Here is a 57671-nt window from a genome sequence, read left to right as displayed (position 1 = left end):
CGGGAATCCTCAAACCGGCCAGCGCCGTACAGGAATGCCCCGTAATAAACGCGCCCACGGGTATACCCCTGATCACTGTCGAGTGACTCCTTGAAGGATCGCTCAGCCAGCTCCGGCTCACCCTCGGCATTGTAGATCAGCCCCATGGCCGCCAATGCCCCGGGGTCATCAGAGTCCAATTCAAGCGCCCGTTCGAGGTGGTGTCGGGCTCTTTCCAGATTATTCTGGCCAATATAGGCGGTCCCCAACTGGACATAATTCCTGATGGCCTTGTCGCGATCTGCCTCGCGGGCAAAACGGCTATCGGTATTGGTCACGCACCCCGCGACAAACGTCGCCAACAACACCACTACAAGCGCGGCCTGCATCCTTTTCACCGAATTAAATGTCACAGTCGGTAATTCCTCTTGAATTGGAAGGTGCATATCAGCACTGGGTTTACGGACTGACCTGCTGCACCTGGATATAACGCTGACTACGCTTGGTGCGGTCTTCCACCATCCCTACCAGTTGGCCACAGGCAGCGTCGATATCGTCACCGCGGGTGGTTCTCACCGTGGCGATGTACCCTGCCTCATTCAGAACTGACTGGAAACGGCGGGTGGCGTTCATACTTGGACGCCGGAAATCGCTCTCCGGGAACGGATTGAACGGAATCAGGTTGATCTTGCACGGAAGACCGCGAAGTACCACTGCCAATTCCCTTGCGTGCTCAGGCTGGTCGTTAACGCCCTCGATTACAGTGTATTCGATGGTTGCCTTTCGCTTGTCCGGCAGACGTGCCAGGTAACGACGCGTTGCTGCAAGCAATTCCGCAATCGGGTACTTTTTATTCAACGGCACCAATTGGTTACGCAACTCATCATTGGGGGCATGGAGCGAAATGGCCAGTGAAACATCGGTAACTTCACCCAATTTATCCAGTGCCGGAACCACACCAGAGGTACTGACGGTGACACGTCGCTTGGAAATGCCGTAGGCCAGGTCCTCCATCATCAGGTTCATGGCATCGACAACGTTGTCGAAGTTCAGCAGCGGCTCGCCCATTCCCATCATCACCACGTTGGTAATCGGGCGATCCGGACCGGGCTCAAAGGGCATGAACGCCTTACGCGCAACCCAGACCTGCCCAATGATCTCAGCAGCGGTAAGGTTGCGGTTAAATCCACGCTTGCCCGTCGAACAAAACGTGCAATCGAGGCTGCAGCCAATCTGCGACGACACGCACAACGTTCCGCGCTCACCGTCAGGTATGAGCACGGTTTCAACACTGTTGCCGTTGTCCATGCGCATGACCCATTTGCGGGTACCGTCTTTGGAGGACTCGTCGTACACCACCTCTGGCCCACGAATTTCCGCAACGGCCTTCAGCTTTTCCCGCAGCACCTTACTCATATTGGTCATTTGGTCGAAGTCATCGGCCCCGCGCTGGTGAATCCATTGCAGCACCTGTGTTGCGCGGAAACGTTTCTCCCCCAGGGACTCAAAAAAGGCCTCCATTTTGGCCTTGGGCATTCCCAAAAGGTTGGTTTTCTCAGCAACAGCTGTCATTTCATAACCTCAATCAAATAACCAATACGGGCCGGACGTATGCCCGGCCCGGTACAGCCTGATCAGCCGCGCGGGCAGATCTCACTGTCATTGAAAAAATACGCAATTTCGCGCTCAGCTGACGCAGCAGAATCTGAACCATGAACAGCGTTGGCATCAATTGAAGATGCAAAGTCGGCACGGATGGTGCCCGCTTCCGCTTCCTTGGGATTGGTTGCTCCCATCAGGTCACGATTCTTCAGGATAGCACCGTTGCCTTCCAGAACCTGAACAACAACTGGGCCAGAGGTCATGAACGCAACCAGATCATTGAAAAACGGGCGCTCCTTGTGCTCGGCGTAAAACCCTTCTGCCTGCTCCTGGGTCAGGTGCATCATCTTCGCGGCGACAATGGTCAGGTCCGCTTTTTCGAAGCGTGAGTAGATTTCGCCGATCACATTTTTTGCGACTGCATCGGGCTTGATAATCGAGAGCGTGCGCTCGTTTGCCATGATCTATCTCCATTAAGGTTCAGAAAAATTTCAGGGTTGGGATTATACGCAGTCCGGAGGCAACTGCCTACCGCACTGAACGGAGACGGGTAACAACGTCAACGATTTGCGCCGCTGCGAAGTCAATTTCCTCTTCCGTTGAAAAGCGTCCAAAGGAAAACCGGAGCGCCCGATGCGCCTGCTCATCATCCAGACCAATACCCTTGAGCACAAACGAAGGCTCAATGGTGGCCGACGAGCAGGCTGAACCGGACGAAACCGCCAGTTCCCGCAAGCCCAGCATCAGGGATTCGGCATCGACACCTGCAAATGAGAGGTTGATGATACCCGGGACCCGATGCTCGGCACTGCCGTTGAGCGTCACACCTTCAAGCCCTTCAAGGCCTGACAGGAAGCGCTTGCGCAGCAATTCCAGTCGCGCCTTCTCCTGCTCCAGTTTTTCACCGGCCAGATCAAAGGCTTTGCCCATGCCGACTATCTGATGCGTGGGCAGTGTCCCGGAACGCATACCCCGTTCATGGCCACCCCCATGAATCTGGGATTCAATTCGCACGTCCGGCGAACGCCGCACATAGAGGGCTCCAATACCCTTGGGCCCATAAACCTTGTGCCCGGACAGTGATAACAGGTCCACCGGCATGCCCCCCACATTCACCTCTGTCTTCCCAGCCGCCTGAGCTGCGTCCACATGAAACAACACACCGCGTTCGCGAAGCATGGCACCGATGGCAGCGATATCTGTCTGGCTACCCAGTTCATTGTTGACCATCATCAGGCTGACCAAAGCAGTATTATTCCGAAGCGCACCTTCGACCTGCTGGCAGGACACACGTCCGTCAGCTCCAGGTTTCAGCCAGGTCACCTCAACCCCCTGCCCTTCAAGCCACTTGCAGGTATCAAGCACCGCCTTGTGTTCAATCATCGACGTCACAACGTGCGGGTTGCTCTTACCTGCGACCGCACCCTTGATGGCAAGGTTGTCGGATTCGGTAGCACCGGACGTCCACACGATCTCACGAGGGTCCGCATGAAGCAGATTCGCCACCTGCCGGCGAGCGCCTTCAACCGCAGCTTCAGCCTGCCAGCCAAAGCCATGGGAGCGGGATGCAGGGTTGCCAAACACGCCATCGGGTGTCAGGTATTTGAGCATTTCTTCAGCAACGGCAGGGTCTACGGGCGTGGTGGCCGCATAATCCAGATAGACGGGCTTTTTCATAGAAGTTTCAGGATAGTCGTTCAGGCCGGCGCCTGATCCGTGAGGCGCTCGGTGTTAATCGTCTGTGAGTCGCCGTCGGAATGGCGCCTGTTCTGCCGGCTGGCAACCACCTGAATCTCCCGCTTTCGCATCAGGTCCCCAAGACTGATATCGCTGAGGAACTGATGGATCTGATCGCTGAGATCAGACCACAGGTGGTGGGTCAGGCATTTTTCGCCATTCTGGCAATCACCCTTGTTGCCGCAACGGGTGGTATCCAGGGATTCACTGACCGCATCGACGACTTCCGCGATAAAGACGGCGTCTGCCTCACGGGTCAGGCGATAACCACCGCCGGGCCCCCGGATACTGGTCACCAGCTTGTGACGGCGAAGGCGGGAAAACAACTGCTCGAGATACGAGAGGGAAATCTCCTGCCGGGCAGATATGTCAGCCAGACTCACCGGCCCCTGATCCCCATGAAGGGCGAGATCCAGCATTGCCGTCACCGCATAGCGGCCTTTGGTGGTCAGTCTCATAACGTCAGCCCCGGTCAGGGATTGATTCGGCTTTAACAACGCCGAGTATGAATTGACCAACCAAAACAGTCAAGTATTCACCGTTGCGACGGCTCGTCGTCCCGCACACAGTCGAAATCCTCTTCCTGCAGCGGCGGCAACTCGCCATTCTGGTACTCACTGTTCACTTTGCGAAGCGCTTTGCACATGTTCTCAATGCGATCATCCACAACGTGCATATGATCCAGCAGGCTGCGCATCGCCCGGGCTACCGGGTCCGGCATCTCCTCGGTCACGCCATAGGCATCAAAGCCCATGCGCTCTTCCATTTCCTTACGCCGGGCGTCATCTTCCCCTTTGCGCTTCACCACCACCCGGCCAGGAATACCGACAACCGTCGCACCCGGCGGAACCTCTTTGGTCACCACGGAGTTGGAGCCAATCTTGGCGCCTTCGCCTACCGTAAACGGCCCGAGGATCTTGGCACCGGCACCCACCACAACACCGTCACCCAGCGTCGGATGGCGCTTACCCTTGTTCCAACTGGTACCACCCAGGGTAACGCCCTGATATAAAGTGACATCGTCACCGATCACCGTGGTCTCACCAATCACGACACCCATGCCGTGATCGATAAAGAAACGCCGCCCGATCGTGGCGCCGGGATGAATTTCAATGCCGGTCAGCCAGCGGGCAATCGAGGAAAACGTTCGTGCTACCCACATCAGACCGAGGCCCCAAAGCCAATGCGAGAACCGGTGGCACATCAGTGCGTGCAAACCCGGGTAATTGGTCAGCACTTCGAAAGTATTGCGAGCGGCGGGATCACGATGAAACACACTGTTCACATCTTCCCTAAGACGTTCAAACATAACCCTATTCCTGTTCACCGGCCGTTGAACCAGCCTTTGACGTATTTTTTGCAGTTTCCGCAGTACCTGCCGACTTCTGCACGGCGGTCAGTATCCCCCGCAGGATGTTGATTTCCATCTGATCCAGTCCAGCACGCTGGAACAGCCGCCGCAACCGCGTCATCAACTGGCGGGGGTTGTCCCGGCGGTGAAAGTCCACATCCACAAGCACCTGCTCCAGATGACTGAAAAAACCCTCTACATCGCGGACGGGCGCGGGCGGCACATCCCAGCCTTCATCCCCAGGCGCCATCATAGGCCTGAGATATGGGCTGCTGCCTCCACCTTCAAGGCCTCTTAGATAATGCATGCGCAATTCATAGCACATTACCTGAACCGCCATGGCCAGATTCAAGGAGCTGTAATCCGGATTTGAGGGAATATGAATGTGGAAATGACAGCGCTGCAACTCGTCATTGCTCAGCCCATGGTTCTCACGCCCGAAGACCAATGCCACCTGCCCCGCTTCCGACTGTTGGGAGGCCTTGGCCGCCGCGTCTGGTGGAGCAATGACCGGCCACGGGACCTTTCGCCCCCTGGCGCTGGTACCCATGACGCACACACAATCGGCAATGGCGTCATCCAGAGTAGAGACAACCGTGGCTTTGTCGAGTATATCGGAGGCGCCCGCCGCACGGGCGTAGGAGGCCTCATCGGGAAAGGACACAGGGTTCACCAGCCACAAATTTCCCATACCCATGTTTTTCATGGCCCTGGCGACCGCACCGATGTTGCCGGAATGGGAGGTCTCAACCAGGACAATCCTGATCTGGTCGTTGTAGGTGTCAGGACCCTCCAGGGGCTTAGCTGGCTTGTGCATGGCGGTAGAATCTCTGTAAAAACTGGAAAGGTACGCATGATAACAGATCCACCCCCTTCCCCGCCTCTCCGGATATGCTCTGATACAGCGCCATCCGTGACATTGCGGATTGGAAAAACATACAAGGCGGGTCAGTTTTTGATATGCTATGCGGCCTTCACACACCCGGATAATGAACACTCAGATGCAACCAGCAATCAAAATGGCCCTGCGCGTCGCGCGTCAGGGGTCCGACTATCTGAAAGCACACTTCGAACGCCAGGAACCCAACGGCGACAGCGAAGACCGCCGCAAGCAACTGGAGCGGGTCGAACAGTCCATTTACGACAATTTTTCCGAACAGCTCGATAAAGCATACAAGGACCACGCCATCGCTCCTTTGAACGAGGCGGACGCCGACGGCAATGACAAGAGCTGGCATATTTTCCCGGTACTCGGGCGTGAGAATTTTTTGCGCGGCATTCCTGACTTCGCCGTTGCGTTGCTGCAAAAGAAGAACAACCGCACCGAGAACCTGCTGCTGATCAACCCGGTTACCGGTGAAGAATACTCCGCCAGCCGTGGCCATGGGGCCGCGCTCAACAGCCGGCGAGTGCGTACCAGCGACGTCAAGCATGCCGACCGAGCAGCCGTGGTCAGCAACCTTCTCGACCAGACCCGCTCTTCTGACGACCCACTGATGTGGGGCGAGATGGCATCCTTGCTTGCACGTGACAGCAGCCTGTTTCGAACCGCTGGTTGTGTAGCCCTTGATATCGCCCGGGTGGCATCCGGCCATCTGGACGCCGCAGTCATTTTCCGCCCTGAGCCGGCTGACCTGGCCATCGGCGTCACGTTGGCACTGGAGTCCGGCGCCCTGACCGGCGACTTCTCCGGAAATCCTTCGACGGAAAAAGCAAAGCAGTTGATCGTCGCAAACCCCAAGCTGTTCCGGGAAGTGCTCAAAACACTTCACCCGTTCCGGGGCCGACTGCCTCGCTAGGCATAAAGGCCAAAAGCCGGGCACAAAAAAGCCGCAACACCCAATGGGGGTTGCGGCTTTTTTATGGCTGACCGACGGCTTACATCCGATTCAGCCACTCGGGCGGCTGCTCTTCTTCCTCTTCCTGCCCCGCAAGACCTTCCTTCGGCGGAACGATCAGGTCTTCCCGTGCAACACCCAGGGCAACCAGCAGGTTTGCTGACACATAGATGGATGAGTAGGTACCCACCACCACACCGATGATCAGAGCAAGCGCAAAGTTGTTGATCGCTTCACCACCCAGGAAATACAAGGCGAACAGAACCACCAATGTCGTACCTGAAGTGTTGATGGTCCGGCTGATGGTTTGATGAATGGACTCGTTGATGATGTGCTCGGAGCCCCCTTCACGCATCTTGCGAAAGTTCTCGCGAATCCGGTCTGCCACCACGATGGTGTCGTTGAGGGAATAACCGATAACCGCCAGCAACGCCGCCAGGACACTGAGATCAAACGTCCACTGGAACAGCGCAAACACACCCAACACGATGATGACGTCGTGGGCCAGGGGCACAACAGAGGCAATGCCAAATTTGAACTGGAACCGCATGCCAACGTAAATCAGCACAACTGCCAGCGCGATGAGCATACCCAGGCCACTGTCTTCCTTCAGCTCGTCGCCAACCTGGGAGCCGACAAATTCGGAGCTCACCAGCTCAAGCTCGTTACCACCGGCCGACAGCGCGGCCGTGACTTCAGCGGCCAACTGGTCGTTCTCGGACTCTGCCATTCGCACCAGCACCGTGGTATCCGAACCAAAGTTCTGGACCACGAACTGCTCGTATCCCGCGCTCTCCAGGGTTTGGCGAACATTGTCCAAGGCGGGTGCCTGCTGGTATTCCAGCTCAACGGAGGTACCACCGGTAAAATCCAGCCCGAGGTTCAGGCCGCGCACTGCCAGCAACGCAATGGCCGCAACAACCAGCGCAATGGACACAACGGAAGCTATCTTCCGAAAGCCCATAAAATCGATAGGTTTCTTCTCTACTTCAGACATTGGCCAGCTTCCCCCCAATCGACAGCTTTTCAACCTGTCGACCGCCGTATACAAGATTTACGATGCTGCGACTGACCATCAGCCCGGAGAACATCGACGTAAGAATACCGATCGACAGTGTCACCGCGAACCCTTTCACGGGGCCGGACCCCATGGCGAACAGGATCACCGCCACCAACAGGGTGGTGATGTTGGCATCGAAAATCGAAACGAAGGCCCGGGAGTAACCGGAGTTTATCGCCGACTGCGGCGGTATGCCCGATTTCAACTCTTCCTTTATGCGCTCGAAAATAAGCACATTGGCGTCAACCGCCATACCCACTGTCAGCACGATACCGGCAATACCCGGCAACGTCAGGGTTGCGGAGAGAATCGACATACATGCGATCAGCAGCATCAGGTTAAGCGTCAGCGCAATGTTGGCGATAACGCCAAAGCCACGGTAGTACACCACCATGTAGCAGAGGACCAACACAAAGCCGAGCAGGACCGACATCATGCCGGCATCAATGTTCTTCTGCCCAAGGCTGGGACCAATCGTCCGCTCCTGGACAAAGTACATTGGCGCGGCCAACGAACCGGCCCGCAGCAGCAAGGCCAACTCCGCTGCTTCAGGGATGGAATCCAGTCCGGTAATCCGGAAACTGCTTCCCAGCGCAGACTGGATCGTCGCCAGGCTGATGATACCCTTCTCGACAACGCGGTTGTCGACCGTGCGGGTTTCACCATCCACAACCACTTCTTCCGTTTCTGTCCGGTATTCGATAAAGAGGACCGCCATGCGACGCCCAATGGCGTTGCGGGTTGAGCGGTTCATCAAGTCGCCGCCCACCGAGTCCATGGTGATGTTGACCTGTGGCTGGCCGTTCTCGTCGAACGCCTGTTGTGCGTTAGAGACATTGTCACCGGTGACGATCACCTCCCGCTCGAGACGGGCTTCACGGTTGGGGTTGTCACGGAACGGGAACGTCTCGATATCAGCGGATGAGGCATCCTGACGGGCCTCAAGACGGAATTCCAGGTTGGCCGTAGCACCCAGTACACGCTTGGCCGCAGCGGTATCCTGCACACCGGGCAATTCCACAATAATGCGGTCCGCTCCCTGGCGCTGCACCAAAGGCTCCGCCACACCAAGCTCGTTCACCCGGTTGCGGATGGTGGTCAGGTTTTGCTCCAGCGCGTAGTCCTGTATGGACTTCACCTCGGCTTCCGACATCGACAGAACCAGAAGATACTCACCTTCCTCAGTCCGCTCGTCTAACAGGAACTGGTTGTACTGGTCGCGGATCAGGTCAAACGCTTCGCTGCGGGAACTTTCGTCGCGGAAACTCAGAACAATGGAACGGTTGCCTTCCACATCGCCACCACGGTAGCGAACACGCTCTTCACGTAACTCACGCTTGATCTGACCAGACATGGCCTCAAGGCGCTGGTCGACGGCTGTTTCCATATCCACTTCCAGCAGGAAATGAACACCACCCCGAAGGTCAAGGCCAAGCTTCATCGGGCCGGCACCAACGCTTTCCAGCCATTCCGGCGTGGAAGGGGCCATATTCAGCGCCACCAGATAGTCCCTGCCAAGCGCCTCTTGCACAATCGGCCGGGCTCTCAGTTGGGATTCGGCATCGTTCAGGCGGATCAGTGCGTCGCGCTCCTGCAACTCGGATTCCTTAACCTGGATTCCGTCGGCTTCGAGCGCATCAACAGCCCTGTCGAGAATCCGCTGATCGACTTCGGTACTGCTCCGGGCACCAGTGATCTGTACGGCGAAATCGTCGGGAAAGACGTTAGGCAAGGCATAGACGAACCCGATCACCAGCGCGATCACGATAACCAGGTTTTTCCAGAGCGGATACTTGTTCAGCATGAGGTCCCTTTAAGCCGGCCAATGGACCGGCGGTGATGTTTCAGCGTGGCAAATTCAGACCTGAGTCGAAAACCGGTCGATCAGATGTCCTTCAGAGTTCCTTTCGGAAGTGCCGCTGCAACAGCAACTTTCTGAACCTTGACTTCAACGTTGTCGGCGATTTCAACCACGATAAAATCATCGGCAACCTTGGTGATCTTGCCAGCTACGCCGCCAGAGGTAACCACTTCATCGCCTTTGTCCAGGCCGGCCATCAGCGCCTTGTGCTCCTTTGCTCGCTTGGACTGAGGGCGCCAGATCAGGAAATAGAAAATCAGGATAAAGCCGGCAAAGAAGATCACCTGCCCCATCACTCCCATGCCCTGGGCACCCGCGTCCTGTGCCATGGCCAGTGCCGGCATCGCAGCAAAGAGTGCAGCAACAAGTAACTTGATCGATTTCATTGATTATCTCCGTTTTTAAGAAAAGTTCAGGTAGCGGTTCAGAATCGGCTTATCCCGCAGTCACTGCGCCATTGGCGGCACGGTTTCACCCCGGCGGGCATAGAAGTCGCTAATAAAGTCCGACAATGTACCTGCTTCAATTGCGCCACGCAATCCAGCCATCACGTTCTGGTAGTAACGCAGATTGTGGATCGTATTGAGTTGCGAGCCGAGCATTTCTCCACATTTATCGAGATGATGCAGGTAACTTCTCGAAAAATTCTCACAGGTGTAGCAGTCACACTGGTCGTCCAGCGGCGCGGTATCGTGCCGATGCCTGGCATTGCGGATCTTGATGATGCCGGTGGAGGTAAACAGGTAACCGTTGCGGGCGTTTCTCGTGGGCATTACGCAGTCAAACATGTCTACGCCACGGCGCACAGCTTCCACAAGATCCTCGGGCCGGCCTACGCCCATCAGGTAGCGCGGGCGGTCTTCCGGCATTCTTGGTGGCAGGTAGTCGAGGATACGGATCATATCCTCTTTGGGTTCGCCCACCGACAATCCGCCAATGGCGTAGCCGTCAAATCCAATCTCCGTTAACCCTTCCAGTGATCGGTCCCGCAGCGATTCGTACATCCCACCCTGAACGATGCCGAACAGCGCGGCCGGGTTATCAGCATGTGCCTGCTTGCTCCGCGCCGCCCAACGCAGCGACAGCTCCATGGACTCACTCGCCTGCTTCTCGGTGGCCGGGTACGGCGTACACTCATCAAAAATCATCACGATGTCCGACCCGAGATCCCGCTGCACCTGCATGGCAATCTCCGGTGACAGCTCTACCGGAGAGCCGTCTATTGGCGACCGGAACGTCACGCCCGCTTCGGTGATCTTTCGCATCTCACCAAGGCTGAAGACCTGAAAGCCACCGGAGTCGGTGAGGATCGGGCCTTGCCACTGGGTAAAGTCATGCAAATCGCCATGGGCCTTCACTACTTCCGTACCCGGCCGCAGCATCAGGTGGAAGGTGTTGCCAAGAATGATCTCGGCCCCGATATCCTTGATGTCCCTCGGCAGCATACCCTTGACGGTGCCGTAGGTGCCCACCGGCATGAAAGCCGGGGTTTCCACCGTGCCCCGGGGAAACGTCAGGCGTCCGCGTCGCGCACGGCCATCGTCCCCGAGTTTTTCAAAGGACATATAACACTGGTCACTCATCATTGTTCTCCGGATTCCGGCTGCCCTTGCCTGAACAGGATGAAAGGGCGCCCAGGCTTGGCTCCTGCGCGGTGATAAACATCGCATCACCGTAACTGAAAAAGCGATAACGCTCGGCGACAGCCGCTTGATAGGCCGACATCACGTTCTGATAGCCGGCAAAGGCGCTGACCAGCATGATCAACGTCGACTCCGGCAGGTGAAAGTTCGTCACCATGACGTCCACGGCCTGGAAACGGTAGCCGGGGTAAATAAAAATGTCGGTTTCGCCCTGAAAAGGTCGAACCATCCCGCCACGACTGGCCGATTCCAGGGATCGCACCGAGGTGGTACCAACGGCAATGACACGACCGCCCCGGGCACGAGCCGCATTCACCGCATCAACCGTGGCTTGCGGTACATGGGCCACCTCGCTGTGCATGACATGGTCTTCAATACCTTCCACCCGCACCGGCTGAAATGTACCAGCGCCTACGTGCAAGGTCACAAACGCGGTTTCAACGCCCATGGATTCAAGCTCAGTCAGAATCCGGTCATCAAAATGCAGACCTGCGGTCGGAGCCGCCACAGCACCCGCTTCCCGGGCGTACACCGTCTGGTAGCGTTCGCGGTCCGAGGATTCATCCGGGCGGTCAACATAAGGAGGCAGCGGCATGTGGCCAATGCGCTCAAGAACATCAAGGACCGGCTCGTCGCTGTCACAGTGCAGATGAAACAACGCATCATCCCGACCGTTCATGCGTAACGACGTGCCATCTTCAAGCAGCACTTTCTGGCCTTCTTTTAGAGCTTTGGAGGCCCGTACGTGAGCGAGAATATCCTGCTCTCCAAGGACACGCTCAACCAGAACTTCCACCTGGCCACCGGTTTCCTTGCGGCCAAAAAGGCGAGCGGGAATCACCCGTGTGTCGTTGAAGACCAGTAGGTCGCCCGGCTGAAGCAGGCCTGGAAGATCGGTAAACCGTAAGTGCCTGATGTCACCGGACAGCCCATCGAGACTGAGCAAACGGGACGCACTGCGCTCTTTGAGGGGATACCGGGCAATAAGTTCATCCGGTAGATCAAAGTGAAAATCAGAGACGTTCATTGGATGGACTGTTTACACCGCGTTGAGCGGATCTTAAATGGTAGCGGCGGGCGGACTCGAACCGCCACGGGTTTTACCCCAACGGATTTTGAATCCGTCGTGTCTACCAATTTCACCACGCCGCCATCGGAGAGTGCTGGGGATTATACTGAGGTTGAATCTGAAAGCAATAACAAGTGCCGGACTTCCTTGTTCCGGCAGGCTTTTTACAGGCGATCGAACAACGACAACTGGGAAACCTGGGCAAACGACTGCTGCGCAGCCTGCAGCACAAAGCTCTGGAAGCTCAGATTGCTGATAGCCTCGGCGTAGTCCACGTCACGCAGTTGCGAACGGATGTCCTCACTGTACACAGACGAGTCTTCCAGGAACGATTTAGTGGAGTCCACCGCGTTCAGACGTCCGCCAAGCTCGGTTTGCTTCTGGACAATGCTTTCCTGCGCACTGTCCAGGTTCTGCAGAGAGGCCGCGATCAGGTCGTCATAGGCGGCCTGCCCTGCCGGTGAACTCTTGTCGATGTTGTCGAGGCCGTCAATCAGGTTCTCGATGGTAGCGAATACCGACTGTTTTTCACCAGCGCGAAGAGTGAATTCATCACCATTGCCCGCGTCAGTGATTGTCGCCTGTACCCCGGCAACTTCAAATGGCTCACCACTGGTGTACGCTGCTGGTGTAACCGTCAGCGACGCCCCCGTGCGGCTATTTACCGCGCTGACCGTTCCGGTCCCGGTGTCTACGGTAATGGTAATATCATCAGGCGAGACAGTGGAAAGCCCCCCTTCGTCAACCACCTCGATGCCGTCTATTCGCGCCGCTGCCGCGTTACCGGGGTCACTCTCTGCAAACACCGCCGCGGGAATGGATGAATAGATGCCTTTACCATGGTCGCTGATAGGCACCGTGACGCCGTCATCAATCTCCAGCACGCGCTGGCCCTCATCACCCTGATACACCCAACTACCGGACGCATCTTTCCCAAAGGCGGCCGTGGAACCCTGGAAGCCACTGAAAATGTATTCGCCGGACGCATCACGGGTATTGGCGATGTTGGCCAACTGCCCGATGCGCTCTTTCATTTCCGAGGAGATGGATTTGCGATCATTCGGTGACAGCGAGCCGTTACCAGCCTGGACGGTCAGCTCCCGGATCCGCTGGATAACATCCACCGAACTGGCCAGAGCGCTCTCCTCCTGCTGCAACCGGTTTTCTGCGAGCCCTGCGTTGCGCTGGTAGGTCTCGATCCGGGACAGCTCCTGATCAAGCTTCAGGATACGCGCCGCCGCAACCGGGTCGTCCGACGGCTTATTGACCCGCTTGCCGGTCGAAATCTGCTCCTGGGTCTGGTTCAGGCTGCTATTCAGCTCCTGCAGCCGGTTTATACCGCCGGAGAATATCTGTTGTGATGAAATTCTGATCATGTCACATCACCTCGCACTGCTACCGGAAACTCTGTAACAGGGTATTGAACAAATCCTGGGCCACGCTCACCACCTGGGCGGACGCGTTGTAGGCCGCCTGATACTGGATCAGTTTGCCGGCCTCTTCGTCCAGGTTGACGCCTGAGACGGATTCCCGCTGATTGGTCGACTGCTCCAGCAGCGTGCTGCCAGCGTCTTTATCCAGCTGGCTCTGCCGGGTTTTCACACCAATATCTTCCACCAACCCTGCGTAGCCCTCGGCGAAACTCTGGCTGCCGTTGTTAAGGGTATTCTCGGTTCCCAACGCCGCCAGGAACTCAGCATTGCGGTTGTCCGACACACCGTTGGTGTTGTAATCGATGCTGAACGAATCCCCGGGCCTTGGGTTGCCGGAGATCTCGAACTGAAAGCCCAGATAATCCGGCGAGCGCGGATCCTCAGTGAACAGCTTATTGGACTGGCCGGCCTGGAACACATTGACCGGAGGCACTGCCGCGGCATCACCGGCCTGCAGCACTGTGTTCGTGTTGGCATCGACAATGTCATAGACCAGCTGGCCGCCATCGTCACGGAACTGGATGTCCAGCGGCGGGTCCAGTTGCCCGTCCTGCCGGAAATTGCTCAGCAACGAATTGGTAAACGGGTCTCTGACATCCAGCATCTTGCCCTGGTTGATAGTGGCATCACCGGTATTATTGGCGGAACCTTCCGCCCTTACCGGGCTCGCAAATGCCAGATCCTCTTCACGATTGACTTCCAGTCCGATACTGGCGGCCGCGTTTCGGGTCGGCTCGATCAGGAAACTGTCACCGGCATTGAAGGTGCCCCCTTCAATACGAATATTGAACCCCGGCATGGATATTTCGGACTGAACCGGGTCCGGCAGGCGACCTTGGTTAACCACCTCACCCGTGGCACGATCCACCAACTCGAAATTCCGACCGTCGCCGCCAAACCGCAACGACCAACTGCCCGCAGGCAACTGGGAGCTGTCGATAATCTCGACCGCAAGTTGCGCGTCCCGCGGCGCTCCGTTATTGGTATTGGCGATTACCCGGCCACGCTGGGCTGCCTGGGAATTGATGTCGCTGAAAAACAGACCACCCAGGTCGCCCTCAAGGTCCATGCCAATTTCATGCTGCTGGTTGAGGGTTTCGGACAAGGCAATTGCAACCCTGCCAAGTTCGGCGAAGGCCGGCTGCAGAGCCTCTGACTCAAAGCGTTGCAAGCCGCCGAGTTTGCCGCCGTTGACCTGGCTGTCCACATTCAGGGTCCGGCCACCGGTCGTCAGGGTGAATTCCAATCTGGTCGGGTCTTCCGCGTTATCGCGGGTTCCCAGTTGTGCCGCCCTGTCACCAACCACCAACGCCTGCCCATTGCGCAGCGACACATTGACCTGGCTGCCTTCCGCCTGCACCACACTGATGTTGACCAGTTCAGACAACTCACGCAGCTTTTCGTCGCGCTTGTCCAGCAGCTCATTGGGTTCACGGCCCTGGGCCAAACCGGGCGATTCGGAGATCGCCAGATTCAGTTCAGCAATGCTTTTCAAAAGCGTATTGGCATCCTTGACGCCCTGCTCCATTTGCGTCTTCACGGATTCCCGCTGTTGAATGAATTCCTGATTCAGGGCTTCAAACCGGTTCACCACCTGCTGCGCTTCGCTCAACACCAATTGCCGCTGGGGCAACGATGCCGGATCTTCAGCAGCATTCTGCAGGCTGGCAAAGAAATTGTTCAGCGCATTGCTCAGGCCGGTGGATTCGCCACCAAGCAGGTTGTCCAGGCGCGACAATTCCGAGTTCAGTGCTTCCTGCTCACCAAACAGCGAGCTGTCTTCACGCACCTGTTGCGTCAGGTATTCGTTCGCCAGGCGACGGATGTCGGTGATGCTGACACCGGTACCGATAGAGCCCGCGCCGGTGCGTTGCGCCGACTGGGTTTCAAACTGCACTTCCTGCCGGCTGTAGCCAGGCGTGTTGGCATTGGTGATGTTGTTACCGGTGGTGTTCAAAGCCGCCTGGTTTCCGAGGATGCCGGTCAGACCAATATTGATAAGCCCTGCCATAATGCTTACTCCTCAGCCCCACGCGTACCCATGGACAAGGTTGTCATGGAGTCATTGTTCATAATACGGCGAATCTTCGCACCGTAGTTCGGATCGGTGGCGTACCCCGCTTCCTGAAGCCGGTTTGCAAACAACTCTGGATCATCCGCCGCCGCCAGTACATCCCGATAGCGAGGATTGGATTCGAGGAATGAAACATAATCCCGGAAGCTGGATTCATAGTCCGGGTAGGCCCGGAATGCGGCCCGTTCGTTCATCGGCACACCTTCGCGGAATTCTGTGGTGGCAATGTTCACCGACTCACCCTGCCAGCGGGTGTCTGCCTTGATGCCGAACAGGTTAAAGCTGGGCGAGCCACCATCACCTTCAATCATGTGCCTGCCCCAACCGGTTTCCAGTGCCGCCTGTGCAATCATTACTCGTGGGTTGATACCGCTTTGCGCCGCTACCTTTTCCGCGACGGGCAAGAGTTCACGGACAAACTGTTCCGGCGAGTCGAACCGGCTTGGCATGACGGTATTGGCTTCCGGCGCCGGCTCTCGGCTGGCGGTGACATCAGCCACCTGATTTACCTTGTCCATCTGCTCAGGCAGGCGCGGCGACAGTACCGGCACACTACGGTCATAATCCGCCAGCGCGGTCTTATGGGCCGCCATCGGTTCACCCTTCTCATCCATGCCAGGAATCTGCCGGCTTAGCTGGCGCACCAGGGCATCGGAAATCCCCGTACCCTGCTTTTGCGACAGCGTCAGGCTCAACTGGCTATCGAACATTTCGCGATAGAACTCCGACTGCTGGCTGTTGAGATAGTTACCCTCCGCAAATACATCACCGGCCTTACGCATAGCCTTGACCATTTCCGACAGGAACAGGCCCTCAAACTGCTTGGCCACTTCCTCAAGCGCCGCTTCTTTGTCGGTCCTGGCCTGGGCCTTCAACGCGTTCAGACCGCCAAAATCGGTATAAACCTGAGCTTTCTGGAGACTGGAATCCTGCATCACGCCCCCCCCTAAATCACAATCAGCTCGGCGCGCAAGGCGCCAGCCTGTTTGAGGGCTTCCAGCACCGCCATCACGTCACCGGGCGCGGCACCTACCTGGTTCACAGCCTGGACAATTTCGTTCAGGGTGACCGCCGGGCCAAACTGGAACATCCGGGCCGGGTCTTCGGTGATGGCTATCTGGGAATTGGGTTCTATAACCGTTTCACCATCGGTGAACGGGTTTGGCTGATTGGCTTCGGGGTTCTCTTCGATGGTGACGGTCAGGTTGCCGTGGGTCACCGCCGCCGGGCTGACCTTGACGTTCTGCCCGACCACAATGGTGCCGGTGCGGCTGTTAATCACCACCTTGGCGGCATCTTCAGCCGGGTTAACCTCAATGTTTTCCAGAATCGACAGGAAGCTCACCCGCTGGGATGGATCCCGTGGCGCCTTGACGGAGACCGAGGTGGCATCGTGGGCGTACGCCATGTCCGGGCCCAATTGACCATTAATCGCCTCCACAACCCGGCGAGCCGTTGTGAAATCAGCCCGCAACAGGTTGAACGTAATGGTATCGCCACGGGTAAAGGGCGACATCACTTCCCGCTCAATGGTGGCACCATTGGGAATCCGGCCAACACTGGGAACGTTTACGGTAATCCGCGAACCGTCGGCGCCCTGGGCACCGAAGCCACCCACCACCAGGCTACCCTGGGCCATGGCATAAACCTGGTCGTCGGCCCCCTTTAACGGCGACATCAACAGGGTACCGCCACGCAGGCTGTCGGCGTTGCCGATGGACGATACCGTAATGTCCAGCTCCTGACCCGGCTTGGCGAAGGGCGGCAGAGTCGCAGTAATGGTCACCGCAGCTACGTTGGCAAGCTTGGGATTTACGCCCGGCGGCAGGGTAATGCCGAACTGGGTCATCATGTTACGAAAGGTCTGGTTGGTAAACGGCGCTTTATCACCAGTACCATCCAGGCCAACCACCAGTCCGTAACCGACCAGCTGGTTGTTACGCACGCCCTTGATGCGCGCCAGGTCCTTCAGGCGGTCCGCCAGCACAGGCGCTGCGATCACGGAGAGCGCAATCATCAGTATCCCAAACCTCAGCATTTTCATAGCGGGAACCACTCACTGTTGAAGAACCTCGCCAGCCAGCCCATCTGGTTGGCCTGGTCGAAATCACCGGTACCGCCGTAGGCGATACGGGCATCAGCAATACGATTGGACGCCACGGTGTTGTCCGGCGAGATGTCCTCTGGACGAACAAGACCGGTCAGGCGTATATACTCGTCACCATTGGTCAGCGACAGCCACTTCTCGCCTCTTACTCTCAGCACGCCGTTAGGCAGCACCTCAGTCACCGAGACTGTAATGCTGCCAGCAAGACTGTTGCTCTGATCAGCATCGGCTCTGGTTTTAAAATCACGCTCTTTGTTAAGTGAAGTACCGATCCCGAAGTTATTCTTGCCCAGAATGTTTGGCTCGGGCAATGTGATTTCATTGTCTTTGATAATACGGGTGTCGGCATTCTTGCTAGCGCGGGTAGACTCCTCCAGATTAACTGTGAGCACATCACCAATGTTCAGAGCCACAGTATCTCCGTAAAGACTGTAGTTGCGGGCCGACTGATAGATGGCGCCAGAGTTGGGGTCACGCTGCATCATTTTATCCGCTCGAACCGGTGTATAGGCGGGGTCGTCCGGCACAGGACGTTCTCGGCTCAGCGCCGTACATCCCTGAAGTATCACCAGTCCAGCGACCATCAATACCGAGCTGATCTGGCTCAATCTGCTGTTTTCATGACGTGCACGCATCATAACTCTTCTCCCAGCGCCCTCTCATGGTTAGCCTATATTATTCGTAATAAACTGGAGCATCTGGTCAGTCGCGGAGACCACTTTTGAGTTCATCTCATAAGCTCTTTGGGTGGTAATCATGTTAACCAATTCTTCCACAACTTCCACATTGGAGGACTCCACCATGCCCTGCTCCAGAGACCCTAGGCCTAAGAGACCTGGCACACCTTCCGCCGGATCACCACTGGCGTTGGTCGCTTTGAAAAGGTTATGACCAATTGCCTGCAAGCCCTGGGGGTTAATGAAATCCACCAGGGTAATTTCGCCCAGGTTCACCGGAGCCGCCTGGTCATCGGTAACAGCCGTTACTGTGCCGTCCTTGCCAATGGTGATGTTAGTGGCGTTTTCAGGAACGTTGATGTTCGGCTCCAGGGTGTAGCCATCGGGGTTGACGATGTCGCCGTTGGAGTTCAACTGGAACTGGCCATCGCGGGTATAGGCAATCTGCCCGTCCGGGAGCAGGATCTGCATGAATCCGCGGCCGTTCACTGCCATGTCCAGGGGCTGCTCGGTGACTTCCAGGTTGCCCTGGGAAAACTGCTTGGCCGTGCCGACGATGCGAACACCGGTACCCAGTTGGAGACCGGACGGCAGCTCCGAGTTCTGGGTATTCAGACCACCGGGTTGCCGGTCAATCTGGTACAGCAGATCCTGGAACACTGCGCGGTCGCGTTTGAAACCGGTGGTGTTCACGTTAGCCAGGTTGTTGGAGATCGTGGACATATTGGTGTCCTGCGCGCTCAACCCGGTTTTGCTGACCCAAAGTGCTGGATGCATGTCGTCTACTCCTTGCCGGGGGCGTTTTCAATGCGGTCGATTTTTGCCGCTTCTGCGCTCACCCGGTCGATGTTCATAGGGTTTATCAGAGGTTCTGCAACAGTCGTGCCGACGCTTCGGCATTCTCGTTGGCGGTGGTCATTATCTTCACCTGCATTTCGTACTGACGGGACAATTGCAGATTGGAGATCATCTCTTCCACCGCGTTCACGTTGGAGCTTTCCAGAAACCCCGACGCAACGCGCATAGTGGCATCGGGCGGCTCAGGGCCATTCAGCGCCTGATCTGCCTTGCGACGAATAAAGCCATCTACGCCTTTTTCCAGCGCGTCCCGTGGTGGGTTCACCAGCTTCAGTCGATCCACCTCAACCAGCTGATCCGGCGGGCCGCCGACGGGTACCACGGAAATGGTTCCGTCCGCGCCAATCTGCACGTTATCGAATGGCGGCAGCGCTACCGGCCCGCCATTGCCCATCACCATCTCTCCGCTGGAGAGACGCATCAGGCCGTTGACGTCGATCTGCATGCCGCCGGACCGGGTGAACACTTCCTCGCCCTGCTGATTCTGCACGGCCAGCCAACCATCGCCCTCAACGGCGACGTCCAGTTTGCGGCCAGTGTCCATCAACGCACCGGCGGAAAGGTCTGTTCCAGGCCTCTCGGCCATGGCATAGGCACGTGTGGGATGGTGCTCACCAAACACCGGCATGCTGCGGGCCTGGGCGAAATCCGCCTTGAAACCGGTGGTACTGACGTTTGCCAGGTTATTGGCGTGGGCGCGCTGGGAAAGCATGTTCTGCTTGGCGCCGGACATTCCTAGATAGAGGGCTTTGTCCATGGGAAAACTCCTGCCGGAATATTGACTGTTTCCAGTCTTTCCTATGTTCAAGCAGGAGTTGTGCCATGTTCACATTTTAGAACTAGCGGAGGTTGATGATGGTCTGGGTAACCGCATCGGAAGTCTCAATCGTCTTGGCGTTGGCCTGGTAGTTCCGCTGGGCAATGATCAGGTTTACCAGTTCCGCCGACAGGTCCACGTTGGACTCCTCAATGGAGCTGGCCTTGATCGCCCCCAGGGTTCCGGTATCAGGCGCACCAATAATCGGCTGGCCGGACTCGAAGGTTTCAACCCAAGAGGTTTCGCCCACCGGCGACAGACCGTTGGTATTGTTGAACGAAGCCAACGCGACCTGGCCCAGGGACTGGGATTGACCATTGGTGTACCGGGCAAACAGAACACCCTGGTCCGACACATCCAGACCCGACAGCCTACCGGTGGCATAGCCGTTCTGACGCTGGTCGTTTACCCCAAAGTTGCTGCCGTACTGGGTGGTATTGCCAAGGTCCAGCACAAAGGCCGAGGTGGTCGGAGGCTCTGGAATGGGCGTGGTGATATTTTCACCCGGCCCCGGAGGGCCATCTGCGCCGTTCGGAGTGCCGTCGGCATCCTTCGGCGTCCAGTCGCTGATCAGAATCTCGCCATTGGGGTCACCGTTCACCGATTGCAACTCCCCGTCCTGGTCAAAACGAGCCTGGTAGGGGTTCTGATCGGTTCCGGCCACGAATTCACCGTCGATCTGCAGGTATACGGACCATTCACTCACACCCACACCATTACCTGGGGCCGGTTGCTTCACGTAGAACTGGGTCATCTCGTGAGAGTTACCCAGGCTGTCGTAAACGGTGGTCGATGTTGCGTGGTTGTAAGTACGCTGATCCAGTGGATTGAACTGGTTGGTAATCTCAATGTTGCGTGCGTTCCATGAATCCGTGAGGTTCGTGGCGCCGCTGGTTGACGCAATATCGGTAATCTCCCGATCGGCCTGCGGCCTCACCGTGCCAACGGTTGTCTCCGGTGCCGGGTTCGGGCCGTCGCTGGTAAAACCGGCGGTGACGTTGTTGCCACGGTTGTCGATCAGCCTCAGGTTACCGCCTGTGAGCGACGCCGAGATCGTCGGCGCCTGGGCGTTGTTAATTGCAGTGACCAGCGAAGCCGCATCGGTCACACCTGTCGTATCAACGGGCACAGTGACCCCGCCTACCGCAAGGTCAAAGCTGAAGTTGCCAGCCGCAATGGCGGCGTTCAAGTCCGCCTCGGACATCCCCTCATAGGTGGTGGTCGCGGAGGCAGAGAGACCGTCCTGCCCATTGAGCACATCCACAACGTCAGCCGCTGAGAAATCAGTCGATCCCGCCGCGTTGATGGGCACGCTAACCACGCTGCCATCTGCGTAGGTGATTTCGAAGGTTTCAGACGGAAAACCGGTGGAGCCGGCGGGCGCCGTGTAATCACCCATATCGGCAACTCGGCGTTCCAACACGGTTTCCCGGGAATCCAGGTTCAGGTCCGAGCGTAGATTCGTGGTCCGACGAGGCGCCAGATTATCGGTTTCAACCTGCAGGTCACCACGAATACCGGAAAGGTTACCGTCTTCATCGGCAACGAAGCCCTGAACCCGCATGTTCTGGTTATTGGTGACAAACCCGTCTTTGTCGACACCGAACTGGCCGGCACGGGAATACCGCACCTCACCGCCATTATTCAGCACAAAGAAACCGTCACCGTTGATGGCAAGGTCCAGGCCGTTGTCGGTGAAACTGATATTGCCCTGCCCAAAATTCTGCTTCACGTCCTGCACCCGCACACCGTCCCCAATCGGATTGGTGCCGGCACTCAGGAAACCACTAGCGTACAGGTCGCCAAACTGCGCCTGACTGCTCTTGAAACCTACTGTGCTCGCATTGGCAATGTTGTTACCGGTGACATCCAGATCAACCGATGACGCCCTTAAACCGCTAAGACCTGTGTTAAAACCCATACTCCACCTCTTACTGTTTCACCGGTATCAATTAATCTGCTGAACATCTTGCAGCGCGATGGAGCCCATGCCGGCCAGGTTCAGAGTAATGCTGCCACCCTGCCCCAGCGACACACTGTCGACATTGGCGCTGACCATGGTGCCGAGTTGCTCAAGCCCGCCGGGGTACGAGGCTTCTGCGACCACCTTGTAGCGTCCGGGTGGCAAACTGTTGCCGTTGCCATCCTTGCCGTCCCAGCTGAACGCTGTCTGGCCAGGCTGCTGCTCACCCATATCAATCTGCCGGACCTGCTCACCGGACTCATTCTCAATGGTGATTCTCAGCCCGGATGTGGTTGCCGGAACGGAAACGTTGCCGGATATTTCACCGTCCGCGCCAAGCACGCCAATGGATGAAGGTGCCAAGACCGTACGCCCGACCATTGCAGAGGCCTGCAGTGCCTGGGTGGAGCGGAACTGGCTGGCCATATCGTCGACACTGCCGGACAGGCTCTGCATTTCCTCCAGGGAGCTGAACTGCGCCAGCTGAGAGATGAATTCGCCGTTGTCCTGAGGTTCGAGAGGGTTCTGGTTTTTGAGCTGAGCGATCATCAATTCCATGAACTCGTTCTTGCCCAGCTCACTTCCGCTCTTGGCCTGATCCTGCTGCACTCGATACTGGCTCAGCACATCCGAAGCGTCTGTCGTGTTATTCACTACGCTCATGATTCAATCCTCGCTCGGTTACTGCTGACCCAGGGTCAGGATACGCTGCATCATGGATTTGGCGCTGTTCATAATGTCCACATTCATCTGGAAGCTGCGCGACGACGACATCATGTCCGCCATTTCTTCAACCACGTTGACGTTGGGGTAGAACACGTACCCATCCTCGTTCGCGGCGGGATGATCAGGCTCGTAGCGCATCTGCAACTCGGCGTCACTCTCGACGATGCCTTCAACCCGAACGCCTGCCCCCGGGCCGTTGTCGCTGCCAAACGCCATGCTCTGCTGAGACGGATTCAGCATGGACTGCTGTATCGCCGCGAAAACAGGCTTGCGGGCGCGATAGGTCTGATCCGTACTGGAACTGGCCGTCTCGGCATTGGCGATGTTGGACGCAGTGGTGTTCAGCCGCAGCGACTGGGCTGTCATACCGGAACCGGCGATGTCGAAAATGTTACCCAGAGACATGATGGTGCTCCTCAATTAATGGCTGCGCCCAGTTTTACTGGCCAGAGAGTGCCTTTTTGATGCCTGAAACCTTTCCGTCCAGGAACTGGAAACTGGCCTGGTAATCCATGGCATTACGCATGAAACGGGTTTGCTCCTGCTGGGCATCCACCGTGTTGCCGTCCACGGACGGCTGGTGCGGTACCCGATAGAGCAATTCGCTGTCCGCGCCCATGGGCGAGGTGTCCATATGGGACTCGTGGGTACGGGTCATGCCGAAACCACTCATGCTGTCCTGGGCCTTCTGCATCATCGCCTGAAAGTCCACATCCCGCGCCTTGTAGCCCGGGGTATCTGCGTTGGCGAGGTTGTTGGCCAACACCTCCGCACGCTTTACCCTGCCTTCCAGGGCGTGCTGATGAATGCCTAATGCTTTGTCCAGGGAAATTGCCATAGTGCCTCCGATTCCTGCACACGGCGTTGGTCGTTTTGCCGTTTGTGCGTTCTTGCAGAGGTAAAAGCAATCGCGATGCCAGTTTTCAGGAGGTGTTGCGGTGTGCGGGCTGAGGCAGGTATCGGCTTATCCGAATCGTAAATTGAGGGCGGAAAGCGGCAAGGGATTTCCCCCGCGCCGGGGGCGGGGGCAACGGGGCGGCAACTAGTGGGGCCAGCGCCTGACAAACTCTTTGGGTTCAGGCCTGGGTATGCTGGGCTTGTGCGCACTGACACTGCCGGTATACAGGAACCCGGTTATGATCTCATTGTCCTGCAGCCCCAAGCCTCGCTTGATAGCTGGATCGTGCGCCATGGCACCGGTACGCCACATGCCTCCAAACCCGGCGGACTCCAGAGCCAACAACAAATACCCCATCCCCACCGCGGCCGACATGGACTGCTCGATCTCCGGCACTTTGGGATGGGACTGGTAAGACGCAACGCCAACGATCACCATAGGCGCCCGCAGTGCCTTCTTGCAGCGTTTTTCCCGCTCCTTTTCCGAGGCGCCGTCGCCACAGGTGGCGGCAAACAATTCACCCAGGGCGTTCAATGCCTCGTCTCCCTCAATAATCAGGTACCGCCAGGGCCTCAGCAACGCATGGTCCGGCGCCCTCGCGGCGCAGGCAAAGGCATTTTCAAGCGTTGCCGGGTCCGGTGCTGGCGCCTCCAGGCGTGGCTCTGAAGATCGTTTTAACAGGGCTTCCATTACTGCTGTCATATCGCCTCGCTGTGGTTGATTTCAATACGTCAGTTCGGGCCAAACGACCGTATGAATTGTGGGACAGATGGTTTACTGTTAGTCTTTAGTCTAAGTACTTTCCACTATCAGACAGTACTATCTACCTTAAAAACGATAAGCGAGCCGGTAGACGCCCTATGAGCCAACAGCAAACATTCCGCAATTTCGCGGACTTCTATCCGTACTACCTTGAAGAACATAGCGATGTAAACTGCCGCAGGCTTCACTTCGTCGGCAGCCTACTGGTTATCCTCGTTACACTCTACGCCATTGTAACGGCCAAGTTCCTCTATCTGTTGCTCCTGCCCGTCATCGGCTACGGGTTTGCCTGGGTTGGCCACTATGGCTTCGAGAAAAACCGACCTGCCACCTTCAAACACCCACTGTACAGCCTGATGGGCGATTGGGTGATGTTCAGAGATATGCTCGTCGGGCGGATCCGTTTCTGAATGATGAGCGCACCGATTGACCTGCGTAACGCCAGTACCAGTGCCAGCAAGGCCGCCGTGCTTGACGCGCAGAACCATCCGATTGCCATCCCGCCCATGCCGGATTACAACGGCAGGATACTGGCGTATACGGCGACTGCCGGCATTATTGTGTCAGGCGTACTGCAAGACGTCTTCGGCCTGTGGATGCTGTGGCTGCTTTCAGGCGCCCTGACCTGGCCACACATTGCCCATCAACTTACCCGGCGAACGTTTCTCCGTAACTCATCCCGTATTCGCCAGAAAATGCTGTTAACGGATTGCGCCATCGGGGGTGGATTCGTCGGCTGCATTGGATTGATTGCGATACCCTCGGTCGCCGTGGCACTGATGCTGATGTTTAGTTGCCTGATTGTGGGCGGCATCCGCCAGTGGCTGCTAGGCACCATGATCATGGCCGCCTGCGGCGCCATCGGCGTTGCCATCGTGGGCCCCGCCGAGTCACTGCAGTCGCCGATGATCACCAGCATTATCGCGATCAGTGCCACCGGCCTTTATATCTGTGTGACTGCGTTCTATTCCCACCAGCAGGCCCGCGCGCTGATGATGGCAAAAACCCAGATCCAGAATCAGCGGGAACAATCCATTGCCCTGTCCCACAAACTCTCCAAGTATCTGTCACCGCAGGTGTGGCAGTCCATCTTTACCGGTGAAAGAGACGTGCGGCTGGAAACACAACGCAAGAAATTGGCCGTCTTCTTCTCCGACATCAAGGGTTTTACAGAACTGTCCGAAGAGATGGAGCCGGAAGCACTGACGGAACTGCTGAACCACTACTTCAACGAAATGTCGGAAGTGGCCCTCAAATACGGCGGCACCATCGATAAGTTCGTTGGCGATTCCATCATGATTTTCTTCGGTGACCCCACCAGCCGGGGCCAGAAAGAAGACGCCTTCGCCTGCGTGTCCATGGCGGTGGAAATGCGTAAACACATGAAAATCATGCGGCAGAAATGGCGCAGCCAGGGTATCAAGACACCGCTGGAAATCCGCATGGGCATCAGCACAGGCTACACCACCGTTGGCAACTTCGGCGCCGAGAACCGCATGGACTACACCATCATCGGCAAGGAAGTGAACCTGGCCAGCCGCCTGGAATCCCTGGCTGAACCCGGTGAAATCCTGATCTCCTACGAAACCTTCTCGCTGATCAAGGACCGCATCATGTGCCGCGACAAGGGCGAGATCACGGTTAAAGGCTTCGGCCGCCCGGTCTCCATCTACGAAGTGGTGGATTTCCGCCGCGACATGGGCCCCAACCGCAGTTTCCTTGAGCACGAACGCAGCGGCTTTGCCATGTACCTGGATTCGGAAAAAATCACCGAACGGGAACGGGAGTCCATCCTGTCTGCGCTCGAGGATGCCGCTGAGCGACTGCGCCAGGAAGAGGATTCCTGACCGTTCCCGCCTTTACACCTACTGCCTGATCAACCGTGGCCCTACCGCCTCTTCCGGGTCGGTACTGCGCCAGGGGTTGATATCCAGACCACCCCTTCGCGTATAACGGGCGCACACCGACAGCTTCTGCGGCTGACAACGGGCCATCAGGTCGGTAAACATCGTTTCCACACAATGCTCATGAAAGTCCTGCTTCTGGCGAAAACTCACGATGTATTGCAGCAGCCCTGCCCGGTCCATCGCCGGGCCGGTGTAATCGATCAGCACCGTTGCCCAGTCCGGTTGGCCGGTGACGGGGCAATTGCTTTTCAGCAGGTGCGAACACAGTTTCTCCGACACCACATCACCCGTCGCCTGTAGGCTGTCCGGGTTGTAGTCGTAGCCCACGGATTCCACATCCTCGTCGTCGATCAGCACGAAGCCTTCCGGCCGACCGACCGCTCTCGCTCCCTGATCAACACTGTGCAGGTCTACATTGACCGCCGCACCGCTTGCGCTCGACAGGTCACGAGCAATCACATCCCGAACCTGATCGGCGGAGGAAAACACCGTCTGGTTCAGGGAATTCAGGTACAGCTTGAGAGACTTGGACTCAATAATCGACGGCGACGCCGAAGGCACCCGAATTTCCGCCCAGGCGACTGCGGGCACGCCCCCGGTGCGCAACCAGGAAATTTCCCAGGCCTGCCACAAGTCTTCCCCGAACCAGGGCCAGCGGCCATCCTCCAGGCCGATGCGGCGACGGTTTTCCTCCCGTGCCACGGGAAACAACAATTGCGGATCGTAGGCATCCGGGTAGTCGCTGGATTTGCCCAGCGGGGCATCATTAAGGGCCATGATCAATCCTGGGAAACGTTCATCAGTGACGTATGCCCTTACCGCGCGCCAACATGCGCAGGGAAATGGCAGACAGAATGGCAATAAACAGCAGAATCATACCAAGGGCGACGTAGGGATTAACATCCGACACGCCCAGAATACCGTAGCGGAAGGCATTCACCATGTAGAGTATCGGGTTGATCATCGACACCCCTTGCCAGAACCCCGGCAGCATGTCGATCGAGTAGAACACCCCGCCCAGGTAAGTCAGCGGTGTCAGAACAAAGGTCGGCACAATGGAAATATCATCAAACTTGGTCGCCAGCATGGCATTGATGAAACCACCTAACGAAAACAGCGCCGATGTCAGGAACACCGTCAGGATCACCATCGGCAGATGATGGATCGACAACTGCGTAAAGCCCAGTGACAGCAGCGTTACGATCAACCCAATGCCCAATCCCCGGGACATACCACCTGTTACATAGCCGGCGAGGATCACCCAGTTGGGCACAGGTGACACCAGCAACTCCTCAATGCTGCGCTGGAACTTCATGGAGAAAAACGACGACACCACGTTGGCGTAGGAACTGGTGATCACCGACATCATGATCAGCCCTGGAACAATGAACGCCATATAATCGAAGCCGCCCATCACCCCGATGCGCGAGCCAATGAGGTTGCCGAAAATAATAAAGTACAGCGTCATGGTGACCGCCGGTGGCAACAGGGTTTGTGGCCATATCCGCATGAAGCGACGGATTTCACGGGTGACGATGGTTTTATACGCGGTCAGCATCGCATCCGTTCTCATGCGGTTTCTCCCTGGGTGGCGTTACGGGGGTTGTTGTCCTCAACCATGCGGATAAACAGCTCTTCGAGTCGGTTGGCTTTGGTGCGCATGCTGACCACGCGAACGCCCTGCTCTTCCAGCTGGATGAACATGCCGTTCAGACTCTGGCCCTTTTCCACATCCACCACCAGGGCACCCTCGTCATCCATGTGACTGAAGAAACCGTCGAGCACCGGTGCTTCCGTCAACGGCTCGGCGGTGTCCAGCACAAAGGTTTCAGAGCTCAACTGCTGCAACAACGCTCGCTTGCTGGTGTGACGCAGGATCTTGCCGTGGTCGATGATGGCAATATTGCGGCACAGGGCTTCCGCTTCCTCCAGGTAGTGGGTGGTCAGGATGATGGTGGTGCCCTGTCGGTTCATCTCTTCCAGGAACGTCCACATGGAGCGGCGCAACTCGATATCCACCCCGGCCGTGGGCTCATCCAGAATTAGCAGCTTGGGTTCATGCACCAGCGCCCGGGCAATCATCAGCCGCCGCTTCATGCCCCCCGACAGCATCATGGCCGGCGTATTGCGCTTATCCCAGAGCCCAAGCTGGCGCAGGTACTTTTCTGCGGACTCCGATGCCTTCTTCAGAGGAATACCGTAATAGCCCGCCTGGGTGGTCACAATGTCGAACACCTTCTCAAACTGGTTAAAGTTGAACTCCTGGGGCACAACACCCAGGTTCAGTTTGGCGTCCGATAGATGGGTGTCGATGTCAGATCCGAATACGCGAACCTTGCCCGCGCTTTTATTCACCAGTGAGCAAACAATGCCAAGGGTGGTGGACTTCCCCGCCCCGTTGGGTCCTAGCAAGGCAAAAAAGTCACCTTCGGCGACATGCAGGTCAATCCCTTTCAGGGCCTGGAAGCCGTCGCCATAGGTCTTGACCAGACCTTCGATTTCAAGTGCGTTGGTCATAGTGAATCCAGAGCTGCAGGGGCCACCGACAATGCTGCTGCCGCGCCCAATAGTGGAATAGAAAAAACAAAAGCTATAACTGGAGGCCCGGAAAGTGAAATTCAAGTAGTTCGGCGCAATCCCGCTACACCGACTAAAACCCCAAACTGCGACAGGTTTCCCGATATGGCACCAGTGCCGTCCTTATAATGCCGGTTACAACAACTTACAAAAGGTCTTGCACCACCGACCGAACGCCAGGGAATGTACGCGCCACCATGAGATCCGTTCACTTCACATCTGCATTACCGTCTCTGATTTGCCCGCTCGCATTAACGGTCCTACTGGCCGGGTGCTTCGGTGGCGACGGCAGCGGCGGAGATGACGGTTCACGCACGGGGCAGCTCATGCCGGCGGGTATCACCGGGCTTACCTATTCCACAGCCAGCCGCAACGGCACCACTGACGCCAACGGACGCTTCAACTACTACCCCGGCGAACGGATCAGCCTTCGCGTCGGCAACCTGCAACTGGCGGATGGGATTCCCGCGCGGTCCATTGTCACCCCTCTGGAATTCTTCCCGGACCTGCGAACTGCGCTGGAGATACCAGGCACCACCGACGAAGGACTGCAGAACCACCGACTGACAGAACAGCAACTGATCCAGGATGAAGTTACCCTGATCAACATGACGCGGTTTCTACTGGCGCTCAACTGGAGCCTGAACCTCTCCAATGGCCAGGGCATCGACATACGGGAGCGGGTTATTACGCAACTGAATGCCGCGCTACCCGACCTGGACGCGCCGATCGACTTCAATGTTCCTGAAAGCGACTTCGCCGAAGGCGGCAACTCGCCGTCTCCCGCCAACCAGTTGCTGCAAAGCATCTGCTTCTACCCAGCCGACGATGAGCTTTGTGAAGACCCACCCACCGAAGAGGAAATCGCCAACGCGGACCCTCGCCCGGACGAAGAAGAGGACCGTGACGAAGACGTCGAGTATCGGGAGGACCTGCAAAGCAAGCGCGATCGCATCCTCAACGCCGTTCGCAGCCTGGAGGATGTGGATGTCGAGGACGCCGAGGGTTATCTCACGCGGGAACTGGACACCATCAGCACCCAACTGTCCAACCGTTATTACCTGGACGATTATGTGGCGGAATTCCCCGCTTCGGACACCGCCATCAAAACCGTGCGGGTACGCAAGATAGCCGATCAGCCGCAACTGGATACCATCGAAGCCATCAGCACCCGCGATCAGGATGTGGTGGTGCACTCTTTCGATTGGCAGTCAGCGTCTGTGGAGTATTTTGTTGCGGGTGAATCCGGAGGAGAATCCGAGCTGTTGGTGAACTTCCGCCCCGAAGGTACCTACCGATGGGTGAAGAAACAGCTCAGGGTACTTATTCAATAATTGCTCGATAACCCGAGCCGTATCAGGCGCCGACAATGCGTGACAGGTTCCAGCGGGACTCCGCACCAGTCACGTCGTAGTGCTCCGGGTTCAACCCTTCCGTGCCATGGGGCAGGCACTCGGCCACTGTCAGAGTGTCATGCGCGCCACGCCCTTCATTGTATTTTGCAAGGTCCACGATCCGGGCGGACTTCAACGGCCGGTGATAGCAGTCCGTCATCACCATAACCTTCGGCCACAACCGACGCTCCGGCGCATGGGAAACCACAATACCGCGCTGGCCATCGTTAAGCTCAACCAGGCTGCCGGTGGGGTAAATGCCAATGGCCTGGATAAACTGCTCTACCAGGTCCTCCTGGAATTCAATGTTGCGCATTTCATACAACAGCGTCACCGCGCGGGCCGGCGTCATGGGCTCCGCCGAAGTCCGCGGGCCAATCAGTGTCTCGAAATATTCCGACAGCCCCGCCACCTTGGCCAGCAGTGGAATCCGGTCGCCTCGGACACCTTCCGGGAAACCGGATCCGTTATGCCGTTCGCGGTGGCCCTGCACAACACTGAGAACCGCACGAGATAAACCGCTGTCCGCAAGCTTCGCAACACCGCGCTCTACGTAAGTGCGGTACACGGAGAAGTCCTCGGAATCCAGCTTGCCCTCATTGGCAAGAATGCGGGCTGGAAGGTCCAGCTTGCCAACCTGAGACAGCAGGCAGCCCAGCCCAAGGTGATTGAGAAGGCCTTCATTCAGGCCCAACTGACGGCCACAGACCAGTGCCCATACTGCCGTATTCAGGGAGTGCCGATACGTATAGTTGTCATGGTGACGGGTGCGGCTGAGCCACAGCATGGCATCGGGATTGCGAACAACGCTGGAAACCATTTTCTGGGTGACGACAGCCACCCCCCTAAGGTCCGGCGTTTCATGCTGACGAATGGCCTCGAAAACCTGATTCAGCGACGCTTCCGCATCGATCATCAGCTTCTTGGACACCTTCAGTTCTCTGCGCATGGTCGTTACGGAGTCGTACTTGACCGGCTCCTTGATATTGAGAGGCGGCAACTGTACCGAATCTCGCTCATGCCCTGAGCGTTTGCTCGGGCGCCTGAAGATGCGTTTTCCGGGTTTGCTCTGATCGATGGCCTCGCGAACCTCGGCCTCATCGATAATCACCCACTTGCAGTGAGTAACCAGCGAACGCACATCGTTCTGGGAGCGGATGTGAAAGCCCTGGATGGGGAAAGGCGTCTGATGCCACGGGCGATCGAGATCGGACACAAACATGCCAATCTCCAGATCGTGTACAGCAATTTTCTTTTGACGGACTCCCACGGGACACCTCTAACACGTGCACGAATCGATAATCACTATTGTGACGCCCGCTCAGAAAGAGTCCATTACATTTATGTAGTGTGAAGTAACCGGAACGCGACAGGGAGTAACCGAAACTATCATCAGGAAACAAAATGTAGCAACGTGACACCATTCACATTACTGACAGGTCGCTGCCCTTCTATTCGTCGTCACAAACCGAATCATCCAGTTCCGGCGGCCGGGCGTGAAGTGATCCACGGGGGGATTTGCGGCTATAGATAGTGTAAGGCACCGTTGAAGCCCGGATATAGTCGATGTTGTCGGCATCATCGCCACTACCCCGAACGGTCTTGACCGGCTCACAGGACACCAGCAGATCCAGTGACGAACCAATATCGGTGACGCGTGCCGCCGGATCGTCCGCATTTATCGTCATGCAGCGCTTGCCAGCTGCCGACGCGCCCGTGCGGGCAACACGGTCCAGCCCTTCGTTACCGCAGGCCCGGATACCCTCCCCGCAGGATTGGTTGGCGGAGTCTTCATGGCTGTCATCCACCAGACGCCATTCACGGGCGCTGCATTGGGTTTCGACGGTAATGGGTGTGGACCGGTTATCCGCCACCCACCAGCCGGGGTATTCGGCAGTCTGCCACGTCAATTTTACCTGGCGATCTTCGCCAGCCGAATTCTCAGCGGGAAACACCGCGTAGTGGGTGTAATAGGATGCGCACCCACTCAGGACAAATGGCAGAACGGCGACGATAAGCCGCATAGGGAAGAAAGATCTGTTGAATATCATTCAGGTGAGCACCGTCTATTGATCCGCAAACTGTAGACCAAAACCGTCGTTGGTCTTACGTACCACCACCATATCCAGCACGGGAGCAGGCACCGGAAGGCCCTGCACCTGAACCTGAACACTGTCACCGATCGACGGTGCGAAGGGTTCGGTGTCGACAACAATAAAAACGCCGCCATCGGAAATGTCCCTGGTTGAGAACACGAATTCACCAAGTTCTTCATGGGTAACCCGAACCTTCGCACTCATTGCTGTGCGACCGTGCACTCTTCGATCATTCCCAACCATAGTCTGTATGCCCACCACTTTTTACATAGTTTTTATAGTCTTCCGAAGCATAACACCATTTCCGAGATAAGTTGGCAACGGTGTATTGACACTCAGCGCAACACAAATAAGAATAGTTGGCATTGTTAACTACCATTACGTCTCACTACACGTATAAAGATCACCCCTTACCCAAAACCATAAAGGAATACCTACCATGAAAATGAAACTTGCGGCGACTGCCATCGCAGCAGCCTGCGCGCTGCCCCTGCAGGCCAGCGCTGACGGCGAGGTCAACATCTACTCCTACCGCCAGGCTTACCTGCTGGAACCGCTGCTGAATGCATTCCAGGAAGAAACCGGGATCGAAACCAACGTCGTCTTCGCCAAGAAAGGCCTGGCAGAGCGACTGGAGCGTGAAGGACGCAACAGCCCCGCGGACCTGGTGATGACGGTGGATATCTCCCGCATCAACGAGCTGGTTGAGCGCGACCTCGTTGAAGGCATTGAAAACGAAACTCTGCAGAGCAACATCCCGCAGAACCTTCGTCATCCTGACGGCAAGTGGTTCGCCCTCACCACCCGCGGCCGGCTGATCTATGCCTCAAAGGAACGTGTTGAAGAAGGCGAGATCACGACCTACGAGCAACTGGCGGATGAAAAGTGGGATGACCGCATCTGTACCCGCAGCGGCAAGCACCCTTACAACATTGCCCTGTTCTCCTCCATGATCGCCCACCATGGCGAAGAAGCCACTGAAGAGTGGCTGGAAGGCCTGAAAGACAACCTGGCACGCAAGCCCCAGGGCGGTGACCGTGACCAGATCAAGGCCATCCATGCCGGCGAGTGCGACATTGCCATCGGTAACAGTTATTACTACGGCAACATGCTGAACGACGAGAACCAGCGCGAGGCCGCCGAGTCCGTACGTCTGGTATTCCCCAACGCGGCTGGCCGTGGCACTCACATCAACATCAGCGGTATCGCCCTGACCAAAAGTGCGCCCAACCGTGACAACGCCATCCGCCTGATGGAGTTCCTGTCAGAGCCCAAGGCACAGCAGATTTACGCCGAGGCCAACACCGAATACCCGGCCAACCCCGACGTAAAGCCCTCCGGCATGGTGGCCGAATGGGGTGAGATTAACCCGGACGACCTGTCTCTCCAGGAAATCGCGGAAAACCGCAGCGCAGCGGTGAAGATGGTTGATCGCGTCGATTACGACAACTAAACCAGCCATGTATTGAAAAAGCCGGGACTCAGGTCCCGGCTTTTTTGTACAATCCGCACCCTATTCCCAATTCACCCAAAGGAAACCTATGTCCGAGGCCATTGAACAGACCGGGGCGAGATACCCCCTGCTGGCAAAACGGACCTCGAAACGCTGGCTGATCACCGCCGCAGTGACCACCGCCATCGTGGCGCTTCCGGTACTGTCGGTGCTTATCCTGGCGCTGTTTCCGGAAGAGAATATCTGGCCTCACCTGCTGGACACCACGCTTCCCCGCTATCTGGTTACCACACTCCAACTCATGGCCGGCGTGGCTTTCATCACGCTGGTTATCGGCCTCGCCAGCGCCTGGGCGGTCACTATGTGCGACTTTCCCGGTCGCAAGTTTTTTGAATGGGCCATGCTGCTACCCTTTGCGGTGCCTGCCTATGTCATTGCTTATGTCTATACCAGCCTTCTGGATTACGCCGGGCCGGTTCAGACCGCCATGCGGGACTGGTTTGGCTGGCACAACGCCGCCGACTACTGGTTCCCCGAAATCCGCAGCCTGGAAGGCGCCACCCTGATGATCGGCCTGGTGCTCTATCCCTATGTATACCTGCTGGCACGGGCCGCGTTCCTGGAGCAATCCCCTTCCCTGTTTGCGGTCAGCCGTAGCCTGGGGCATTCCGCCATCAGCACCTTCTTCCGGGTGGTGCTGCCGATTGCCCGGCCTGCCGTAGCGGTTGGCCTGTCGCTGGTATTGATGGAAACCCTGAACGACTTCGGTACGGTGGATTTCTTTGCGGTACAAACCCTGACCGCCGGCCTGTTCGACACCTGGATGAACCTGGGGAATCTGGGAGGCGCCGCGCAGATTGCCACCACCATGCTGGCCTTCGTCGTTATCCTGGTGACCCTGGAGCGCTATTCCCGGCGCAAACAGCAACAATTCGCAGCGCGGGACAACCGCGAGCCAATCCGCCGCTTTACCCTGTCACGCCCGCGCCAGTGGGTGTGCGTGGCCGTGTGCGCCGTACCAGTGATCTTCGGTTTCCTGCTGCCAGCCGCCACCCTTGGTCACTATGCCTGGGAGTACTTCGACGAAAGCTGGAACCCGGACTTCGTTCGCAACACGCTCAACAGCCTGTTTCTCTCGGGAACCGCCGCGCTGACCACGCTGATCATTGGCGTCACCCTCGCCTACAGCCGCCGCCTGCACGATACCCGGGGCATGCGCGTGATGATGCGGCTTTCCAGCCTGGGCTACGCCATGCCCGGGGCCGTGCTCGCAGTGGGCGTGATTGTGCCGCTAGCCGGTTTTGACAACTGGGTGGATGGCATCCTGAGGGACAACTTCGGGGTCAGCAGTGGGCTGCTGCTTAGTGGTACCGCCTTTGCGTTGGTGTTCGCCTATACCGTTCGCTTCCTGGCGGTCTCCGCTGGCAGTGTGGAAAGTGCCCTGCAGAAAATTACACCCAGTATGGACATGGCCTCCCGGTCCCTGGGCCATACACCGGGCAATACACTGCTGAAGGTTCACCTGCCGATGTTGCGGGGCACCCTGATTACAGCGGCGTTGGTGGTGTTCGTGGACTGTATGAAGGAGCTGCCGGCGACGTTAATCCTGCGGCCCTTTAATTTTGAAACCCTGGCCACCTACGTGTACCAGTTTGCCTCGGACGAGAAGCTCGCCCACAGCGCCCTGCCGGCATTGATTATCGTGCTGGCCGGCATCATTCCGATCATCCTCATGAGCAAGTCCATTTCCGACACCCGGGCCATTAGCTGACGTTCGCAGCCTTCAAGCGGCAGCCGGGAAGTCCGCTTAGATCACCGAACGGGAATGCGCGCCCTGAACCACAAAACGGCCCTGGAAAACCGCAACGGGTTCTCTGACGGGTTCCGTGGTGGGTTCGCCGCAGTACACTTCAGCAATCAGGGAAAGCCGGCCCTTGCCATGGCGGGCCAGGCTTTTTCGGAATCGGTCAGGGACTTCACCGCCGGGGAGGCGGCACAGGGCGAAGAAGTTCGTGTCTACCGGTTCAATGTGCTCAATTTCACCTACCTGGATCACCACCTTTCCGGCCAATCCCAAGTCGGTCAATACCAGCTCAACCAACCCCCAGGCGGAAATCACTGCAACCGAGTAGACACTCCCCCCGAAGCCGGTCCCCTGGTGGTTGTGGTTGGAGGCCAGCGGAGCACTGACCAACAACGCATGGCCGTCATAGGAAACCAGCTCCACACCCAATGCTTCCGAGAGCGGAATCATGTCATAAATGCGTTTCTGAAACCGGGCTAACTGAGTCATATTCCCTCCTGAATATGTCTTCAGTTTATGCCCGTTTCAGTGCTTTCCCTATGCGACTTACGTCGGTTTTCTCTACTGCCAGATGACCGGCTGACGTTTTGCGTACCAGGAGTCCACATTTTCCTGATACGCATCCTCCACCACATTACGCTTCAGCTTCAGTGTCGGGGTCAGGAAGCTGTTCTCGATGGACCATTCATCGCTGACCACGGTAATGAACGCCAGTTGCTCGTGAGGGTCCACGGTCTTGTTGACGTCCGTAATCAACTGCTTGAAGCTGGCCTCGATGTCCTTGCGGAATGCTTCATCAGCCATCTTCGGACGAATCTCCTCGCCCAGCATCACCAGCGCGTGGGGTTGCGTCTGGTTGGCCCCGGAGACACACACCATTTCGATGGCCTCGTGAGACATCAGGCGGTTCTCGATCGGTGCTGGGGCGATGTACTTACCCTTGCTGGTCTTGAAGATTTCCTTGATGCGGCCGGTCAACTTCAGGCGTCCCATCTCGTCGATTTCGCCTTTGTCGCCGGTTTTCAGGAAACCGTCCTCTGAGAACGTTTCGCGGGTTTTCTCTTCGTCCTTGTAGTACCCCATCATGGTGGCCGGGCTTTTCACCAGCACTTCGCCCTCGTCGCTGATCTTCATTTCCACGCCGGGCAGTGCTTCACCCACGTAGCCGGTGCGGGAACGGCCAGGCTTGTTCATGTGGGAATAGGCAAAGTTCTCGGACATGCCGTAGCCTTCCAGCAGTTCCAGCCCCAGGTTGCGGTACCAGTCCAGCACATCGTTGGAAAGAGGTGCGGAGCCACTGCCAGCCAGTTTGACCTTGTTCAGGCCCAGCCCTTTGAGCACCTTCTTCTTGATCACCTTGTTCAGCAGCGGAACCTTCAGCAGCTTTTCCAGCTTCTCCTTGGGCAACTTCTGAAGAACGCCGTGCTGGAACTTCACCCACAGGCGGGGCACTGACAGGAACAGCGTCGGCTGTGCCCGCTGCAGATCCTGGACAAAGGTATCCAGCGACTCGGCAAAGAACAGCTGGAAACCGGAGTACAGCGAGCCCAGCTCCACAAACGTGCGCTCGAAAACGTGCGCCAGCGGCAGGTAGGACAGCATGCGCTCTTCCGCACCAACGCCCAGCACCTGGGTGCCACCGGCGGCCGCAAATGCCATATTACGGAAACTCAGCATAACGCCCTTCGGCCGACCGGTGCTGCCAGAGGTGTACACAATGGTGGCCAGTTCATCCGCATCCCGCTGGGTGTTCTCTTCCAGTGGCGGGTACTTGCCCACAAGGTCGTCCCAGGTTTCAAAATTGTTGGGCGGGCTCAGTGGGTAGGAAATACAACGCACGGACTCCGGCACGCCGGACTTCATCTGGTCCCAGTCGTCCAGCTTACCGACAAACAGAACGTCGCATTCGCTGTGGTTAAGGATGTAGTTCACCGTATCCGCATTCAGGGTCGGGTACAGCGGCACGGAGATGTGTCCGGCCATCCAGATGGCCCAGTCCGACATGATCCACTGCGCGCAGTTCTTGGATATGATCCCGACCCGGCTCTTTTCCGGCAGGTTCAGGGATTTCAGGTACGAGGCCATCCGGCGAGCTTCATCCACCGCACGCTTCCAGGTGTATTCGACAACCTTGCCGTCGCCAATGGGCTGAGTCATGTACAGGGAATCCGCCTTGGCGTGTTCCCAGTGATAAACCATATCCAGGGGGAGTTTGTCAGTAGTGTCCATGGACCTTCCTTGCGTTGTGTTATTTTTGAGTTATCGGTGTTTTTATTATGTAAGGGCTGCACTGCATTAGACTTTAGTAGCCTATTTCACCACAGCCGTCACCGTCAAAACGTGACGGAACTAAAACTATTCCACTTCACATGTACTTTTGGCCGGCATACTGCCGCGCAGATCCCTGTAACGCGTAGCTCCCTGTAAAAGGTACCTTCGCTTACCCATCAATCCAATAGCCTGTGATAAACTCCCGCCCCATTATTAAACGCGCGTTCGATCTCCCGGCGCGCCAAACAGTCTGAACAGACCCGGAGACCGGTTTATGGCCAACAAGATTCTGCGCACGCTGATCGGCACCGCCCTGCTGGCAATGGCTGCCATTGCACCCGCCATTGCACAGAGCGACGAACAGCGGGTGGTCGCCATCACTCAGATTGTGGAGCATCCCGCTCTGGATGCCGTTCATCAGGGCGTACGGGACGAACTGGAAGCACAGGGATACAAGGACGGCGAACAGGTTCGCATCATGCACGAAAGCGCCCAGGGCAACGCCGCCATCGCGTCACAGATTGCCCGCAAATTCGTGGGTGAAGGCCCGGACGTGATCGTCGCCATCGCCACGCCGTCGGCACAGACCATGGCCGCCGCCGCTCGCCAGACTCCAGTGGTCTTCTCCGCAGTGACCGACCCGGTCGGCGCTAAACTGGTAAAAAGCCTGAAGGCTCCGGGTGCCAACATCACCGGCGTGACCGACATGCTGCCCATCGAACGCCACCTCGACCTCCTCGAGCGGGTGGTGCCAGACGCCAAACGCATCGGCACCGTTTACAACCCCGGCGAAGCCAACGCCGTGGCATTGGTGGAGTTGCTTGAAGAGCGCCTGCAGGCCCGTGACATGGAACTGGTTAAAGCCGCCGCCACCAAGACCTCGGAAGTGCTCGGTGCCGCCCGCTCCCTGGTAGGCAAAGCAGACGCCATCTACCTGACCACCGACAACACCGTGATCAGCGCCGTGGAAGCGGTCATCTCCGTGGGCGAGCGTGCCAGCATTCCGGTCTTCGCCGCTGACACCGCCACCGTCGGCCGTGGCGCCGTTGCTGCCCTTGGCTTCGACTACTACGACCACGGCCGCCAGACCGGCGCCATGGTGGCCCGCATCCTGGAAGGTGCCAACCCCGGTGACATGGATGTGGAATCCGTGGACACCCTGGAACTGTTCGTGAACCCCGCTGCCGCAGAGCGCATGGGCATTACCCTGTCCGACGACCTGATCAGCGACGCGAAAAAAGTCGTAAACAGCGACAAGTAACCCACTGTTAGCGGGCGGCCTCACAAGGGCTGCCCGTTTTCATTTACGGTGACCCTATCCCATGCTTAGTAACATTGCCTTTTATGGCGCCATCGAAACCGGCCTGATCTACGGGCTGGTCGCCTTCGGTATCTACCTTTCGTTTCGCGTACTGGACTTCCCGGACCTGACCGTGGACGGCAGCTTTCCCCTGGGCGCCGCCGTGGCAGCCGTCCTTATCATTGAAGGCGTTAACCCCTGGCTGGCCACCGGCGCCGCCGTTATCGCCGGCATGGGTGCCGGTGCGGTAACCGCATTGCTGAACGTCAAACTCAACATTCTCAACCTGCTGGCGTCCATCCTCACGATGATCGCGCTGTACTCTGTGAACCTGCGCATCATGGGCCGGCCCAACATTGCCCTGCTCACCGAGGAAACCGTGCTCACACCCTGGTACGACCTTGGCCTTGCCTACCATCAGGTGCCGGTACTGTTGTTTATCATCGTGGTGATGGTAAGCCTGTTGTTGCTGTGGCGTTTCATGAAATCCGAAACCGGGCTGGCCATGCGCGCCACCGGCGCCAACCCGCGAATGGCCCGTGCACAAGGTATCGCCACCGGTGCCATGATTGTGCTGGGGGTTGCCGTCTCTAACGGCTTGGTAGGCCTCGCCGGTGCCCTGTTCGCCCAGAGCCAGGGCGCTGCAGATGTGACCATGGGTGTGGGCGTGATCGTGATCGGCCTGGCCTCACTGATCGGTGGTGAAGCCGTGCTTACGCCGTCTACGGTTCTCCGAGCCCTGATTGCCTGTGTGATCGGCGCCATCGTCTACCGCCTGGCCATTGCCCTGGCGCTGAACGCTGACTTCCTGGGGCTACAGGCCCAGGACCTGAACCTGATCACCGCCGTGCTGGTCACCCTGGCCATTGTGCTGCCCGGTGTTCGCACGTCCGTTGCCGCGCGGTTTACCCGCAAAAAGGCCTGAGGAGGAAGCATGATTACAGCAACCGACCTGACCCTCACCTTCGGCAAGGGCACGCCGCTGGAAAACCCGGCCCTCCGAGGCATGAGCCTGACCGTCAACCAGGGCGAATTCGTCACCGTGATTGGCAGCAACGGCGCCGGCAAATCCACCTTCCTCAACGCCCTCGCCGGTGAGGTGATGGTGGACAGCGGCAACATCATCGTCGACAACCAGGACGTAACAAAGCTGCCCACCCACAAGCGTGCCGGCCGGGTAGCCCGCGTATTCCAAGACCCGCTGGCGGGCACCTGTGAAGGCCTGACCATCGAGGAAAACCTCGCCCTGGCCATCAAGCGCGGCCAGCGCCGTGGGCTGAGCGCAGCCGTAAAAGCCCGCTACATGGACCAGTTCAAATCCAGCCTGGCCTCCCTCAATTTAGGCCTGGAAAACCGGCTGGGCGACAAGATGGGCCTGCTTTCCGGCGGCCAACGCCAGGCCGTCAGCCTGTTGATGGCCAGCCTGACACCCTCCGCCATCCTGTTGCTGGACGAACACACCGCCGCGCTGGACCCGAAAACCGCCTCCTTCGTGTTGGACCTGACCACACAGATCATCGAAGAACAGAAGCTCACCGCGCTGATGGTCACCCACAGCATGAAACAGGCGCTGGAAGTGGGCGACCGCACAGTGATGCTGCATCAGGGCCAGGTGGTGTTCGACATCGCCGGCCAGGACCGGGAAGGACTGGAAGTGAAAGACCTGCTGGAACTGTTCGAGAAGCAGCGCGGGCTGGAAGTGGACGACGACAGTTTGTTGTTGGGCTAATCACGCTTGCCGGCAAACTCGTCTACGGGGCACCTTGCATGCCCCGTAGACAGTTTGGTTACTAGTGACCGTACACCCGCATCTGGGTATTGGTGATCGCCAGGTCATCAATGAAGATCTGGCCGATCGAGGCCTGCCCCACGATCACCTCCTGCATACCGATGTCCGCCGCAAAGCTGGGCATATCGATCGCCAGGGAGGAGCCACCGTCTGCACGCTGGCCGTTGTAGATGTACAGGTCCACTTCCGCGAACAGGTCCAACACGCTCGGGAAGGTCTGATCGTAGTCCGCACCGGTCAATGAAAGGCCACGAATGCCCACGGCCGCAAACGGCACATCGAAATCCATCACCTCAATGGCAAACGCAGAACGCAGCCTCATGACGTCGGTGTCTGTATCAATGTGAATAGAGCCACGCCCCAACACACCTTCAATGAACAGGTTGTCCATCAGCGCCGTGTTCTGGCCGCCCTGCCCCCACAATTCCCACGCACCGGAGGTCACACGGAAATCTATGGCATTGAAGAATTGCGGGCGGATATTGATGGCCGCATCGCCGTCGGCGAGCACGTCAATGTCAATACGGATGTTGTCCAGCAGATCATTGGAATCCGGCCCACCCAGGCCATTGAAACCAAAGAAGTCTGTCCGTTCCGCACCGCCGATGCTGATATCGCTGATCGTCAGCGACCCTTCATCGGTATAGATAAAGCGGTCCATATTGATCTTGGTTTCCAGCTCAATGGACACACCGGCCTGGCCGGTAATGTTTCCCATTGCGCTGTCCTCCAGCATCACAATGTCTGCCATTGCGGCAGCAGGCAACCCTGCGACGCCCAGCGCAAGCAGTGTTCGTTTCAGGCCTTTCATTATTATGTTCCTTTTATAGTAGTTTTCACTTCCTGTGGGCCACTACCTCTTACGACTCCACATCACTACTTTAGCGACAGGTACAAAACGGGTACGTGCATCGGTCACATTTAACTGACTTTATGAACCTTTTTTCAGATTTTTCACTGCGCAGTTTTTGACCACAACATCTAGTGGTTTCAAGTAAAATGCCTCAACGCGGCGTTTCTGCGGGCATTTCAGGATATTCAAGCATTCATCCATTGATTTTCTTTCGCTATGAGCCGCAATCTATAGTTGTCTTCTTATTCACAGACCACTATATCCTGTTATACTCGTCTCATATTCACCCATATATAGGGTTTGCTCGGCCCGCTCACCACAAACGGCGCGCCAGTAAACCACGCGGGTGACCATCTTTCCTGAAAACCCGCTGTTACGCCCTTTCCAGGGCGGACAGCAGGTTAGAAAAACACCAGATCTAGTGTTTCACCGGATCTGAAGCATAACGGCCTTCCAGGCTGAGACATCTTAACGACACATGGGGTATGGCCGGCTGCGGTTTGCAACGGCCATCAAAAGACATACCGGACATCCGAGGGTGGCAATGAACGCTAAAGCACAGGCAGTGATAACAACAATTCCAATGCAGGAAGCTTCGCTGGACATCTGGAACAGCAAGTACCAACTCAAAACCAAGACCGGCGAACCCGTCGATAAGGACATCGAAGCAACCTACGAGCGTGTTGCCACTGCCCTTGCCGAAGTGGAAAACAAAGCCAACCGCGCCAAGCACAAGAAAGAATTCGTCTGGGCCCTGCGCCACGGTGCCATCCCCGCTGGCCGCATTACCTCCAACGCCGGTGCGGAAGCCCACAAACCAGCCACGTCCACCATCAACTGCACCGTGTCTGGCTCCGTTCAGGACTCCATGAACGACATCCTGGAGAAAAACCACGAAGCCGGCCTCACCCTCAAAGCCGGTTGTGGTATTGGTTATGAATTCTCCACCCTGCGCCCCCGCGGCGCCTACGTGGCCGGTGCGGGTGCCACCACCTCCGGCCCGCTGTCGTTCATGGATATCTTCGACCGCATGTGCTTCACCGTGTCTTCTGCCGGTGGACGCCGTGGCGCCCAGATGGCCACCTTCGACGTACATCACCCGGACGTCATCGACTTCATCCAGGCCAAGCGTGAAGACGGCCGCCTGCGCCAGTTCAACCTGTCGCTGCTGATCACCGAAGACTTCATTGAAGCCGTGCGCAACGGCGACGACTGGCACCTGTCGTTCCCCGTCACCGAGAAAGAAGTGGAAGACGAAGGCCTGGACCTGTCCGACGAAACCCAGTTCGTGTACCGCGACTTCCCGATCCAGAAAGGTTACGTGGTCAATGACGAAGGCAAGGTTGCGTGCCGCATCTACCGCACCCTGAAAGCCCAGTTTATCTGGGACACCATCATGACCAGCACCTACGACTACGCCGAGCCAGGGTTCATCCTGATCGACAAGGTCAACCAGATGAACAACAACTGGTTCTGCGAAGACATCCGCGCCACCAACCCCTGTGGCGAACAGCCTCTGCCCCCGTACGGCAGCTGCCTGCTGGGCTCTGTGAACCTGACCATGTTCGTGGACTACCCGTTCACCGACAAGGCCAGCTTCAACTATGAGAAGTACCGTAAAGTCGTTGGCATCTTCACCCGCATGCTGGACAACGTAGTGGAAATCAATGGTCTGCCGCTGGAAGAGCAGCGCCACGAAATCACCTACAAGCGCCGCCACGGCATGGGCATCCTCGGCCTGGGCTCCACCCTCGCCATGCTGCGTATGCCTTACGGCTCGTCCGAATCCGTGCAGTTTACCGAAGAAGTCGTACGTGAAATGGCCGTGGAAGGCTGGCGCCAGTCCCTGGCCCTGGCCGACGAAAAAGGCCCGGCGCCGATCATGAACGACGACTTTGAAGTCACCCCCAAGATGCTGACCAAGTGCCCGCAGCTGTCCCAGGACGGCTACAAGCTGGGCGACAAGCTCAAGGGCAAGGTACTGCACGCCAAGTACAGCAAGTACATGCAGCAGATCGCTGGCGTGGAGCCGGAACTGATCGAGCAGCTGGCCGAGAAAGGTGGCCGCTTCACGCACCACACCTCCATCGCGCCCACCGGCACCATCAGCCTGTCACTGGCCAACAACGCCAGTAACGGCATCGAGCCCAGCTTCTCGCACCACTACGCGCGCAACATCATCCGCGAAGGTCGCAAGACCAAGGAAAAAGTCGACGTATTCTCCTTCGAGCTGCTGGCCTACCGCCACCTGGTCAACCCCGGTGCCATGCCCTTCTCCGAAGAAGAAGACAAGCGCCTGCCCCACTACTTCACCACGTCTGAAGACGTGACGCCGGCGCAGCACGTGGACATCCAGGCCGCGGCCCAACTGTGGGTGGACTCGTCCATCTCCAAGACCGCCAACGTGCCCCAGGATTTCGCGTATCCGGACTTCAAAGACATCTACATGTACGCCTACGACAAGGGCCTGAAGGGTTGCACCACCTTCCGCTTTAACCCGGAAGCCTTCCAGGGCGTGCTGGTTCAGGAGAAAGACCTGGAAAACACACTGTACGAATTCACCCTGGACGACGGCAGCAAGGTGACCCTCAAGGGCAACGAACAGGTGGAGTACGACGGCGAGCTCCATAACGCCGCCAACCTGTTTGATGCGCTTAAAGAAGGCACCTACGGCAAATACTGATCCCGGGAACCGACACAGGACAACGAACATGACCGTTAAAATCAGCAACAAAATCGTCGGCTACCGCGTAAAGAAAGCCGACCCCGAAGCAGCACAGCCAGCCGCGCAGCCGGAAAACAAACCGGTTGAGATGAACGAATACATCGAACGGCCGGACTTCCTGCTGGGCACCACCTACAAGATCAAGCCGCCAGTGGCCGAGCACGCGATGTACATTACGATTAATGACATCCTGCTCAACGAAGGCACTGACCACGAAAGCCGGCAGCCGTATGAAGTGTTCATCAACTCCAAGTCGATGGAACACTTCCAGTGGGTCATCGCCCTCACCCGCGTTGTCTCCGCCGTGTTCCGCAAAGGCGGCGACGTGACCTTCCTGGTGGAAGAGCTGCGCAGCGTGTACGACCCCAACGGCGGCTACTTCAAGAAAGGCGGCGTATTCATGCCCTCTCTCGTCGCCGAAATCGGCGCCGTGATCGAGAAGCACCTCAAGGCCATCGGCCTGATTGAAAGCGAGGAAATGAGCGAAGTCACCAAACGCATCCTCGCCGAAAAACGCGCCGAATTCGAAGCCAGCCACACCACGGCCACGAACGACGACAAAGCCGGCGACTACCCACCCAACGCCACCATGTGCGGCAAGTGCAGCACCAAGGCGGTGATCGTGATGGACGGGTGTGCGACTTGCCTGTCTTGTGGCGATAGTAAGTGCGGTTGAGGTGATTGACTGCGATGTGTGATGGGAAGGCCTGGAGTGTTAAAGCTTCGGGCCTTTTTTGTTTTCGGAGTCATTGGAATCAATTGAGCGTTTCATGATTGCGCAGCACAAAACCTAACAACTTAGCTGTTTCGCTTTGCAAGTTAGCCTTTCGTGCATTTTCGTTTCTTGAAGGATACGTTATTCAGCATCGTATGATAAATACCATCACCTTCCTAACACGTTGGCTTGCCGACAGGCTCGATGGCATCGCGTCTCGGCTGGAAAGCAAATATCGCTCCGCCAACTTGCAATCGAAGTTCGTGGACCTTGCGCCAACTGATAAGGCAGATAAGGCTGGCGTATATTCAGAAGCGATTCTGTTTGCGACGAACAATGATAAGGTCTCCAACATTGCTCTAACCGGTCCCTACGGGTCAGGAAAGAGCAGCATCATCCAATCCTTCTTGAAGAGGTATCGGCGGCCTGCGCTTCATATTTCTCTTGCTGCGTTTGTTCCCGAGGCCGATTCGGGGGTCGAGAAGGTGAGCCGTCAAGAGATTGAGAGAAGCATCCTGCAGCAGATGCTGTATGGTGCTGACGCCAACAAGCTTCCGCTATCGCGGTTCAAAAGAATTCAGTCGCCCGGCGTTGGGTCGGTTTTTAGATCTCTTTACATAATGCTTGGAATTCTCGCGCTTTGGTACGTGTTTCATCAGCGAGAAGACATCATCAGCGGCGCTTTTTTCGTTCCGCTCTCGCTCAGCCATTGGCTCAACCTGGGGAGCCTAGTAATAGCGGCAACATTCCTCTGGGTAACGATACATCACTTCTATGTCGCGAGCTTCGGTTTGTCACTCAAGGGCATCTCGTTGAAGGACGTTGAGATAAAACCTGCACATGATGACCAAGCTTCCATATTGAACCGTCACCTAGACGAAATAATCTACTTCTTCCAATCAACCAATTACGACCTTGTAGTAATTGAGGATATAGATCGATTTGAAGATGCCGAAATTTTCGTCACACTGCGCGAAATTAATAGCCTCGTGAACGAGAACGCAGGGGTGAAACGCACCATCAGATTTCTATACGCCCTGCGCGACGACATGTTTGTTAACACCGATCGAACCAAGTTCTTCGAATTCATCATTCCCGTCATACCGATCATCAACACATCGAATTCGATCGACATGGTATTGGAGCAGGGACGGAGACTTGAACTTGACGGGCGCCTTGATCCGCAATTTCTGAGAGAGGTCTCACGTTACCTGAACGACCTGAGATTGATTCAGAACATCTTTAATGAATACGCCATTTATGTGGCGAATTTGGAAACTGATGGAGAGAATCTGCTCGACGCCAACAAGCTCCTTGCGATACTGATCTATAAAAACGTCTATCCAAGGGACTTTGAACAGCTGCACCGCGGCACGGGGACTCTCGCTGAAATATTGAACCGCCAAGGCGAGCTCATTGGGCATGGTGAGGCCACGTATAGGACCGAGATCGCGGAACTAGAAAAGCGGCTAGAAGTCGCCGAGCGACAGACGCCTTCGGACCTGAGAGAGTTGCGGCAAATCTACGCTATGGCTCTGATCGAGGAGCTTCCAGCGAATGTTATTAGCGTTCGTATTGATGGATCACAATGGATCCCTCTTCCACAGTTGATCAGCCACGATGCATTCGAGCAGCTTATAGAGGCTCCCCGCCTTATCGGCCGTAACGTCAATGGTCAACAACATCAGGTCGATGTTTCCAAATTGCAAAACGAGGTGGACTCCCAGAAATCCTACCAGCAACGCAAGGAGGAGATCGAAAGCAAGACGGCTGATAATAAGAACAAGAGCTTGCGCCAAATACGTGATCTAAAATCAAAGATCACAGCGCTTCGCACGACTAAGCTCAAGGAGCTGTTGCGTTTGAACGCCGACCGCGTGCAGGATCTCTTCGAGAACTTCGATGAAAACGGGGAGCTTGCCCGTTTTCTGATTCTGGAAGGCCATCTCGACGATACCTACTACCAATACACTTCACTCTTTCACTCAGGCCGTTTGTCGCCCAATGACAATAAGTTTTTGATCCAGATAAGAGCATTTGTCACGCCTGAGCCCGGTTTTCCTATCGACAATCCAAAAGAGGTCATCGCCGCGATGCGAGATGAAGACTTCCGGCAAAGCTACGTCTTGAACGTTAAGCTTGTCGATAGCCTCCTGAGTGACCGGGGCAGTTACCTCGACCAAACGCGGAAGCTTTTCGAGTTGCTCTCGTCCCAGTTCGAGAGCTGCGAGGACTTTTTCGATGCCTATTACACCAGCGGTCGCGATGTTGCAGGACTTCTTTCCGGGCTAGTCAAAGCTTGGAAAGGTCTAGTTCCAACTGTCATTGCGAGCCCTAATAATATCTCCCACGTCACCCAACTGGTCTCGAACCTACCGGAAACCTCGCTCAGACAGCTCGCAAGGGATTTTGAGGAGTTACCGGAATTTGTTTCCGCGAACCTTCCAGAGATTCTGGTGAATTCACCCGAACTCGAACCGGAACGCCTTGCATGTCTCGACTTTGAGATCAAAGATCTTGCAGCAATCAAAGAACACTCTGAAATTGTACGTGTCATGTTCGAGGAGGAGCTTTTCGAACTCACGATCTCGAATCTGGAGTATGTCTACCAAGAGATTTTGGGAGAGAACGATCTAGAGTCCCTACATGAAAAGAACTTCACGACTATACGTTCGACGAATAGTGCACCCTTGATTAATCGAGTAGAGCGCGATTTACATCGATACCTCCATGAGATTCTCTTGGAGCTTCAAGAAAACTCAAAGGAGGTTGCCTCCGCAATTCTAGACGTGATACGCCACGATGATATTGATCATGATGATCTTCGAGAGTTTCTTGAACGACAGACAGCTCAGTTGCCATCTTTGGAGGACGTGCCTGAAAGATTACAGGCGATGCTGTTCGACCAAAGCGTGATCCAGCCAACTTGGGAAAATTGTTTGGCCTTCATGGAAAGTGAAGGATTCGAGGCGAATAGCTTAATTGGTTATCTTGATCAAGAGATGGTTCGTGCTGCCATCCTGGAACACCCAATACCAAGCGACACGGATTCACGGCAACTGCGTTTATTCATATTTAACGCAGGCTCTCTATCTGATGCCGCCTATCAAGAATACGCTCGCGCCCTGCCGAGGCCAATCCAGACCCTACCGGAAGCACTCGAGCCGGAAAAAATTCGAATCCTTATAGATGAACGAAAAGTCTCATTTACTCAGGAAAACCTTGACTGGCTCGCCGACACCAGGCCTTTGCAGGTACGATTCGTAGCGATCAACATGGATGATTATCTGGCCGATCCAGAAAACCTTGTAATCGATGATGACCTTCGAGAGGAGCTGCTTCAATCTGAAATCGATAATGCAGCCAAGCTCCAGATAATCGAAATGATGGACCTCGAAGCGCTAGTCGATCTTCCCGAACGTTCAGCTCTTATAGGCTCGATTCTTGGAAAAACCGACGCCAACATAGCCAACTTAAATGGGAGTGTTGCGCAATCTCTGATAACGCATTCCACGTCGATTGCGATGCAAATTTCACTCTTTAACAAATTTCAGTTTCTCATGACGGACGATGAAGTGCGTCATGTATTGACCAATCTACCGAAACCATTTTCTGAGATAAGAACTGGGCGTAATACGCCGAAACTGAAAAATACTCGTGAGAATCAGGACTTGGTCAGATGGCTTGATTCAAGACATATTATTTCGTCATGGAGTGAGAGGAGCGTCTTCAATGACGACATAAGGGTGAATCTATACAGGAGCTGATAAACGGCTTCTAGATTCTGCACTGTCTCGACGTCCGCGTTATGCCGCCCAGAATGCCACACACTGAACAAGCGCTTCGGGCCAGCTCTTGCATGCCGGTAATTGAACGATATCGAAGGGTCCACCAATAGACTAGCGCATTAGCAAAAGCCCGATCTACGCCCAGTGCCTAAGGCGGTGGCGTTATGGCGGAACCTGGAATCTAGTACTCCTTGACACCCTATTGCACCTTGCTAGACTCCGACTTGGCTGCAAGGAGCGTGGTTAGCTCTGAATGATAGTCACGCAAGGGCGCGCAGGCCCGGCAAGGATGCCTCGGGAATTCTGAAAGATATCCCAAGATCTTCATGGATGAGCAAGGAGCGATCAATGAGCGGCAAAAAAGTCGTCCTGGTCGGAGACCTCGGTACGGATCACCAAGGTTTCCCACCCACCCCGGTAATCAGCGGTTCCCCCAATGTACTAATCGACGGCAAGCCAGTTGCCCGGGTAAGTGACCAACTCACCCCCCATTCCAAGCCCAAACATCCACCCCACCCACGCACCATTGCTTCCGGTTCAAGCACGGTTTTCATTAATGGCTTACCAGTGGCCACTACCGGTGGTGCGATTTCCTGTGGTGGGGTTACCATTGGCAGTAGTAGCGCGGTGGTTGGCGATACCCATACACCGGTATCTTTCTCTGGTCTTTCACGGACGAATCCTCACCCTAGCCCTGTAAGCGCAGAATCCAGTTCAACTCGAAACCGCAACACCGGCTCACCGGCCCCTTCGGGAACGCAACTGCGCAGTGGCACATCCAGCTACAGCGGCGGAGGTGGAGCTTCAGTCGCAAACTCCTCTCAAGCCATCAAGGCTATTGACGAGTCCAGCAAGACCCTGCGCCTGGGCGTGTTCTTCGATGGCACCGGCAACCACAGGGGCAATGACCAGATCCTGACTAATCGCGATATGACAAATGTGACAAAGCTGCATGACTTATATCGGGAGAGGGCCAATGTGCGGCGGATCTATGTTCGTGGCCCTGGCACCATTGACGGCAATCACACTCCTGATGGCTTTGAGGCTCCGGAGGACCTGATGGGGCTGGGCTTGGGCATAGGTCCTGAGGGCGGACATGACAGGATAGAATTTGCGATTACAAGGATGCGAGATGAAATCAATGTCGGGGACTACGACGAAGTGATCTTCGATGTCTTTGGCTTCAGCCGTGGCGCGGCCCTGGCCCGGCATTTTGTCAATCTAATCGGCGAGCAGCCGGAAACTTTCCAGCTTCCCCAATTCAATGGCGCCTCGCTGTCTGCTCCGATGCTGGGGTTCAAGCCGGTGCCCGCTTTCCCATCTGGTTTGAAGGTGCGGGTAAATTTCGTTGGCCTGTTTGACACCGTGGGTAGTTTCTACATGCCGGGAAACGACGTCAATCTGGACTTCAACCTTAACCTATCTTCAGGCAGTGCCAATAGAGTGGTGCAACTTACCGCCTACCATGAGATCCGCAAGAACCTCCCTTTGAGCAGTATTATGGATGCCAACGGCAATGGCCCATCACACTTTACGGAAATCGCCGTACCCGGAGCTCACTCCGATGTGGGGGGCGGTTACGAGAATCCGGACCAAGGCTTCGAGAACATTGAGAAGATTGTTCTGGGCATCCACTCCGGCCTCGCCGACGGAGGCCACACCCAACGCACAGCCCTTCCGCAACTTGAAGCGCAGTACGCGCGGCCAGGCCGGACCGTGGTGGCGGTTCCCCAACCGAACGGCGATATCCATGTACAGGAGCGCCGACGCACTCGCAAGGAACTGGCGATCCATCACCTGCACAGAATGTACGATCTCGCAAAACAGAGCGACGTGCCGTTCAGGCAAATGAACACGAATGACAAGGACTACCAAATCCCCCAGGACTTGCAGGATGCTCTGGCCACTTGGCAAGCAAACGAGGGATCGCTGGCGGTGGCAAGGGATTATCTGGGAGGATACATCCATACCTCACATAGTATCTACGAGCTTGGGCTGGGCCCGGAACCTTCCGGTAAGCGGACGGTGTTTTACAACAGGCCAGCTCAAGCCATAACTCCCGTCAAGGAAGGAGTTGCGCGTGCGCAATAACACCACTGCCAGGGCCGCCTTTTCAATCCTGCTGCTGTTTTTGGTAACAGCCTGCTCTTCGGAACCTCGCGAGTACGATTTTGCCGTATCCGTTGCGGGTGGGCCTGAAGGTTGGCCGGTCTGGGTTGAAGACATCACTTTTGATCAATCCTGGAGTGTACCTGCAGGGGGCATTGAGCATGGCTTTGACCAACGCCCGCCACAGGGAGGCGTGGCGATGATAAGCCCGAAAAGCGCACCCAGCATCGTACATGCCCGTTGGTTCTCCTACCGCACCCAGATGTTCCATGAAGTCACCTTCTCACTCCCCGATGACCTCGACGAGAAGTTACGCCAGTGGTATCAGGACTACCCGCTTGACGACTACAGTCATACGCTGATCGTTGGGTTCTCTGGAAAGGGTGAGGCGCTGGCCTGGTGGGAAGCATTCTGCTCCACCTGCGACTATGACCGAAGCCACGATTTCAGCACGCCTCTGATCGAAAACGTCCAGGCCGAAGTCGCCGATGGCGACCCAAGCGGCTACCGATTGCAAACCCAGGAGTTGATTGATGAGGGGGGCATGCCCTCACCCTGGTAGCCAGGTCGGCACGACTTTGCGGTGCACGTAGGGGGCAGTACATTTTTATATGCTTTCCCCTCACCCGTTGGCTTGACCGTATATCTAATTGCCAATCACCGGCGCAGACCACCACACTGGCTGAATCAATATTATCGGCATCATTGCCAAGGCAATGCCCCAAAACACCACGGCCGTTGCCCTGCCCCGCTGGTAGTAATATGACGCAGCCCATAACAATGCACTGACAACCAGCGCAGTCAGATACAAAAACACTGCATAGACTCCAACACCTTCCCCAGCAACAATGAATCGGCTGAAAACATAGAAGATCCAGGCCTGCACAGCCGCAATTAGCAACAGCGCTGCCGGATACAACGCTTTGCGTAGAATTGACGCATTCATTGCCGATCACCCGGGCCCAGAAATACCGCCCTTTTGCCATTCATGCCACTCTCCTTGGCTAATTTCCCAGTCGTCCGTCACGCATTATTTTTCCACATTTGATGTGAACATTAGAGGAATCTAGCGGGTTTCTCGAGCCTTGAGGGTAATGTTTTTCGATTTGCCACATGCAAGAGCACGTTGAGATACGTTTTTACATGTCACGCCTCGCCCGCTATCTTGATCATATCTGCCCCGAAGAAACCTTGAAATGGTCGGGAAAACCTGATAGGCCCGCAAATGACAGCCTCAGCAATCGGCAAAACCCCCACACGGACATCGTGGTTACTCGCATCCCGGACATGGAGGACGTTTCGTGGCAATTGAATCCTGGTTTACCTTTGTCGTCGCGTCAGCGGTTCTACTGGTTATTCCCGGCCCTACAATTCTGGCCGTCATCAGTTACTCCGTTGCTCATGGTCGCCGTGCCAATATTCCTCTGGTGGCTGCGGTCGCGCTCGGTGACTCTACGGCATTGTTTGCGTCACTTGTGGGGTTGGGGGCGTTGCTTGCGGTATCTGCGTTTTGGTTCACAGTTGTAAAAATAGCAGGTGGTTTATACCTGCTTTACCTTGGTATCAGGTTGTTTCGGGCAGGCTTCTCTCCCACTGAAATGGCGGAGCCGGCGCCTGACTCCTCCCATTTGAAGTTGTTCACCAACACGTATTTAGTAACGGCGCTCAACCCAAAGGGCATTGTTTTCTTCATGGCTTTTTTACCGCAATTCATCACGCCGGGTGGAAACGGGGTGTTCCAAATGTGGTTGCTTGCACTCACTTTTGTTGCCTTGGCCACCATCAATGCCACGCTTTATACAGTTTTCGCATCCTCGGCACGTCGGCTGCTTGTCTCGCCCAAAGCACAGCGTAGGTTTAATTTTGCAGGTGGTGCGTTACTTTCAACAGCAGGTATTTGGGCATTGTTTGCCAAACGTCCGGCGATATAGAAGCGAACGAATGAGCGAATTCGTCGAAAACCTCAATGATATATTTTGCCAGTTCGGCCCGGTTTCCGTTCGGCGTATGTTCGGTGGCTATGGTGTGTACCACGATGGCCTAATGTTTGGCCTTGTTGCGGATGATGTTCTGTATTTGAAGGTCGATGGGGAATCGATGGGTCGGTTTACAGAGCTGGATTTGGAGCCGTTCGAATACGAGAAAAATGGCGCTAAGATTAAGATGTCTTACTACATGGCACCGGAGAGCACTTTCGATGATCCAGAACAAGCGAAAGAATGGGCGACCCTGGCGTTCGATGCGGCGCTCCGGGCCAGGAAACCAGCAGCAAGAACCAAGGCAAACAAGAAATGACAGCCTACGTAATGGGCCATGGACTTACCTCGGCGCAGTGGGCACTCCTAGCCTATGATTAGAGCATAGGAGGAGTTTTCATGAGGATAGGCTTGCTGATCATCGTAGTATTCTGGTCCCTCCCGGTTTCGTCCCAAACGCTCGAGATAATGGGGTCGGACGAGGGCTTTCTGCCGTTCTATTACGGTGACACCCTTAACAAGGGCATTCTGGTCGAGGCGATCAATGAGTTCACCCTGGAGGCCGGGATCGCAGCCGATTTCCGCCCGATGCCGCGCAAACGCCAGGCCTGGGCCCTGGAAGAAGGACAAGCCAACGCGGTTTTTGCCAACCCGCGATGGATGCCACTGCCAGACCGGATGCACGCCGTAGGACCGGTGTTAACCTGGCGTGATCGTGTGTTCGCACAACCTGGCCTACAACCGGGCTCCTTCGATGATCTTGATGGCCGCATCTGTCTGCGCAAATGGTTTGTCTACAGCGATCAACTTGAGCGGCGGATTGGCACCGACCTCGCCCGTCATGACGCTTACAATGCCCAACAGATGCTGGGCATGTTTCTGAACAAGCGGTGCGATTACGTCGTCATGAACGAAATGGAGTTCCGGTTTCTGGCCAAGCTGGTGGAGGTTGATCCGGATGGTTACAGCACGAAACTGGTCGACGCCGAATGGCCGGTCTATCTTGGTATCCTCAAAACCGAGGCGGCTCTGATTGAAGCGGCGGAAGCTTTTTTCGCTACCCGCACGGTTGATGCGGAAGCCATGCTACCCAAACTGCCGCCGCCGGACCGACATATCTCGATTCAGCCGGACAAGTAAGGCAACTGATTACTATGACCGCTCCCCTCACCATGGATCATTTGCGCCGCTACGCCATCTCGCGCAGTCTCTTCAAGCCGACCACTTTGTCACGTGCGATCAATAAACTGGGTTTTGTCCAGCTCGACCCAATACGAGCGCCGGCCCGGGCGCAGGATTTGACGCTCCGCCATCGTGTTATCGACTACCACGCGGGTGACCTGGAGGCTCGCTACCCTCGCCTGGCGATCGAGGAAGACTTCTTTATCAACTACGGGGTTCTGCCCCGCACCACGCAGCGCCTTATGCACCCGCGCACGGCGCGCACCGAGTGGCCACGCTCACGCTGGGAACAGGCGCAGGCGGTGCAGGAATTTGTGCAAAGCCGTGGTGTCGTTCACCCGCGCGAGGTGGACTCAGCCTTCGAGCATGGCACCACTAAGAATTGGTTCGGCGGTAATAGCCGTGCCAGTACGCAGCTCCTGGACGGCATGCATTATCGTGGGCTGCTGCGTGTGGCAAAGCGCGAAGCCGGGGTACGCCTTTATGCGCCGCCGCTCGCTGATGAGCACGACGCGGTGAACCCGGATACCACACTGGACGCATTGGTCGACGTAGCAGTCGCAAAGTATGCCCCGCTGCCTGCGGCTACGCTCAGCCGCCTGGTAACGAGCGTGAGCTCTTCAGCGGTCCCGCAGTGGCGCGAGCGTCGTCGTGAAGCACTCGCGCGTGCAAAGGCTCGCCTGCCCCAGGCGACCGTGGATGGCTGTCGCTGGTTTTGGCCCATCGGCGAGAATCCTGGCAGTCGCCGCTTTGCGGGTAACAATGTGCTGGATGACCGCCTGCGCCTACTGGCGCCCTTCGATCCTTTAGTTTGGGACCGCGATCGCTTTGAGCGTTTCTGGGGCTGGGCCTACCGTTTTGAGGCCTACACTCCGGCACCAAAACGGGTGCGTGGTTACTATGCACTACCTATGCTGTGGCGCGGTCATGTCATAGGCTGGGCTAATGCCGCCGTACGTAATGGACAACTGGAGCTAGAGCCAGGGTACGTGCGCGGACATGCCCCAGACGACACCGCGTTCAATCCAGCGTTGCAGGACGAGCGGGTACGCCTCGAGCGCTTTCTTTCGCTGTGAGGCTCGGTGTGCGTGCGTAAAATGAGAGCAGTGTACTTGAAGTGACACCCTCCACCTGGGAGAAGCCCCGATGGGTCTGAAAGAACATTTCCAATTATTGGCCGCTTACAATCAGTGGATGAACGCAAAGGTCTACGAAGCGGCCGGTCGCCTCTCCGCCTCGGAGCTAACCAAGGACCGTGGGGCCTTCTTCGGCTCCATTCTGGGAACGCTCAATCACATCGTTGTGGCTGACACCCTATGGTTCAAACGTTTCGTGACCCACCCATCCTGCCTGGACTCATTTCAGGCTGTCGTTGATCTTGAAAACCCTAAGAGCCTGGATCAGATTGTCTTTGACGATCTGGACGGCTTGAAGGAACACCGGATCTGGCTGGATCGCCAGATAATCGAATGGACATCCCTGCTTTCAGAAGAGGACCTGGATTTTGTTCTCACCTACCACAACATGAAAGGTATTCCTGCCAGTAAGCGGTATTCAATCCTGGTTCTTCATTTCTTCAACCATCAAACCCACCACCGCGGGCAAGTTTCAACGTTGCTGTCGCAGATGGGCGTGGATGTTGGCGTTACCGACCTGTTAGCACTGATACCAGATGAAACCCAGGGATAACCAAAGCCGGTTTTGAGGTGACTCCGGACTGGCGAACAGCCACGCTGGCCTCAGGATAGAAAATCACGTCTACACTCAAAGTGGTGAAGGGTTAGCTGCGCCCCAATATAGGAGCAAGAAGTGCAGCACCATTCGTACTGGGAATAATCACGATTGGTAATGATTAAGGAAGAAAACAATGTCTGCCCAACTACTCAAGATTTGTCTGCCTGCCCTGCTTCTCCTAAGTGCCTGTGCTGTGAAAACCGGCGGCCTACCCGGAGATCCCGCCCATCTAAAAGTTGAGCCCAAGCTGTTCTGCCCGGGCGATGAAGTAACCGTCAGTTGGGATGTCGGCAATATCCCGCGAGATAGATCTCATTGTGTTGTTCTGGGCGAGGATTACACGTCCGACGCTAGCTGCGGCAGCACGGCTGAATGCCCTACGGATGGCAGTTGCATTGATGGGTTTTGCTGTCCTTCCTCGTTTCCGACCGGCATTGCGCAGTCCTGCCCGAACCATAATGGATGCTACCCGCCGTTCGAACTGGCCGTTACCGCAGATACGCTCACGCTTACCCCACCGGTGAACAACGAGAACGAGGAATTAGCCGGCTCGCGGACCGTTATGCCCACCGCCACCACTATTTTCAACGGCCAGGTCAGTTTTGAAGGCGAAAACTACACCATGGCGGGAACCACAGAAATGGTGCAACTCACCCCGCCATCCACCCCGGTCTATGAGTTTCCGTTTGTGTGCACCGGTGCAAATCCGGGATGGCTACCGCTCGATCTTGATGAGGAATTTGGCTGGAGAGAGCGTCGATATGCCAGCGACAACGTGCGGGTTGTCAATGTGCGTAACACAACGGGCCACACCATCCAGCTACGTACGAACAACCCGGCAGTCGGCCCGGTCACGCTGGAACCGGGGCAACGCACTGACGCCTTTAATGGCCACCCGCAAGGAGAATGGTCTGCGAGCCTGTCTCCCAGTGACCCTGCTTCTCTTGTACCTCCGCGCTGCGGAGCCACCGACATTTCCGATCCTTGGCCCGACCTGCAGGTCGAAGCGACCTTGGAATGCGCGAATCCCGATATGGATTAGATTCATCACTCCGTAGGCATACTGAATGAATGTAGAAGTCTCGATCACAGAAGGAAGAACTGAGCACCTATCAGAGATACGCGGCCTGATCCTGGAATGGGGTTACTCCGTCAACGAATCCCAGGCTCGGGAATGGCTCATGGCATTACTGGAATCCCCGAGCCATCAGATATGGGTAGCTATTTCAGATGCCGCAGTGGTTGGGTGGGCGGTCGCCGAGAGGCGTATTTCTATCCGTGAGCTGTTTACCTCTGAGATCACTGGGCTGGTTGTGAGCGCCAATGTTCGACGGGCGGGTGTTGGGCGCTTGCTCGTTCAGGCTGTTGAAGACTGGTCCCGCGCCAAAGGGCTGTCACGGGTTGTGGTACGATCCAATGTGAGTCGTTCGGAGTCCCATGGGTTTTACCCGTCTATCGGTTTCGAGCATACAAAGACGACTCATGTTTATGTGAAAGATCTGGATGGGTCCACGCTATGAAGTGTAGTTGCCCCCGCTAAACC

General features: G+C 56.5%; 55 protein-coding genes and 1 tRNA gene (1 of these 56 running past the window's edge). 21 read left to right on the top strand and 35 right to left on the bottom strand.

Annotation, left to right across the window (positions count from 1 at the left end; genetic code table 11):
* The 7 genes from pilW to trmJ form a co-directional block, all read right to left on the bottom strand.
* A protein-coding gene (gene pilW, locus B2590_RS06225) for a type IV pilus biogenesis/stability protein PilW (RefSeq protein WP_286811989.1) crosses the window boundary here: on the bottom strand, positions 1-368 show its 5' portion. 415 nt of this gene lie to the left of the window's left edge; 368 of the gene's 783 nt are visible here — the first part of the coding sequence; its start codon is at positions 366-368; its stop codon lies off the left edge, out of view.
* Between the two features lie 70 nt (positions 369-438).
* Complete coding sequence (gene rlmN / locus B2590_RS06220; RefSeq protein WP_007152368.1) at positions 439-1551, bottom strand: 23S rRNA (adenine(2503)-C(2))-methyltransferase RlmN; 1113 nt, start codon at positions 1549-1551, stop codon at positions 439-441.
* 62 nt (positions 1552-1613) lie between these two features.
* Complete coding sequence (gene ndk / locus B2590_RS06215) at positions 1614-2042, bottom strand: nucleoside-diphosphate kinase (RefSeq protein ID WP_286811978.1); 429 nt, start codon at positions 2040-2042, stop codon at positions 1614-1616.
* A 67-nt stretch (positions 2043-2109) separates the two neighbouring features.
* On the bottom strand, positions 2110-3258 hold the full coding sequence (locus tag B2590_RS06210; protein ID WP_286811979.1) for an IscS subfamily cysteine desulfurase: 1149 nt from the start codon (positions 3256-3258) through the stop codon (positions 2110-2112).
* 20 nt (positions 3259-3278) lie between these two features.
* Entirely contained in the window at positions 3279-3776 is a 498-nt protein-coding gene (gene iscR, locus B2590_RS06205; protein WP_286811980.1) for a Fe-S cluster assembly transcriptional regulator IscR, read from the bottom strand.
* Between the two features lie 77 nt (positions 3777-3853).
* Positions 3854-4627: a serine O-acetyltransferase gene (cysE, locus tag B2590_RS06200; RefSeq protein ID WP_267285172.1), complete on the bottom strand. Its 774-nt coding sequence runs from the start codon at positions 4625-4627 to the stop codon at positions 3854-3856.
* 4 nt (positions 4628-4631) lie between these two features.
* Positions 4632-5486 (bottom strand): tRNA (cytosine(32)/uridine(32)-2'-O)-methyltransferase TrmJ, encoded by an 855-nt coding sequence (trmJ, locus tag B2590_RS06195; RefSeq protein WP_286811982.1) that lies wholly within the window; start codon positions 5484-5486, stop codon positions 4632-4634.
* A 184-nt stretch (positions 5487-5670) separates the two neighbouring features.
* Between trmJ and B2590_RS06190 the strand changes: the two genes are divergently transcribed.
* Entirely contained in the window at positions 5671-6468 is a 798-nt protein-coding gene (locus tag B2590_RS06190; RefSeq protein WP_127401116.1) for an inositol monophosphatase family protein, read from the top strand.
* A gap of 79 nt (positions 6469-6547) precedes the next feature.
* Here the strand turns inward: B2590_RS06190 and secF are convergent, their stop codons facing one another.
* The 18 genes from secF to B2590_RS06100 all read right to left on the bottom strand — a co-directional run bounded on the left by secF (position 6548) and on the right by B2590_RS06100 (position 24395).
* Complete coding sequence (gene secF, locus B2590_RS06185; RefSeq protein WP_127401114.1) at positions 6548-7504, bottom strand: protein translocase subunit SecF; 957 nt, start codon at positions 7502-7504, stop codon at positions 6548-6550.
* Positions 7497-9371: a protein translocase subunit SecD gene (gene secD, locus B2590_RS06180; protein ID WP_127401112.1), complete on the bottom strand. Its 1875-nt coding sequence runs from the start codon at positions 9369-9371 to the stop codon at positions 7497-7499. The genes secF and secD overlap by 8 nt, the downstream gene beginning before the upstream one ends.
* 80 nt (positions 9372-9451) lie before the next feature.
* Positions 9452-9814, bottom strand: coding sequence for a preprotein translocase subunit YajC (gene yajC / locus B2590_RS06175; protein ID WP_127401110.1), 363 nt, complete (start codon positions 9812-9814; stop codon positions 9452-9454).
* A 60-nt stretch (positions 9815-9874) separates the two neighbouring features.
* The gene (tgt, locus tag B2590_RS06170; RefSeq protein WP_127402378.1) at positions 9875-10993 is read right to left on the bottom strand and encodes a tRNA guanosine(34) transglycosylase Tgt; all 1119 of its coding nucleotides are present in this window, start codon (positions 10991-10993) and stop codon (positions 9875-9877) included.
* Positions 10994-11003: 10 nt separating this feature from the next.
* A complete protein-coding gene (gene queA, locus B2590_RS06165; protein ID WP_127401108.1) occupies positions 11004-12098 on the bottom strand; it encodes a tRNA preQ1(34) S-adenosylmethionine ribosyltransferase-isomerase QueA in 1095 nt (364 codons plus the stop codon).
* 38 nt (positions 12099-12136) lie between these two features.
* Positions 12137-12223, bottom strand: a tRNA-Leu gene (locus B2590_RS06160).
* Between the two features lie 81 nt (positions 12224-12304).
* Positions 12305-13516 (bottom strand): flagellar hook-associated protein FlgL, encoded by a 1212-nt coding sequence (flgL, locus tag B2590_RS06155; RefSeq protein ID WP_127401106.1) that lies wholly within the window; start codon positions 13514-13516, stop codon positions 12305-12307.
* A gap of 19 nt (positions 13517-13535) precedes the next feature.
* A complete protein-coding gene (flgK, locus tag B2590_RS06150) occupies positions 13536-15584 on the bottom strand; it encodes a flagellar hook-associated protein FlgK (RefSeq protein ID WP_127401105.1) in 2049 nt (682 codons plus the stop codon).
* A gap of 5 nt (positions 15585-15589) precedes the next feature.
* Complete coding sequence (flgJ, locus tag B2590_RS06145; RefSeq protein ID WP_127401103.1) at positions 15590-16582, bottom strand: flagellar assembly peptidoglycan hydrolase FlgJ; 993 nt, start codon at positions 16580-16582, stop codon at positions 15590-15592.
* 11 nt (positions 16583-16593) lie between these two features.
* A complete protein-coding gene (locus tag B2590_RS06140) occupies positions 16594-17691 on the bottom strand; it encodes a flagellar basal body P-ring protein FlgI (RefSeq protein ID WP_127401101.1) in 1098 nt (365 codons plus the stop codon).
* Positions 17688-18338 carry a flagellar basal body L-ring protein FlgH gene (gene flgH / locus B2590_RS06135; protein WP_412535616.1) on the bottom strand — a complete coding sequence of 217 codons (651 nt, stop codon included), beginning with the start codon at positions 18336-18338 and terminating at the stop codon, positions 17688-17690. The genes B2590_RS06140 and flgH overlap by 4 nt, the downstream gene beginning before the upstream one ends.
* Positions 18339-18419: 81 nt before the next feature.
* Entirely contained in the window at positions 18420-19208 is a 789-nt protein-coding gene (gene flgG, locus B2590_RS06130) for a flagellar basal-body rod protein FlgG (RefSeq protein ID WP_127401099.1), read from the bottom strand.
* Positions 19209-19293: 85 nt separating this feature from the next.
* Positions 19294-20046 carry a flagellar basal body rod protein FlgF gene (locus B2590_RS06125; RefSeq protein WP_127401097.1) on the bottom strand — a complete coding sequence of 251 codons (753 nt, stop codon included), beginning with the start codon at positions 20044-20046 and terminating at the stop codon, positions 19294-19296.
* A gap of 82 nt (positions 20047-20128) precedes the next feature.
* A complete protein-coding gene (locus B2590_RS06120) occupies positions 20129-22027 on the bottom strand; it encodes a flagellar hook protein FlgE (protein ID WP_127401095.1) in 1899 nt (632 codons plus the stop codon).
* A 27-nt stretch (positions 22028-22054) separates the two neighbouring features.
* On the bottom strand, positions 22055-22732 hold the full coding sequence (locus B2590_RS06115; RefSeq protein WP_036208198.1) for a flagellar hook assembly protein FlgD: 678 nt from the start codon (positions 22730-22732) through the stop codon (positions 22055-22057).
* Positions 22733-22750: 18 nt separating this feature from the next.
* Entirely contained in the window at positions 22751-23200 is a 450-nt protein-coding gene (gene flgC / locus B2590_RS06110) for a flagellar basal body rod protein FlgC (protein WP_036208201.1), read from the bottom strand.
* A gap of 34 nt (positions 23201-23234) precedes the next feature.
* Positions 23235-23633 carry a flagellar basal body rod protein FlgB gene (gene flgB / locus B2590_RS06105; RefSeq protein ID WP_036208203.1) on the bottom strand — a complete coding sequence of 133 codons (399 nt, stop codon included), beginning with the start codon at positions 23631-23633 and terminating at the stop codon, positions 23235-23237.
* Between the two features lie 204 nt (positions 23634-23837).
* The gene (locus B2590_RS06100; RefSeq protein ID WP_075196861.1) at positions 23838-24395 is read right to left on the bottom strand and encodes a nitroreductase family protein; all 558 of its coding nucleotides are present in this window, start codon (positions 24393-24395) and stop codon (positions 23838-23840) included.
* Positions 24396-24553: 158 nt separating this feature from the next.
* Here B2590_RS06100 and B2590_RS06095 point away from each other — a divergent pair, with 158 nt between their 5' ends.
* Positions 24554-24865: a DUF962 domain-containing protein gene (locus B2590_RS06095; RefSeq protein WP_036208209.1), complete on the top strand. Its 312-nt coding sequence runs from the start codon at positions 24554-24556 to the stop codon at positions 24863-24865.
* The gene (locus B2590_RS06090; protein ID WP_075196862.1) at positions 24866-26302 is read left to right on the top strand and encodes an adenylate/guanylate cyclase domain-containing protein; all 1437 of its coding nucleotides are present in this window, start codon (positions 24866-24868) and stop codon (positions 26300-26302) included.
* Between the two features lie 18 nt (positions 26303-26320).
* On the opposite strand, the gene queF is transcribed toward B2590_RS06090, so the two are convergent.
* Genes queF through B2590_RS06075 form a run of 3 tightly spaced genes read right to left on the bottom strand, consistent with a single transcriptional unit; the run spans position 26321 to position 28879 of the window.
* Positions 26321-27139, bottom strand: coding sequence for an NADPH-dependent 7-cyano-7-deazaguanine reductase QueF (queF, locus tag B2590_RS06085; RefSeq protein ID WP_036208215.1), 819 nt, complete (start codon positions 27137-27139; stop codon positions 26321-26323).
* A 22-nt stretch (positions 27140-27161) separates the two neighbouring features.
* Positions 27162-27935 carry an ABC transporter permease gene (locus B2590_RS06080; protein WP_036208218.1) on the bottom strand — a complete coding sequence of 258 codons (774 nt, stop codon included), beginning with the start codon at positions 27933-27935 and terminating at the stop codon, positions 27162-27164.
* A complete protein-coding gene (locus B2590_RS06075) occupies positions 27932-28879 on the bottom strand; it encodes an ABC transporter ATP-binding protein (protein WP_036208221.1) in 948 nt (315 codons plus the stop codon). Before B2590_RS06075 ends, B2590_RS06080 begins: the two co-directional genes overlap by 4 nt.
* A 386-nt stretch (positions 28880-29265) precedes the next feature.
* Here B2590_RS06075 and B2590_RS06070 point away from each other — a divergent pair, with 386 nt between their 5' ends.
* Positions 29266-30273: an organic solvent ABC transporter permease gene (locus tag B2590_RS06070; protein WP_127402376.1), complete on the top strand. Its 1008-nt coding sequence runs from the start codon at positions 29266-29268 to the stop codon at positions 30271-30273.
* 22 nt (positions 30274-30295) lie between these two features.
* Here the strand turns inward: B2590_RS06070 and B2590_RS06065 are convergent, their stop codons facing one another.
* From B2590_RS06065 to B2590_RS06055, 3 genes are all read right to left on the bottom strand, one after another.
* Positions 30296-31603 carry an HD-GYP domain-containing protein gene (locus tag B2590_RS06065; RefSeq protein WP_041333177.1) on the bottom strand — a complete coding sequence of 436 codons (1308 nt, stop codon included), beginning with the start codon at positions 31601-31603 and terminating at the stop codon, positions 30296-30298.
* Positions 31604-31784: 181 nt separating this feature from the next.
* A complete protein-coding gene (locus B2590_RS06060) occupies positions 31785-32384 on the bottom strand; it encodes a hypothetical protein (protein ID WP_036208231.1) in 600 nt (199 codons plus the stop codon).
* A 15-nt stretch (positions 32385-32399) separates the two neighbouring features.
* Positions 32400-32672, bottom strand: a complete 273-nt coding sequence (locus B2590_RS06055) for a PilZ domain-containing protein (RefSeq protein ID WP_036208246.1) — start codon at positions 32670-32672, stop codon at positions 32400-32402.
* 196 nt (positions 32673-32868) lie between these two features.
* On the opposite strand from B2590_RS06055, the gene B2590_RS06050 reads away from it, so the two are divergent.
* Together B2590_RS06050 and B2590_RS06045 are read left to right on the top strand one after the other, a co-directional pair.
* Positions 32869-33882: a Fe(3+) ABC transporter substrate-binding protein gene (locus B2590_RS06050; RefSeq protein WP_036208249.1), complete on the top strand. Its 1014-nt coding sequence runs from the start codon at positions 32869-32871 to the stop codon at positions 33880-33882.
* Positions 33883-33970: 88 nt separating this feature from the next.
* Positions 33971-35653 carry an ABC transporter permease gene (locus B2590_RS06045; RefSeq protein WP_091642017.1) on the top strand — a complete coding sequence of 561 codons (1683 nt, stop codon included), beginning with the start codon at positions 33971-33973 and terminating at the stop codon, positions 35651-35653.
* A gap of 36 nt (positions 35654-35689) precedes the next feature.
* Here the strand turns inward: B2590_RS06045 and B2590_RS06040 are convergent, their stop codons facing one another.
* Both B2590_RS06040 and B2590_RS06035 read right to left on the bottom strand, forming a co-directional pair.
* Complete coding sequence (locus tag B2590_RS06040) at positions 35690-36175, bottom strand: YiiD C-terminal domain-containing protein (protein ID WP_127401093.1); 486 nt, start codon at positions 36173-36175, stop codon at positions 35690-35692.
* 72 nt (positions 36176-36247) lie between these two features.
* Positions 36248-37915 (bottom strand): AMP-binding protein, encoded by a 1668-nt coding sequence (locus B2590_RS06035; RefSeq protein WP_286811986.1) that lies wholly within the window; start codon positions 37913-37915, stop codon positions 36248-36250.
* A 316-nt stretch (positions 37916-38231) separates the two neighbouring features.
* On the opposite strand from B2590_RS06035, the gene B2590_RS06030 reads away from it, so the two are divergent.
* The 3 genes from B2590_RS06030 (at position 38232) to B2590_RS06020 (ending at position 40986) form a co-directional block, all read left to right on the top strand.
* Complete coding sequence (locus tag B2590_RS06030) at positions 38232-39218, top strand: ABC transporter substrate-binding protein (protein ID WP_286847908.1); 987 nt, start codon at positions 38232-38234, stop codon at positions 39216-39218.
* Between the two features lie 61 nt (positions 39219-39279).
* Positions 39280-40182, top strand: coding sequence for an ABC transporter permease (locus B2590_RS06025; protein WP_007152407.1), 903 nt, complete (start codon positions 39280-39282; stop codon positions 40180-40182).
* A gap of 9 nt (positions 40183-40191) precedes the next feature.
* Positions 40192-40986, top strand: a complete 795-nt coding sequence (locus B2590_RS06020) for an ABC transporter ATP-binding protein (RefSeq protein ID WP_007152408.1) — start codon at positions 40192-40194, stop codon at positions 40984-40986.
* Positions 40987-41047: 61 nt separating this feature from the next.
* On the opposite strand, the gene B2590_RS06015 is transcribed toward B2590_RS06020, so the two are convergent.
* On the bottom strand, positions 41048-41857 hold the full coding sequence (locus B2590_RS06015; RefSeq protein ID WP_041333163.1) for a DUF6160 family protein: 810 nt from the start codon (positions 41855-41857) through the stop codon (positions 41048-41050).
* A gap of 586 nt (positions 41858-42443) precedes the next feature.
* Between B2590_RS06015 and B2590_RS06010 the strand changes: the two genes are divergently transcribed.
* The 5 genes from B2590_RS06010 to B2590_RS05990 all read left to right on the top strand — a co-directional run bounded on the left by B2590_RS06010 (position 42444) and on the right by B2590_RS05990 (position 51798).
* Positions 42444-44582 (top strand): adenosylcobalamin-dependent ribonucleoside-diphosphate reductase, encoded by a 2139-nt coding sequence (locus B2590_RS06010; RefSeq protein ID WP_286809904.1) that lies wholly within the window; start codon positions 42444-42446, stop codon positions 44580-44582.
* A gap of 28 nt (positions 44583-44610) precedes the next feature.
* On the top strand, positions 44611-45300 hold the full coding sequence (locus B2590_RS06005; RefSeq protein ID WP_036208278.1) for an NrdJb: 690 nt from the start codon (positions 44611-44613) through the stop codon (positions 45298-45300).
* A 98-nt stretch (positions 45301-45398) separates the two neighbouring features.
* Positions 45399-49106: an ATP-binding protein gene (locus B2590_RS06000; RefSeq protein ID WP_286809905.1), complete on the top strand. Its 3708-nt coding sequence runs from the start codon at positions 45399-45401 to the stop codon at positions 49104-49106.
* 369 nt (positions 49107-49475) lie between these two features.
* Positions 49476-51218, top strand: coding sequence for a type VI secretion system PAAR protein (locus B2590_RS05995; RefSeq protein WP_286809906.1), 1743 nt, complete (start codon positions 49476-49478; stop codon positions 51216-51218).
* Positions 51208-51798 carry a DUF2931 family protein gene (locus B2590_RS05990; RefSeq protein ID WP_199449282.1) on the top strand — a complete coding sequence of 197 codons (591 nt, stop codon included), beginning with the start codon at positions 51208-51210 and terminating at the stop codon, positions 51796-51798. The genes B2590_RS05995 and B2590_RS05990 overlap by 11 nt, the downstream gene beginning before the upstream one ends.
* 84 nt (positions 51799-51882) lie before the next feature.
* Here the strand turns inward: B2590_RS05990 and B2590_RS05985 are convergent, their stop codons facing one another.
* Positions 51883-52182 (bottom strand): hypothetical protein, encoded by a 300-nt coding sequence (locus B2590_RS05985; protein ID WP_286809907.1) that lies wholly within the window; start codon positions 52180-52182, stop codon positions 51883-51885.
* Between the two features lie 355 nt (positions 52183-52537).
* Between B2590_RS05985 and B2590_RS05980 the strand changes: the two genes are divergently transcribed.
* The 7 genes from B2590_RS05980 (at position 52538) to B2590_RS05950 (ending at position 57648) form a co-directional block, all read left to right on the top strand.
* Positions 52538-53167, top strand: a complete 630-nt coding sequence (locus tag B2590_RS05980; protein ID WP_286809908.1) for a LysE family translocator — start codon at positions 52538-52540, stop codon at positions 53165-53167.
* Positions 53168-53177: 10 nt separating this feature from the next.
* Positions 53178-53531 (top strand): TfoX/Sxy family protein, encoded by a 354-nt coding sequence (locus tag B2590_RS05975; RefSeq protein WP_286809909.1) that lies wholly within the window; start codon positions 53178-53180, stop codon positions 53529-53531.
* An 80-nt stretch (positions 53532-53611) separates the two neighbouring features.
* Complete coding sequence (locus tag B2590_RS05970) at positions 53612-54352, top strand: polar amino acid ABC transporter substrate-binding protein (protein ID WP_286809910.1); 741 nt, start codon at positions 53612-53614, stop codon at positions 54350-54352.
* A gap of 14 nt (positions 54353-54366) precedes the next feature.
* The gene (locus tag B2590_RS05965; RefSeq protein ID WP_286847907.1) at positions 54367-55470 is read left to right on the top strand and encodes a DNA glycosylase AlkZ-like family protein; all 1104 of its coding nucleotides are present in this window, start codon (positions 54367-54369) and stop codon (positions 55468-55470) included.
* Positions 55471-55540: 70 nt separating this feature from the next.
* The gene (locus B2590_RS05960) at positions 55541-56083 is read left to right on the top strand and encodes a DinB family protein (RefSeq protein WP_286809911.1); all 543 of its coding nucleotides are present in this window, start codon (positions 55541-55543) and stop codon (positions 56081-56083) included.
* Positions 56084-56261: 178 nt separating this feature from the next.
* Positions 56262-57170 carry a hypothetical protein gene (locus B2590_RS05955; RefSeq protein ID WP_286809912.1) on the top strand — a complete coding sequence of 303 codons (909 nt, stop codon included), beginning with the start codon at positions 56262-56264 and terminating at the stop codon, positions 57168-57170.
* 25 nt (positions 57171-57195) lie between these two features.
* On the top strand, positions 57196-57648 hold the full coding sequence (locus B2590_RS05950) for a GNAT family N-acetyltransferase (protein ID WP_127401068.1): 453 nt from the start codon (positions 57196-57198) through the stop codon (positions 57646-57648).
* Positions 57649-57671: the final 23 nt, after the last annotated feature.

Origin of the sequence: Marinobacter sp. UBA3604 (genome assembly GCF_002375325.1) — a bacterium.
Lineage (GTDB): Bacteria > Pseudomonadota > Gammaproteobacteria > Pseudomonadales > Oleiphilaceae > Marinobacter > Marinobacter salarius.
Note: the sequence above shows the minus strand (reverse complement) of the source record. Positions and strands in the feature narration are given on the sequence as shown.

Excerpts from the sequence above, each read along its gene's own strand:
- B2590_RS05970 (WP_286809910.1), top strand. The coding sequence starts at position 53,612 with ATGAGGATAGGCTTGCTGATCATCGTAGTATTCTGGTCCCTCCCGGTT.
- iscR (WP_286811980.1), bottom strand. The coding sequence starts at position 3,776 with ATGAGACTGACCACCAAAGGCCGCTATGCGGTGACGGCAATGCTGGAT.
- B2590_RS06070 (WP_127402376.1), top strand. The coding sequence starts at position 29,266 with ATGCCGGCGGGTATCACCGGGCTTACCTATTCCACAGCCAGCCGCAAC.
- B2590_RS06045 (WP_091642017.1), top strand. The coding sequence starts at position 33,971 with ATGTCCGAGGCCATTGAACAGACCGGGGCGAGATACCCCCTGCTGGCA.
- B2590_RS06060 (WP_036208231.1), bottom strand. The coding sequence starts at position 32,384 with ATGATATTCAACAGATCTTTCTTCCCTATGCGGCTTATCGTCGCCGTT.
- flgB (WP_036208203.1), bottom strand. The coding sequence starts at position 23,633 with ATGGCAATTTCCCTGGACAAAGCATTAGGCATTCATCAGCACGCCCTG.
- B2590_RS06080 (WP_036208218.1), bottom strand. The coding sequence starts at position 27,935 with ATGAGAACGGATGCGATGCTGACCGCGTATAAAACCATCGTCACCCGT.
- B2590_RS05960 (WP_286809911.1), top strand. The coding sequence starts at position 55,541 with ATGGGTCTGAAAGAACATTTCCAATTATTGGCCGCTTACAATCAGTGG.
- B2590_RS06050 (WP_036208249.1), top strand. The coding sequence starts at position 32,869 with ATGAAAATGAAACTTGCGGCGACTGCCATCGCAGCAGCCTGCGCGCTG.
- B2590_RS06030 (WP_286847908.1), top strand. The coding sequence starts at position 38,232 with ATGGCCAACAAGATTCTGCGCACGCTGATCGGCACCGCCCTGCTGGCA.
- B2590_RS06190 (WP_127401116.1), top strand. The coding sequence starts at position 5,671 with ATGCAACCAGCAATCAAAATGGCCCTGCGCGTCGCGCGTCAGGGGTCC.
- B2590_RS05950 (WP_127401068.1), top strand. The coding sequence starts at position 57,196 with ATGAATGTAGAAGTCTCGATCACAGAAGGAAGAACTGAGCACCTATCA.
- B2590_RS06095 (WP_036208209.1), top strand. The coding sequence starts at position 24,554 with ATGAGCCAACAGCAAACATTCCGCAATTTCGCGGACTTCTATCCGTAC.
- B2590_RS06075 (WP_036208221.1), bottom strand. The coding sequence starts at position 28,879 with ATGACCAACGCACTTGAAATCGAAGGTCTGGTCAAGACCTATGGCGAC.
- flgK (WP_127401105.1), bottom strand. The coding sequence starts at position 15,584 with ATGGCAGGGCTTATCAATATTGGTCTGACCGGCATCCTCGGAAACCAG.
- B2590_RS06005 (WP_036208278.1), top strand. The coding sequence starts at position 44,611 with ATGACCGTTAAAATCAGCAACAAAATCGTCGGCTACCGCGTAAAGAAA.
- queF (WP_036208215.1), bottom strand. The coding sequence starts at position 27,139 with ATGGCCCTTAATGATGCCCCGCTGGGCAAATCCAGCGACTACCCGGAT.
- queA (WP_127401108.1), bottom strand. The coding sequence starts at position 12,098 with ATGAACGTCTCTGATTTTCACTTTGATCTACCGGATGAACTTATTGCC.
- B2590_RS06210 (WP_286811979.1), bottom strand. The coding sequence starts at position 3,258 with ATGAAAAAGCCCGTCTATCTGGATTATGCGGCCACCACGCCCGTAGAC.
- flgJ (WP_127401103.1), bottom strand. The coding sequence starts at position 16,582 with ATGCAGGATTCCAGTCTCCAGAAAGCTCAGGTTTATACCGATTTTGGC.
- B2590_RS06025 (WP_007152407.1), top strand. The coding sequence starts at position 39,280 with ATGCTTAGTAACATTGCCTTTTATGGCGCCATCGAAACCGGCCTGATC.
- rlmN (WP_007152368.1), bottom strand. The coding sequence starts at position 1,551 with ATGACAGCTGTTGCTGAGAAAACCAACCTTTTGGGAATGCCCAAGGCC.
- B2590_RS06020 (WP_007152408.1), top strand. The coding sequence starts at position 40,192 with ATGATTACAGCAACCGACCTGACCCTCACCTTCGGCAAGGGCACGCCG.
- flgH (WP_412535616.1), bottom strand. The coding sequence starts at position 18,338 with ATGGTCGCTGGACTGGTGATACTTCAGGGATGTACGGCGCTGAGCCGA.
- B2590_RS06120 (WP_127401095.1), bottom strand. The coding sequence starts at position 22,027 with ATGGGTTTTAACACAGGTCTTAGCGGTTTAAGGGCGTCATCGGTTGAT.
- B2590_RS05955 (WP_286809912.1), top strand. The coding sequence starts at position 56,262 with ATGTCTGCCCAACTACTCAAGATTTGTCTGCCTGCCCTGCTTCTCCTA.
- B2590_RS05975 (WP_286809909.1), top strand. The coding sequence starts at position 53,178 with ATGAGCGAATTCGTCGAAAACCTCAATGATATATTTTGCCAGTTCGGC.
- flgG (WP_127401099.1), bottom strand. The coding sequence starts at position 19,208 with ATGCATCCAGCACTTTGGGTCAGCAAAACCGGGTTGAGCGCGCAGGAC.
- B2590_RS06100 (WP_075196861.1), bottom strand. The coding sequence starts at position 24,395 with ATGACAGCAGTAATGGAAGCCCTGTTAAAACGATCTTCAGAGCCACGC.
- tgt (WP_127402378.1), bottom strand. The coding sequence starts at position 10,993 with ATGTCCTTTGAAAAACTCGGGGACGATGGCCGTGCGCGACGCGGACGC.
- secD (WP_127401112.1), bottom strand. The coding sequence starts at position 9,371 with ATGCTGAACAAGTATCCGCTCTGGAAAAACCTGGTTATCGTGATCGCG.
- B2590_RS06115 (WP_036208198.1), bottom strand. The coding sequence starts at position 22,732 with ATGAGCGTAGTGAATAACACGACAGACGCTTCGGATGTGCTGAGCCAG.
- flgL (WP_127401106.1), bottom strand. The coding sequence starts at position 13,516 with ATGATCAGAATTTCATCACAACAGATATTCTCCGGCGGTATAAACCGG.
- B2590_RS05995 (WP_286809906.1), top strand. The coding sequence starts at position 49,476 with ATGAGCGGCAAAAAAGTCGTCCTGGTCGGAGACCTCGGTACGGATCAC.
- B2590_RS06035 (WP_286811986.1), bottom strand. The coding sequence starts at position 37,915 with ATGGACACTACTGACAAACTCCCCCTGGATATGGTTTATCACTGGGAA.
- B2590_RS06055 (WP_036208246.1), bottom strand. The coding sequence starts at position 32,672 with ATGGTTGGGAATGATCGAAGAGTGCACGGTCGCACAGCAATGAGTGCG.
- B2590_RS06125 (WP_127401097.1), bottom strand. The coding sequence starts at position 20,046 with ATGGACAAAGCCCTCTATCTAGGAATGTCCGGCGCCAAGCAGAACATG.
- B2590_RS05985 (WP_286809907.1), bottom strand. The coding sequence starts at position 52,182 with ATGAATGCGTCAATTCTACGCAAAGCGTTGTATCCGGCAGCGCTGTTG.
- B2590_RS06090 (WP_075196862.1), top strand. The coding sequence starts at position 24,866 with ATGATGAGCGCACCGATTGACCTGCGTAACGCCAGTACCAGTGCCAGC.
- B2590_RS06040 (WP_127401093.1), bottom strand. The coding sequence starts at position 36,175 with ATGACTCAGTTAGCCCGGTTTCAGAAACGCATTTATGACATGATTCCG.
- ndk (WP_286811978.1), bottom strand. The coding sequence starts at position 2,042 with ATGGCAAACGAGCGCACGCTCTCGATTATCAAGCCCGATGCAGTCGCA.
- cysE (WP_267285172.1), bottom strand. The coding sequence starts at position 4,627 with ATGTTTGAACGTCTTAGGGAAGATGTGAACAGTGTGTTTCATCGTGAT.
- secF (WP_127401114.1), bottom strand. The coding sequence starts at position 7,504 with ATGTCTGAAGTAGAGAAGAAACCTATCGATTTTATGGGCTTTCGGAAG.
- B2590_RS06015 (WP_041333163.1), bottom strand. The coding sequence starts at position 41,857 with ATGAAAGGCCTGAAACGAACACTGCTTGCGCTGGGCGTCGCAGGGTTG.
- yajC (WP_127401110.1), bottom strand. The coding sequence starts at position 9,814 with ATGAAATCGATCAAGTTACTTGTTGCTGCACTCTTTGCTGCGATGCCG.
- flgC (WP_036208201.1), bottom strand. The coding sequence starts at position 23,200 with ATGTCTCTGGGTAACATTTTCGACATCGCCGGTTCCGGTATGACAGCC.
- trmJ (WP_286811982.1), bottom strand. The coding sequence starts at position 5,486 with ATGCACAAGCCAGCTAAGCCCCTGGAGGGTCCTGACACCTACAACGAC.
- B2590_RS06010 (WP_286809904.1), top strand. The coding sequence starts at position 42,444 with ATGAACGCTAAAGCACAGGCAGTGATAACAACAATTCCAATGCAGGAA.
- B2590_RS06140 (WP_127401101.1), bottom strand. The coding sequence starts at position 17,691 with ATGAAAATGCTGAGGTTTGGGATACTGATGATTGCGCTCTCCGTGATC.
- B2590_RS05965 (WP_286847907.1), top strand. The coding sequence starts at position 54,367 with ATGACCGCTCCCCTCACCATGGATCATTTGCGCCGCTACGCCATCTCG.